Source organism: Helicobacter mesocricetorum (genome assembly GCF_900198605.1).
Taxonomy (GTDB): domain Bacteria; phylum Campylobacterota; class Campylobacteria; order Campylobacterales; family Helicobacteraceae; genus Helicobacter_D; species Helicobacter_D mesocricetorum.
On the sequence record NZ_FZPJ01000007.1, the window covers coordinates 1 to 57,671 of the forward strand.

A 57,671-nucleotide genomic window follows, 5' to 3' on the forward strand; every position below is an offset into this window, starting at 1 on the left:
AATCATCTTAGCTCCTTTTAAGGGGCATAGATTTTGCCACAGGGTAGAAGCCTGTGGCAATTACCCCATAACATTATACTTGAACTTCTATAAAAAACTTGAACTTCTATAAAACTTGCACAAACTACATTAATTATTTAACTAAAAAATCTAGGATTAAAACATTATAGTAAATAGATAATCTTGAAATCATTAGAGGTATTTTTAAACTGCGGAGTAATGTTAGCAACCCAACTTATTAAACCTCATAAGGCTTTTGTATAATTTTGCTCAAAAACTCTTCTAAATTAAACTTTTTTCGCTGATTTTCTGTAAAAAGGTGAATAATAATATCCCCCAAATCTGCTACTATCCAATCAGGATTCTCTTCCTCAATATTTAAAAAAATTTCGCCTTTTTGCTTTAGCTCCTTCTTTAAAGAATCCAATAATGCCAAAGCGTGTTTATCAATAAGTGCAGTTGCAATAACGACAAAATCGACAAAATAATCACTCCCTTTAAGATTGAAAACTTCAATGTTTTCACCCTTTTTATCTTCTATAATTTGACAAATTTCTGAAACAACTCTTTCTCTATGATCTTGCAATTTCTTTCCTTTTTAAAATCTCCTCTAAAATAGCTTGTGGGACAAATTCTAAAAGCTTCAAATCACCCTTTTGCAATGCAATTTTGATTTGTGTAGAACTAATTGCTATTTCTTGCATAGGCAAAACTTTAAAATCGCCAACTATTTCATAGCCTTTGCGTGGGATTATAACAAACTCCACCTTATTTTTAAGGTTTGCATACTGATACCATTTGGGCAAAGTTTCTATGTTATCTGCACCTAAGAGCAAATAGATTTTATGGGGCTTATAAAATTTTTCAACAAATTTTATGGTTTTAAATGTTGGTGTAGATTTATTTTGCCTAATTTCAAAATCTAGCACTTCAAGCCTTGAATCTTTACCCCCTAAGAGATTATTAAGCCAGTTTAGACGCTCTATTGGGCTAAAATAAGAGCTTATTTTAAAAGGATTTAAAAAACAAGGCACTACAAAAAGCTTTTGAATGGTTAATTTTTCTAAAGCAACCCTAATAATCTCTAAATGACCTAAATGTGGTGGATCAAATGAACCACCAAAAATCGCTATATCTCCCATAAAATCTCCAAAAATTAGTGTAAAATTGTATCAAATTTTAAGGTATGCTATGGAGTTTTTGTTTGTTTTTGTTTTTGGCATTATTTTTGGCTCCTTTGCCAATGTCTTAATTTATCGTATCCCAAACAATTTAAACTTATATTTACCTTTTTCCTTCTGCCCACAATGCAAAAAAGCACTACTTTGGAGGGATAAAATCCCTCTAATCTCTTATCTTTTCTTAAATAAAAAATGTAGGTATTGCCAAAACAAGATTCCACTTTGGTATTTTTTAAGCGAATGTTTAGGTGGATTCTTCGCAGTTTTTAGCTTTTATCATTATGGTATTGGGGGGATTATCTGCTTCTTTTTGTGTTTATTATTTTATACACTTTGTGTTATTGATTGGTATTTTTTAGAGATTCCTGATATTTTAAGTTTCCTAACCTTAGGGTTTGGGATTTGCTATGGATTTTATCAAGATTTTAATACCTTTTATTCCCTTACCAATCCTTTTTTAAATGCTTTTTGCCTAATGGGCATTGCAAGCTTCTTAAGACTATTCATCGGAGGTATCTACAACAAAGAAGTTATGGGGGAAGGAGATATTATTATTTTTGGGATTCTTGGTGGCTCTTTGGGGATATTCTATGCTTTTGTAGCAATTTTCATAGCAGCGATTACAACCTTATGTATTATGCTTATTACAAAAACCTACAAAATGCCATTTGTTCCTTTTTTGTTTGTTGGCTTTTTATCTTTGTTAATCATAAAAACTCTTTAACTCCCCAAAATAAAGTTTAGGATTTGATAAAGAAATACTTTTTTAAACTTCATTTTATAGAGCTTCTTATATACTTAGGAGCATTAACTAAAAAATTAAGGAGAAATTATGTCTGTAAAAATTACTGATATTTGTATTGCCTGCGGAGCTTGTATTGATGAATGCCCTGTTGAAGCAATTGTAGATGATGATAATAACCCAAATGATGATGGTTGCTATTTTGTTTATAATGATAAATGCGTAGAATGTGTAGGGCATAATGACGAGCCAGCCTGTGCAACAGCCTGTCCAACAGAAGGCTGTATTGTATGGGATAGTATCGTAGATGCTCAACCACACAGAGATGATGTTGGAGAAGACAAGCGAACATCACATACTCCAGTAGTAGAATAATTTGGATTAGGTTCTCCTAATCTAAGCTTCCTTCAAGAATCTTCACAGGCTTTATGCCTTATTTTATCAATCCATTCTTTCAATGTTTTTTCAAACCCTTTAGGTAGCCATTTTACAAATTTTAGCTTTTTAAGCAAATATTCTTGCTCTACCCAGCCACCAAAGTTATGAGGATAAAGATAATCTTTAGAAAATTGGCAAAGAGACTTTGGAATTTCTTCATTAGGATGTGTTTTAACATAATCCATTGCCTCATTGATAGCCTCATAAGCAGTATTGGACTTAGGCGAAGCAGCAAGATAGATAACACATTGACTTAAAAGAATCCTAGCTTCTGGATAGCCAATTTTTGCTACTCCTTGCATTGTAGAAACCGCCAAATTTAAAGCATTGGGATTAGCATTGCCAATATCCTCGCTTGCTAAAATTACTAAACGTCTTGCTATAAACTCAGGATTCTCACCCTCTGTGATTAATCGTGCCAAATAATAAATAGCTGCATTTTCATCACTTCCGCGAATACTTTTTATCATTGCAGAAATCAGATTATAATGGGTATTAAGCTCACTAACACCACGATTTAAAGAGGTTGGACGAAGAGATTTTAGAGTTTCTAAAGTAAGAGGTGATTTAAGACTTAAAGCGCAATCAAGTAAATTAAGCATAGCTCTAGCATCGCCTCCACTTGTTTCTATCAAATAGGTTTGAATTTCTAACTCTAAATTATAAGGCGTTAAAATCTCCCTTAATTCCTCCCTGCTTAAAGCAAAAAATTCAAAAACAAAAGATCGGGATCTTATTGCACTACTTAGCGCAAAAAAAGGATTCTCGGTAGAAGCTCCCATAATAAGAGCCTGGTGATTCTCCATTATAGGCAATAATGCCTCTTGTTGGGATTTACTCAATCTATGCACTTCATCAATAAAAATCAAGGGTTTTTGTAAAGTATTTTGGTATTGTTTTAAAATATGACGCAAATCCTCTAATTTAAAATTCGTCGCATTAAGCGCATAAAAAGGGAGTGATAGCATATCAGCTATTAAAAGCACTGCGCTTGTCTTACCACTCCCAGCACTACCGAAGAAAAAACTATGGGGAATGCTTCCACTTTTAAGAAGCTTCATAAAAGGAGCATTCTCTCCAAAGAGGTGTTTTTGCCCAACAAATTGCTGAAAACTTTTAGGTCTTTTGTTGTATGATAAATTTTTCATCAACTTTCTTAAATAAGGAATAATATGGCACGATTTGCTCCTATTATTTTAGCACTTTTTGCGGTGTTTATGGTTTTATTAATGATGTATGGTTTCAATAACCCGATTTTTTAAAATCCTTAAAACTTCTTCAGGAGAATCCACAAGACTTACAATCTCTAATTCTTCTTTAGTAATCAATCCCTCTTTTAACATCACCCCTTCAATCCATTGTAAAAAATTCCTCCAATAATCCCTACCATACAAAATAATGGGTATTTTTTGCATCTTTTGCGTAGCTATCAATGTTAGAATCTCACTTAATTCATCTAAAGTTCCAAATCCCCCTTGCCCAACAACAATCCCTATGGAATGATGATTAAAAACAAATTTCCGACTAAAAAAACTTTCAAATATTAGAGGAATTTCAACATAAGGATTCATTGCTTGTTCATAGGGAAGCTGGATATTTAGCCCAATAGATACCACTTTAGTGGCTTTATCTTTAGATTCTACTAAACCTTTATTGGCAGCTTCCATAATCCCAGGTCCCCCTCCTGTCATAATCGAGTATCCCTCCCTCCCAAGCTTAAAGGCTAATCTTTCTATCTTTTGATAAGCTTCACTCTGTCTTTGAACCCTTGCTCCTCCAAAAATTGTTAGGATATTCTCATAAGGTTTTAAAACTTCAAAACTTTTGCATACTTCTTTATAACCATTTAATAGCTCTTGCATTGTCTTACTTTGTGGAATTTTTAGATTCTATATATTCAAAAATAGCTTGAATTTCATTTTTTGTTAAATAATATTTTGGCATAACCTTTTTACTCTCTTGCAAGGCTTTAGCAAACACTTCAAATTTTAGATGATTAATAGCAGGTCCTTGTAGGCTTATTGCTTTTTTCTTATGATAATACTCCGCAATCATCCTTCCCTCCCCTGCTTGTCCGTGGCATTCTACACAACCTATACCACGAGGGTTTTCATAAAGCATTTTGCCATATTCAATAGAGGTAATAAAACTCTCCTCTGCAAAAACAAAATTTACAAAAATTACCAAAAATAACCGATACATACAAAGCCTTAAACTATAAAAAAACTTTTTTTATTATAATATCAAAATAACTTTTCAAAGGCGATAAATGCAGATATTAGATGGAAAATCTCTTGCTTTAAAAATCGAAGAAACTATCAAAAAAGAAGTGCAACTTCTAAACCAACAACAAATCACGCCCGGATTAGCGGTTATTTTAGTAGGTGATGATCCAGCCTCACAAAGCTATGTAAATATGAAAGCAAAAGCCTGTAAGCGAACAGGAATCTACTCTACCACACACGAAATGCCCCAAAGTATTACGCAAGATTCCCTCCTACAAACCATTAGTATGCTAAACCAAAACCCAAATATTGATGGGATACTAGTCCAACTCCCTCTTCCACAACACATTGACACAACAACTATCCTAGAAGCCATTGCCCCCCATAAAGATGTCGATGGTTTTCATCCCTTTAATGTAGGAAGAATTGCAGCCAATCTTCAAGGATTCACTCCTGCTACTCCTATGGGGGTTATTACACTACTGCAAGCCTATGATATTAATCTTAAAGGCAAAAATGTAGTAATTGTGGGGACTAGTAATATCGTTGGCAAACCCTTAGGTGCATTATTTCTTAATCATAATGCAACCATTACACTTTGTCATATTCACACCAATAACCTCATAGAACATACTAAAAATGCAGATATTCTTTGCGTGGCAGTTGGCAAACCCAATCTTATCACTAAAGAAATGCTTAAAGAAGGTGCTATTGTTATTGATATTGGTATTAATCGTTTAGAAAATGGAAAAATTATAGGCGATGTAGATTTTGATAATGTCGCCCCTATTTGTAGCTTTATCACTCCTGTTCCTGGAGGTGTGGGACCTATGACAATTGCCTCTTTGTTGCAAAATACCATAAAAGCTACTAAAATTCGCGCAAACTTATAAAACTTAAGGAAATTTAATGAATCAAATATTCAATAAACTAAGCAAATTTGTAAATAGCTGGACAGGGACTATTATTATCGTCTTAGGTGTTATATTTTTTGTTGCTCAAGCTTTCATAATTCCTAGTGGAAGTATGCTAAATACAATGTTAATTGGGGATAATCTATTTGTTAAAAAATATTCTTATGGAATCCCAACGCCTACAATTCCTTGGATAGAAATGAAAGTCTTACCTGATTTTAACAATAATGGACATCTTTTTGAAGGAGAGCGTCCAAAGCGCGGAGATATTGTAATATTCCGCTATCCATTAGACCCAAAAATACATTATGTAAAGCGCAATATAGGGATTAGCGGAGATGAAATCCTTTATACTAAAGAAGGCTTATGGGTTGCCTTTGCCAACAGCAATCCTTACAATCAAGATTCTAATAAAACACTTGTTTATAAAGGCAAAACCTATCTCTATGAGCCTTATGCAAAAAAACATCCGGGCATACATTATCAAAATACTCCTTTTAATGCCTTTATCCAATTACAAAGCTATTGGCAAAGCGGACATAAAGTCGCTATGGAACCTATCACCTTAGATAATGGAGAATTAGCCTTTCATACAAAAGTTGGGGAGGATGAATTTTTTATGATGGGGGATAATCGGGATAATTCCAATGATTCAAGATTTTGGGGAGGTGTTCATTACCGCTATATTGTCGGTAAGCCGTGGTTTATCTATTTTAGCTGGGATGATGATTTTAATATCCGCTGGGAAAGAATAGGAAAATCTATCGAATCCCTAGAAGCACAAAACCTACCCTAATGTTCGAATTATCTTTATTTTATCAAATCCCTCTAATCATCACCGCTTTACTTATTGCTATTATCGGACACGAAATTATGCACGGACTGGTAGCTTATAAATATGGCGACAGCAGTGCAAAAGATTTAGGCAGACTCCAACTTAATCCTATTGTGCATATAGATTTAATTGGCTCCATCCTTGTTCCTGTGATGCTCTTTTTGCTCAATGCCCCCTTTTTGTTTGGCTGGGCTAAACCTGTCCCCGTAAGAATAGATAGAGTAATTTCTAATGGTGGGTATTTTGGAGCTTTTGGAGTCTCTATTGCCGGTGTTGCTTACAACTTCATATTAGCCCTTTTTTGCTCTTTTTGTATTTATGTTTTTAATGGAGGAATATTTAGTGGATTCTTGGATTATTTTGATAATCCCAAATTTGTTTTGGAGCTTATTGTTTTTTTCTTTTTGCAATTACTACTTTATAATGTTATTTTAGGTGTTTTTAATCTCCTCCCCCTCCCTCCTTTAGATGGTTCACAAGTATTAGCCTATTTAGGTTTAATGTTTAAAAATGATTTTTTTGCTAAACTTTTTAACAAAATTCATCCAATGGTAGGAATGATATGTTTAATGATTATTCTAAGCACACCACTTTCAATAATCTTTTCAACACCTGTGAATTGGATTATACATTGGCTACTCTAAAGGGGAAATATGAGATTTTATATCGCAAATGATCACGCAGGATTCATTCTCAAAAGTCCAATTCTTGAATTTTTACAAGCTAGAGATTACGAAGTGTTTGATTTAGGTTGCCATAACCAAGCCAAAGTAGATTATCCAGATTTTGCGCATTTACTTTGCCAAAAAGTCTTAGAAGATTCCAAAAGTTTTGGTATCTTAATTTGTGGTAGCGGAATTGGAATGAGTATTGCTGCAAATCGATTTAAGGGAATCCGAGCAGCACTTTGCTATGAACCTTATAGTGCTGCTATGAGTCGCAAACACAACGATGCTAATGTCTTATGTTTAGGGGCTAGAATGATTGGAATAGATATGGCAGAAGCAATCTTGCAAAGCTTTTGTCAAAGCCAATTTGAAGGTGGTAGGCATCTACAAAGAATAGAAAAATTGTAAGGGGGGATAAAAATGACAGGTTTTACACAATGGTTATTTTTAACAACTTTTATTCTTTTTGTTTTATTTATTGTCGTTAAAACCTTTTTTTACAAAAGTGTCGCACAAAAGGAAGAAAAAAATAGTGCCATTATGAAATTAACCCTACAAGAAGCAGAGATACTTATCCGCAAACACCAACTCCAACTTCAAAGAGCTTTAGGGAACATTGATATTTTAACCGATGAAATCACAACTTTAAGAAATGAAGTCAAAGCACTTAAGCAGAGAAACTCTCAATATAGGGTTGAAACAGAAAAATATAAAAGCAGAATCAAAGATTTAGAGCAAAAAATAGAAGCTCTACTATAAGGAGAATATATGCAATTAACAACAACGCAACAGAAATTCTTACTGCAAACTATCCGCCCTATCAAGGATTTCCCACAACCCGGAATTGTTTTTCGTGATATAACAACACTTCTTAGTAATAAAGAAGCCTTTAATCTACTCATCAATCATCTAAAAAACTATTACCAATCTTATGAAATTGACTATATTGCAGGGATTGAAAGTCGTGGATTTATTTTTGGCACTCCTTTAGCCTATGCTCTCAATGTTGGCTTTATCCCCATTAGAAAAAAGGGCAAACTTCCCTACACAACAATATCTGAAAAATATTCTTTAGAATATGGCTTTAGCGAAATTGAAATCCATATTGATGCTTTCAAAAATGAGAATTAAAACCATACGCCAAAAGTTTTGCTCATCGATGATTTACTTGCCACTGGAGGAACTGCCTATGCAGCTGCTAATCTCATTAAAAAGGCAGGGGCTAATTGTATAGAATGTTGTTTTATTATTCATCTTAAAGACTTAGAAGGAGAAAAGAAACTCCAAAGACTCTGCCCTATTTATAATGTTCTAAGCCTATAACTATAAACTAAGATTCTAAACTCTCTTGAAGAGAGTTTAGATAAACTACTTATAGAGTTTCTTTAAGTTTTTAGCAAAATCCAAAAGATTTTTATCCCACGGTGTTTGTAAAGGCGAAAAATAGCCTAATTTTGCTCCGCTTTCTTTTGCGATAAATTCTGCTGCTTTTATAGAGAATTCAGGTTGTGCGAAAATAATTTTTAAATCTTCTTGTTTAACTACCTCAACCACTTCCATCATATCTTTAATTTTAGGTGTTTTACCCTCAACCTCAATAGAAACCTCTTCTAATCCATAATCTCTAGCAAAATAACCCAACATTGGATGAAAAACAACAAATTTTTGATTTTTAGGCAAAGTAGCTAAAGTCTCCTTTATCTCTTTGTCAAGATTATCAATATCCCGAATAAGTGCCTGATAATTAGACTGGTAATCCCCTTTAGGATTCATTGCTTTTAAACCTTTATAGATATTTTCTGCAATAATTTTTGCATTAAGGGGAGACAACCAAATATGCGGATCACCACTTTCGTGAGAATGATGAGAATATTCTTCATCGTGATTGTGAGAAGCTTCTTCGTTATGGTGAGCGTCTTCCTCATCATCGTGTTTGCCAAAATGCTCTTTATCTCCAAAATTTATAACTTCTATCCCTGCATTACTAGGATAGATTTTCATACTCTTATTTTGATTGGTAAAACGTTTAAGCCATAATTCTTCAAACTCTATCCCTATAGGAAAATAAGCTTGAGCTTTATTAACACTTTTAACATCTGAAAATTTTGGCTCAAAATCGTGCGGATTAATTCCGGGTTTCACTAAAGCTATAACCTCATATTCCTCCTTAGCGATTTTTTCTATAAATTCCTTTTGCATAGGAATACTTACAGCAATAATAGGCTTAGCCACTACCATACTTGCAAGCATTAATAAAAATATCAAAATCTTTCCCACAATTAGTCCTTTTGTTAAAATTTTATGGATTATTAAAATAATCCTAGCTATTATTATAACATAATTTTTGCGTTCATAGCTCAACTGGATAGAGCATCAGACTTCGGATCTGAGGGTTGGGGGTTCGAATCCCTCTGAGCGTACCATAGACTTTATTAAGCCACTATTATAAGATTATCACCATTTATAGCAATTCACTCTCTAATAATAAATCTTTATTTATAATATTTATTGCTTAAGTCGCATACTATTTAGCACTACCACTAATGAGCTAAGGGACATAGATAAAGCAGCAACGAGAGGTATCACAAATCCAAACATTGCTAAAGGAATCGTTAAAGCATTATAAATTAATGAAATCCATAAATTTTGCTTAATAAAGGCATAAGTCTTACTCCCTAAACAAAAAGCCTCTTTTACTCCCTCTACCTTATCATCTAAAATAACAATATCACTCACACTAATAGCTAAATCAATTCCTCCACCCATAGCAATGCCAATATCACTTTTCCCTAAAGCAATAGAATCATTAATCCCATCGCCCACCATTACAACAATTTTTCCCTCCTTGTGGAGTCTATCAACAAAATTTGCTTTATCAATTGGGCTTTGCTTTGCGTAATATTCTTTAATCCCTAAGGCTTCTGAAACTTTCCTACATACACCTTCATTATCTCCGCTTAAAAGCACTAGAGCAATACCCATTTTTCGAAGTTTTTCTAAAGCAGAAAAAGCATCTTCTTTAATGCAGTCCTCTAAGGCATAAAACCCCAAAAAGACCTGATTTTTAGCAAAACAAAAAATACTCCTATCACTTTGACTTTGATAGATTTCTTTAGGTATTACAACACCTCTTTCCTCCAAAAGTTCAAAATTCCCTCCTAAATAAATATCTTCTCCTATCTTTGCAATCATTCCTCTAGCATTAACTTGCTCTAAACTATCAAATACATAAGAAAAATCACTAGGTGGTAATATCTTTAAAACTGCTTGAGAAATAGGGTGTGAGCTTTGCTCTAAAATCTGCGCTAAAATATTTAACTCCTCCTGTGTTGCATTACTTTTAACTTTAACAACCTCTAAATTCCCTTGCGTTAGAGTTCCTGTTTTATCCAAAATCAATGTATCTACCTTAGCGATAGTCTCTAAAAATCGTGCTTCTTTAAAAAGTATCTTTTTCTCAATAGCCCTCCCCAAACCAACCAAACAAGCAATAGGAGTAGCAAGTGCTAAAGCACAAGGACAAGCAATAATAATCACAGAAATAGCTATCATTAAGGATTTATCAAAACTTGCTTCTAAATAATAAAACCAACTTAAAAAAGTGATAAATCCTAAAAAAAGCATCACCAAAGAAAAAAAACGGGCAATTTTATTAGCCTGTTCTTGGATTTGAGGGCGAAAGTTTAAAGATTCTTCAACCATATTCACAATAGAAGTCATTAAAGAATCTTTAAACTCCTTAGAGACTTGATAACGCAAAGGAGTATTTAAAACCAAAGAGCCAGATATTATCTTATCTTGATATTTCTTTTGTATAGGCAAAGATTCTCCATTTAATGCACTCTCATCACATAAAGCCTCTAAAGAAAGTAAGTTCCCATCCAAAGCAATGCGCTCACCCGGCTTTGCCTCTATAATCTCCCCAATTTTTATATCATAGACAGAAACTTCCTCTTTGTTATTTCCGCGCAAAACATTCACACTAAGAGGGATTTGCGCATTGATTCTATCCAAGCTATCAACGGCACTTTTCTTCCCTCTAACTTCTAAAAACTTTCCTATCAACACAAAAGTAACAATCATAACAACGGATTCAAAATAAGTCTCCCCACCCTTAAAACTCGCATAAATAGAATAAAGATAAGCTAAAGTTGCCCCACTTATAACAAGTAAATCCATATTAGGAGTTTTGTGTTTTAATGCAAAATAAGCCCCCCTCCAAAAAATCCAACCACTAAAAAAAAGCACCGGCGTGGAGAGTGCAAAACCTGCAATATTTAAGATATTACGCATTTGCAAGGAAATACCACTAAAATATCCAGCATATTGAGCAACAGCAATCCACATAATATTCATCATACAAAAAATTCCAACACTTAATCGTATATAATAATCCCTTTTTTGCTTTTGTGCATATTGTTCTTGCAATCTAGCATCATAAATATGCGCATCATAACCAATAGACCTAATAGCAGCAATAATTTCTGAAATTTTTATAGATTTTAAATCAAATAATAAAGTCGCTTTGTGGGTGGTATAATTAATAGAAACCTTAATAATGCCTTTTTGCCTAGAGAGTATTTTTTCATTAAGCCAAATACAAGCAATACAATGTATCTTCTCTAAAATTAAAGAAATCTCATATAAAGAATCCCTTTTAACTACATATTTATCAAAAAAAGATTGCGTATCAAAAACTTCTAAATTTTGTTCCACATTCTCAAAAGAGCGCAAAGTATTATTTCCAAGCTTATTATAAAAACCTTCCAATCCCTGCGAATATAAAAGCCTATATACTCCCTCACAACCCTTACAGCAAAAATACTTCCTCTCGCCATTAATAGTAGAAACAAAGAGAGCTTTTTCTTCAAATTCTAGTTGGCAATGATTGCATTTTTTTTTATCTTTTATCATAGAATAAAGATCATATCCACAAGTCTAATCTTGGAGCCTAATCTTGAAATTGCTTTAAAAATTTCTTCAAATTCCTCGCAGCTTGACGAATTCTATTTTCATTTTCAATAAGCGCAATACGAACATAATGATCTCCGTGATTACCAAATCCAATCCCGGGGCTAACAGCGATTTTGGCTTCTTGCAAAAGCCTTGTAGAAAACTCCATACTCCCTAAATGTTTCACACATTGGGGAATCTCTGCCCAAATAAACATACTTGCCTTTGGCATTCTCATCTTCCAACCAACTGCTCCAAAACTCTCTATTAATACTTCCATACGCCTTTGATACTTCCTAGCAATCTCTTGCACACATTCTTGACTACCATTTAAAGCCACCGTAGAAGCAATCTGAATAGGCGTATAAATCCCATAATCTAACCAACTTTTAATTTTTTGCAAAGCCCCAATTAGCTTGGTATTCCCCACCATACAACCCACTCTCCAACCTGCCATATTATAGCTCTTAGAAAGTGTATATCCCTCTACTGCAACATCTAAAGCACCCTCTACTTCAAAAATTGAGGGAGCTACATAACCATTAAAACTTAAATCCGCATAGGCAATATCATTAATGATATAAAAATGTTCTTTTTTAGCTAAAGCCACAAGTCTTTCATAAAAGCTTTTATAAACTACTATGGTGGTAGGATTATGAGGAAAATTCGTTACAACAAACTTCGGTTTTGGCATAGTATTGTGTAAGGCTTCTTCTAAAGATTTAAAATACTCCTCCTCTAAAAGCTCATAATCTTCATTCCATTTTAAGCCAAAAGTCGCAACATTCGCCCCTGCTAAAATAAAGGCATAGTAATGGATAGGATAAGCAGGTTCTGCAACAATGGCTGTATCTCCGGGATTTGTAATAGCCTGCACCAAATGCACATAACCTTCTTTAGAACCCATTGAAACACAAACTTGACTTTCTGCATCAAGCTCTATGCCATATTTACGCTTATAAGTATCCGCAATTGCTAATCGTAATTTATAAATCCCCTTACTAGCAGAGTAGCCGTGATTTTTTGGTTTTTTTGTAGCTTCGCAAAGTTTATCAATAATAAAATCTGGGGTAGCACCATCTGGATTCCCCATACTAAAATCAATCACATCTTCACCAGATTGCCGCATTTTTAACTTAATTTCATTAATGGCTGCAAAAACATACTTAGGAAGCCTTTTAATACGATCAAATTCTATTTCATCAAACATTTCTCACCCTTTAATTTAATTCTACAACCAAACCATTTTTTATTGTAAGCGGTAGATAAATATCACTTATCTTGATAAAAGCTGTATCTTTAGGAATTTTAATTTTTATTTCTTGCACCGCTTTAACTTCTTGGGAAAATATCTCTAAAACCCTTAAACTAGAATCAAAAAAAACAATTTTAGGATACCATAAAATACCATTACTAGAAGCAATCCCTAAGGTATTAGCTTGAGACACTCTATACCAATATTCCCCCGATAAATTAGCCTGCTCTCTTTTCTCATTAGGATTTAGCAAAACCGCCTTTGGATATTGAAACTTCTCTTCTTTAATTTCATAAACCCATTGACCAAGACTCTGTTTTTCAATCTTTAAAGCCATATAACCATACTCTCTCAAACGTTCTTGCAACAAAACAGGATCAATAGCATATTCTGTATCCATAGAAAGAATAAACTTATAAGACTTATCATCAAGCGCACTCTGCTTAACAAGAAAATAGTAATATCCCATTGTGCCTAAAATATCATACAAAGCACTAGTAAAAGCCATAGGATTCCCAGCGATTTCAAAAGATATTTCAAGCTCCATAGGAGATGCAAATACCAATTTTAACAACCCATTTTGTTTTAAAACTTGAGAGATCTTATACACATTAGGATTCCCATCCCCATCCATAAATTCTGATTGATTTTTAAAAAGTCTTTGGATAAATTTCTGATTAATTTTATAATCTTGCACTCCAAGCAAGGCAATAATATGATAATCCACACTCTTAGGATTAGCAAAAAGAATTCCAACACCTAATAATAGGGTTAAAACAATCTTTACTACCACCCCATACCCCCATTGTATTGTCTGTATTGTGTATTATTAATTTCGCTAAAATTTCCCTCATCATCAACATAAAACCGCATCTTATCTGCTAAATTATATTGTAAAACCTCCTGATTATTATCAACCTCTAGCATTCCATGCCCAGTGATAATAGTTTGTGGTCTTGTTGTATCAATTTCTAAGGTTTTATCTGTCATTAAAGACATTTTTTGTTTAGTATCTAAATAAATAATCCCTACCCATATATTAGAGAGGGGTTTAATTTCTACTTTTTTAGGAGTTATAGCCTCCTCATTAGATTGCATTTCCTCATCAAGAAAAGCAGAAGTGGATAATTCCTCTCCCTTTACTTCTAAAGAATCTTGTGAATAATAAGTAGAGGAAGAGGTATCAGGTTGCGTATTATTTTCATTCAAAGTTACCGAATCTACCGATGTTATATTTTCTTCACTATTACCTAATAAGGCATTTTCAAACTTTACTTCTTGAGAGAAAATGAAATTAGAATAAATATAAAATCCAACACCTACAATAAGCAAAATAAAGCCTATAATAAACCAGACTTTCATTGAGCTATTTGGCGCAACAGCCTCGTGCGTTATTTTGACATTAATAGCTCTTGTTAATTCCTCTTCTTGATAAACTCCACTTGCCCAAAATTCATTATAATCCTGAACCCATTTTTGTAATTGGATATTATACTCTCTCTCTAAAATTTTAATAAGCCCTATAGTCGTTGCCCTATCTTTTAAATTTTCAAAATTTAAATTTAAAATATCCTCTATCTTGTTTAACGCCATATGCGTATTTTTAGCAATTTCCCTAGCACCAATTTGTCTTAATTTATCCAATTCTTCCATTTATAATCCTATCTATTAAAATCGCACCCGCTGTGCTTACATTTAAAGAATCAAATTCCCTCTTCATAGAGATTGTTAAAATACAATCCATTTTATCAATAATCCTCTTAGAAAGTCCTTGATTCTCACTCCCTAAAAACAAAGCCTTTTTATGAGATACACTCATAACTTTTTTACTGCCTTGCATATCTGCCCCATAGAGAGTAAAACCTGCCTGTTTTAGTTCATTAGCGACATCTAAGGGATTATATACTACACAAAAAGGCATCTCTAAAAATGCCCCTGCACTTGCTCTTAATACCCCCTCTTGTTTAAAACTCTTAATACCACAAATCACGATACAATCTACACCTAAAGCATAAGATGTTCTAACAATAGACCCAAGATTCCCAACATCACTAATCCCACACAAAACAACAATAAAATTCATTTCTTTCACAGAAACAAAATCTACGAACTCCAAAGGAGTAATGTCTAATAAATACCCTTGATGATTCCCTCCTTTAGCCAAAGCTTGTGCCTTTTTAGCATCTAATTTAAAAATAGGCTTATTAAGGCTTTTTAATAAGCAAAAAAAACTTTTATCCACCTCTTTAGCTAAATAAATACTTTGGACACTATGGGGAGATTTTGATACGATTAATCTTACAACTTGTTTCCCATAAACTATCATACTACAACGCTTCTTTGCATAATTCCTCATAAATTTCTTTAATACTTTTATTGGTTATTCTTGCTAGAATCTTTGCCTTAACTTTGGGAGGAATATCTAAGGAATAAACCTCTTCTTGCGTTAAATATTTAACTTCCTCACTGATATTTGGCTTAATAACCATTACCCACTCACCCTTAATAGACTTTGTGCAGAAACTTTTATAAATCTCTTGTATCTCACCATAAAAAATATCTTGATATTTTTTGCTAAGTTCCTTGCCTAAAAATACCTCTAAATGCGGATTTATTGTAGATAAAATCTCTAAGCTCTCTAAAAGCCTATGAGGGGATTCATAAAGCACAAGAGGATAAGGGCTTTTTAATGCTTTATAAAAAAATTCAATTTTCTCTCTTTTTTTATGCGGAGGAAATCCCAAAAAACTAAACTCCCTTTGCACCAATCCACTAAAAGCAACGCCCAAGGTTAAAGCACTCACACCACCTAAAACATCATAAGGAATAGAATTTTGTTGTAAAAATCTCACAAGTTCCACACCCGGATCACTAATACAAGGCATTCCAGCATCACACAAAAAGGCAATATTTTGGTTAAAAAAATCCAAAGGAGTATTGTTTAAAAATTCTAATTGATTATGGCTATGGAAAGAAAAATATTGATACTCTAAAACTTCTTTTAAAAGATTGCGTTCCCTTAAAAGCGAAATAAGTTTTTTAGTAACTCTTGTATCCTCACATAATAGAACTTTGCAAGATTGCAAAGCTTTTAGAGTGCGTAAGGTGATATCTTCTAAATTCCCTATTGGGGTTGAGATAAAAGTTACCATAGCCAATAAGGTTTATTTAAGATTATATCTTTGCTTAAATTTCTCCACTCTTCCAGCAGTATCTACAACTTTATCAGAACCTGTATAAAAAGGATGGCAAAAAGAAGAAATATCAATTCTTAACTCACTCTTGGTGCTCATCACTTCAATTTCTTTTCCACTTGTAACACAAGTAACTTTGCAAGGGACATATTCTGGATGAATTCCTTTTTTCATAATAAACTAACCTTCTCTTAAAATTTTAAAATAAGCCCTTATTCTACTTAAAAAATCATTACAGAACTTTTAAATTTTATTCTTTTATAGCCTTATTCTTGCTAGAATCCCCATTTAAACTTAAGATTGGAGACAAACAATGCCTATTACACCACGTACACTTAGTGGATTTAAAGATAGACTCCCCAAAGAAGCCTATGCAAAATCACAAATGCTAAAAAGCATTGTTCATAGCTTTGAAAAATTTGGTTTCTCTCCCATTGAAACACCCCATTTAGAGTATGCAGAAATCCTACAAAAACAAGGAAGTGATGAAATCCAAAAGGAAATGTATCATTTCAAAGATCACGGGAATCGCGAAGTTGCTTTAAGGTTTGATTTAACACTTCCTCTAGCGCGTTTTATCGCACAATATAAAAACACCTTAGGCTTACCCTTTAAACGTTATTGCATAGGCAATGTGTTTCGTGGAGAGAGAGCGCAAAAAGGTCGTTATAGGGAATTTACACAATGTGATTTTGATTTTATTGGCACTACAAGTCTTGGTAGCGATTTAGAAATATTAGAGGTTATCTATCAAACACTAAAAGACTTGAAAATACAAAACTTCACTATTTATATTAATCACCGCAAAATTTTCAATGGATTATGCGAACACTTAAATGCCAAAGAATATGTTAATGATATTTTACGCATTATTGACAAAATTGACAAAATAGGAGAAGAATCTGTCAAGAGTGAATTAGAAGAAAATACATCTTTAAGCGAAGAACAAATCCATATTCTTCTTGATTTTATCGCTAAAAAACAAACTTCCAATACCGTTAGTTTATTGCAAGAAATACAATCTTACAAATCTCTAAATTCTGATTTAAAAGAAGGCATAGAAGAGCTAGAATCCCTCTGTTCTTTACTCTCTTTAGTGATACCTGAAAGCTTTTATGCCATTAATTTATCCATCGCAAGAGGGCTTGGATATTATACAGGCATTATTTATGAAACCATACTTAAAGATTTGCCCTCTTTAGGTTCAGTTTGTTCTGGAGGAAGATATGACAAACTCACACAAAACTTCACCAAAGAGGAATTAAGCGGTGTAGGAGCAAGCATAGGACTTGATAGGTTATTAGCGGGATTAGAAGAATTAAAGCTTATAGATTCTAAAGAATCTCCTGCTAATTTACTCATTATCCCTTTATGCACTCTAAATTATGCCTATAAAACCGCAAAAACATTAAGGGATTTAGGGCTAAAAGTAGAAGTCTATCCAGAGATTACCAAAGCAAAAAAAGCTTTCACATACGCCAATAACAAAAATTACCAATGGGTTATGATTTTAGGAGAGGAAGAGCAAGATGAGCAAAGTTATTCCCTAAAAAATATGCAAAGCGGAATCCAAGAAAAATACACATCTATCCAAGATATTTATAAAAAACTCTATAATAACTCTTAAGCCTTATAAAGTAGCAAATAATCCAAATCTACCGCAATGCTTATCCCTACGATAAGAAAAATACTCTAAAGAGCAACAAGTGCAATGGGGGTTAATCGTAATGTTTTTATCTTGCACACCTTTTTCCTGCAATTGCTCTTTTAATACCTCCAATAAATCCAAATAGATTTTATCACCCTTAACAATCTTACCTTTTAATAAGCTCTCATCCCTAAAAACTTCTTCCCCAACCTCATAGCAACACGACCTAATCGAAGCTCCAACATAAACAGAAATATTTTCTATGGAACTTTGATATTTTTCTTTAAGCATTCTTAATCCCTCTAGCACAATGCCCTTCTCTATACCTACTCTACCACCGTGTATCAATACTAAAACCTGCTTTTGACAATCAAAGAGTAAAATAGGGTTACAATCTGCAACCATAATCATCCCTACAATGCCTTTTTTATCAATTAAAATCCCATCGCCATCGCCCAAAAATCCTCCCGATTTAGCCTTGATGATTTTAGAACTATGGATTTGGTTTAAATAAGCTAGATTTTCAAGTGTATAATCCATCTTTAAAGAATTTTGGCGATTTTCTAAAACCTCCTTTTGGGTATTATTCCCAGCGTGAAAAGCAATATTAATATGTGGTGGGCTAAACCAAAAATTCAAAATAATTCCTTTTAACTACTCATTAGCCCCCCCCCCCACTCAATAGAATATTTTTCGTAATTTTGCATAATTTTGCAAACACCTTTAGAAATATCAAGCAAGGGATTGGGGGATAAATTAATCTTTATTTTTAATTCTTCTTCCAAAAACTCTTTCAACCCATCAATAAGTGCCATTCCACCTGTAAGGATTGCCCCATCCTCTATTAAATCAGGAGCAATTTGGGGGGGTGCTTTATTAATAGAGTCTAAAACGACTTCTTTGATTTTATAAATTCCGTTTAATACAATACCCCTTAGTTCATTAAGGTTTAATTCATAAGAAATAGGCATTCCATTCACCAAATCTTTAACAGCAATATTAATAATAGGATTATCCCCAAAAACATTGATCTGCCGCTTAATGCTTTCAGCCATTTCTTTACTAATGCCAATGTTTTTATTATACCTACAATATTCCACCAAGGCATAATCAATAAAATCTCCAGCTTCTTTTGTAAAAGAGCTTGTAATAAGCCCACCTAATGAGATAATACTAGTCTCTACCAATCCCCCTCCGACATCTATAACCATCCTAACTCTTGCAGCACTAATATCAAGCCCAGCACCTACGCTTGCACTAAAGGGATCTTCGATTAAAAGCACTTCTTTAGCTCCAGCCAACATTGCCGCTTCGTGCAAAGAATGTCTTTCCACTTGTGTAAGATTTTGGGGGATACTAATCCCAATTCGCGGAGCTAAAGAACCTTTTTTTGCTGATTCAATTATGGCATTCATAAAAATAGTTGTTGTTTTAAAATCACTAACTGCACCGTGAAGTAAAGGATTTACGACTTTAATATTACTAGGATTGCGACCTAGCATTTTTTTGGCTTGATTACCCATACAAATAACACGAGGAGATTCGTATTGTTCTTCTAATGCAATACAAGTTGCTTCGCAAAAAATTACTTTATCTAAGGTATTCCTAACAACTGTATTAACCGTCCCTAAATCTACTGCAATATCATTTCTCTCAAAAAATGCCATAAAGTCTCACAAACTTAAAATTTTTCACATCATACCAAAACAAAGATAAAAATAGAAAATTTTAAGATTATCTTTGAGAGCTTTGCTATAATAACGCTTTTATAAGGATTTTAAAATGATTTTATTTAGTATTTACGCAATTTTTTTTACATTACCTAAAATACTTCTTTCTTTATTGCAATTAAACTTCTTACACTCCAAACAACACCAACAACCCTATATTTTAGATTCACAATCCTTTAAAAAAGCCGCACAATACTCCATAATAAAAGAAAAAATTTCTCTTATTTCTGGTATTTTTGACTTAATTATTTTTGGGTGTTGGCTATTTTTTGGTTTAGCTCTCTTAGAATCTCTATTGTCTTTTAACGCTCTTTTACAGAGTGTTTTATTCCTTTTAGTATTCCTTATCTTACAAAGTCTTCTATCCCTCCCCTTTGAAGCCTATCAAAAACTTGTAATTGATAAAAAGTTTGGTTTTTGCAAAGGAGAGATAAAGCTTTTTATGAGTGATACCCTAAAATCTCTCTTGCTTTTAATCCTAATAGGAGGAATCTTCCTAACAATTTCTAGTTGGATTATCTTAAACATTCCATTATGGGAATTCTATATCTTTATGGTTGTGGCTATTTTTATAGTCAGCGCAAATCTTTTCTACCCTACTTTTATCGCACCAATTTTTAACAAATTTACTCCCTTAGAGAATCCAAACTTACAACTTGCCATCCAAAACCTCCTTTGTCAAGTAGGCTTTAAATCTAATGGGGTTTTTGTTATGGACGCCTCCAAAAGAGATGGTCGATTAAATGCTTATTTTGGAGGCTTAGGAAAAACAAAGAGAGTAATTTTATTTGATACACTTTTAGAAAAAATCTCTCAAAACTCACTCCTTGCTGTGTTAGGACACGAGTTAGGGCATTTTAAACATTTTGATGTTTATAAAATGATGGTGTTAATACTTAGCTTCTTTGCACTTTTATTACTCATTATCGCTAACTTACCACAAACACTTTTCCTAGAAGCAAATATATCGCCAAGTCCCCACGCATTAATTGCGTTTTTAATTCTCCTAAGCTCACCTATTGGATTTTACTTTACGCCTATTATGAGCTATTTTAGTTGCAAGAATGAATTTAATGCCGATAAATTTGGTGCTAATCTAACAAGTAATGAAGACTTAGCCCAAGCACTTTTGGTGCTTGTAAAAGAAAATAATTCCTTTCCCCTCTCTCATCCTTTATACATTAAATTCTACTATACCCACCCTCCTTTAATGGAGAGACTTAGGGTGCTCCATTGTGAGCATTTAGCTATGACCTCTTAAATGACTATACAAGAAGCCATTATCTTTGGGACAAAAAAACTCCATTTCTTGGAGCGTCCAACCCTAGAATCAGAGATTCTCCTAGCTTTTGTCCTAAAAAAACCTAGAATCTACCTGCATTCACATAGTTTTAAAAACATTAACCCTTTTGAGGAAGAGCATTTCAAACGATTAATTTTGCGGAGAGAGAACTTTGAACCCATTGAATATATCACCGAAAAAGTAAGTTTTTATGGACAAGAATTTTATATTTCTAATGGTGCTTTAATACCAAGACCAGAAACAGAGATTCTTGTAGATGTTGCTTCTCATATCATTCAAAGCAAAAACTGCCAAAGTATTGCAGAAATTGGAGTTGGAAGCGGAATTATTAGCATTACCTTAGCCCTCTTGCATCAAAATAAATCTTTAGAATTCCACGCTAGTGATATTTCTCCAGAAGCCCTTTTTAATGCCTATGTTAATATCCAAAAATTTAATCGCTCTAATATTGCTTTATATAATAGCCCCTTTTTAGATTTTAATACTCATCAACACTTTGATTTACTGCTCTCCAATCCCCCTTATATCAAAAATAAAACTACTCTGCCAAAACCTTTATCTTTTGAACCACCACAAGCTCTTTTTGGGGGAGATAGAGGCGATGAGATACTCCATAAAATTATTCTTATAGCCAAAGAAAGAAATATTCCTTATGTTGTCTGCGAAATGGGGTATGACCAAAAAAATAGTATTATGGCTTTCACAAAAAATCTTGCTTTAAAAAAATTAGAATTCTATCAAGACTTAAGTGGATTGGATAGAGGGTTTATTATAGAGTTTTAATGGCATATTTTATGCCTATTTGCATTGAAAATTTATTGATTGGTTCGCATATTGACTATTTATTTTATTCCAAAACATATTCATACAACAAGATTTCATACTTGTTGTATGTTTGGCTATTAAAGAATTATTTGATTTCTTTAATGAAAGCATCTTTATTAATTCTTCCTTTAACTTCTTCTAAATGTTTTTGAGCCTCTTGCTTACTATTAAATGGACCAATAAGCAGACGATTATTATTACCAGCTTGTTGCATACGATAACTCCAATTCATCTCTTTAATAACGCCTAAAACCTGCTTATTAGGGGATGCTTTAAAAGCTCCAGCTTGAATATAAAAGCCTTGTGTTGCTTCAACACCTTGTAATTGTGGATTATTAGTTTGGATATTCTTAAAACTATCCACGGGTGTTTCTTTAGCCTGTGGAGGAGTTTGTGGAGGAGTTGAATCTTTTGGCTTTTCTACCTTAGGAGGTGTTGGGTCTTTAGGTGGATTGTTTGGAGGTGGAGGCAAAGCCTGTTGCTCCTTTTGTCTAGCTTTAATTTGATCAATAATTCTTTGGAATTGCTCATCAGAATTAGTGGTTTGTTGCTGAATAGGGACTTGTCCAAAATCTTGAGATGGTTGTGTAGTTTGCTGCACTGCTGATTTTTCAACATTTTCTAAAGGTTTTTGTATTCCGATATTTTGTCGCTTATCTCGCGCATCACTTTGTAATAGATAAATAATAAAAATCACAATGGCAAAGACAATAATACCAATGGCTACTAATAAAATAACTTTTTTGCTTTGGCTTTCTTTAATCTCCTCATCTTCTGACTCTGTAAGCAATAAATCATCAAGCTCTAACTCTTTTTCTTCTTTCTCTTTTTGTTGTTCTTTTTCTTCTTGTTTTTCTTGTTTTAATTCTGTCATTTTCAATCCTTTTACATATATCTTGACCAAGAAGCTCCACGTTCTTTATTATAAACATTATAAGGGATTACTAAAATATTAAAACTCCTAGGCACATCAATAGAAGGGAACATTTTCCATTCTATTGGCATTTTTTGCGCTAATTTTGCGCTTAACATTTTAGCTAATTGGCAAGCTTCTTGAAAAGTCGTATGCCCCTTATGCACATATAAATGCAAATGTCCTGAAGTTTTTGATTCATAAGCAGTAAAATTGATAAAACCCTCTTCTCTTAGCATTAATTGTGCTTTATGCCAAAATCTCTCTGGGTTAAACCCATTATAATCAAATACGATATTTTCGACTTTATCACTTGCACTTACTAATGAATGGGCTATAGTAATCTCTTTTTTAAAATGGCTTTGAAGCAAACTTCTACTTAAGGGTTCTTCTACTTTCTCAAACTTGTCATAAAAAATACGTCCATTATGGTGTATTTTTTCTCCCAATCCCTTTTTATGTATCCAATAATGCGAAGTTATCATTTTAATTAACTTCAAATCCAAATCAGTGATCATTCATTTTACTCCTTTTTTACGAAGTTAAATTTAGAAAATTGCTTTAGTATAGATTGGGAATTTTATCGCAAGTTCCTTTAATTCACTTTTTATCAATGCTTGTTTTTGCGTATTTTCAATATCATCTAAGACATCAGCAATTTTATTTGCCACTATTACAAATTCCTTTTCTTTAAAACCTCTCGCACTTAAAGCAGGAGTTCCAATCCTAACACCACTTGTAACAAAAGGACTTCGTATATCCCCAGGAACAGCATTTTTATTAACGGTGATTCCCGCATTACCTAAAGCCAAATCCGCATCTTTACCGCTAAATTCTTTATCCAATAAAGACACTAAAACAAGGTGATTATCAGTGCCATCGCTAACAATCTTATAACCTCTTTGGATTAAAACTTCTGCTAAAGTTTTTGCATTAAGTTTGACCTGTTTAGCATATTCTCTCCAAGTAGGTTTTAAATTCTCTGCAAAACCGACAGCCTTTCCTGCAATAATATGCATTAAAGGACCACCTTGCATTCCGGGAAATACAGCTTTATCAATTTTTTTCGCATATTCTTCATTATTGGTAAGGATTAACCCTCCTCTAGGACCCCTTAAAGTCTTATGCGTTGTTGTAGTAACAATATCGGCATAAGGGAATGGATTGGCATATTCTCCTGCTACAACAAGCCCAGCGATATGGGCAATATCAGCCATCAAAATCGCACCAACACTTCGTGCAATCTCACTTAATCGTTTAAAGTCTAAAACTCTTGAATAAGCACTAAATCCACAAACAAGAATATTGGGTTTCACAATTTTGGCAATTTCTTCCACTCTATCATAATTAATCCAACCATCAAGCTCAACACCATAAAAGAAGCTTTGATACATCTGTCCTGTAATACTCACTTTTGCGCCGTGCGTTAAATGTCCACCGTGGCTTAAGTCCATTCCTAGAATCTTGTCATAAGGCTTTAAAAGCGCAGAATACACAGCACCATTGGCTTGAGAACCCGAATGAGGTTGGACATTAGCAAACTCGCAGTTAAAAAGCCTCTTAGCGCGATTAATGGCTAATTCTTCTATCTTATCGACAAACTCGCAACCTCCATAATAACGTTTATAGGGATAACCCTCTGCATATTTATTCGTAAGTATGCTACCCATAGCCTCCATAACGCTAGGAAAGGTAAAATTCTCACTTGCAATCATCTCTAAATGGGTATTTTGACGATTCAATTCTTGCTGTATATAATTAAAAACTTCAAAATCACTCTCTTCTAAAAAATAACTCATCATTGTTCCTTTATTTGAACTTCCTTTTTTTGGGGTTTGAGTGCTGGAAATAAAATCACATCTTTAATGCTTGGCTGATTAGTTAATAACATCACAACCCTATCAATCCCTATTCCCGCTCCAGCAGTTGGTGGCATACCATAAGAGAGGGCATTAATATAATCCTCATCCATATATTGCGCCTCTTCATCACCTGCTTCCTTAGCCTTAACCTGCATTTCAAATCGTCTATACTGCTCTAAGGGATCATTTAGCTCGCTAAACCCATTAGCAATTTCACTCCCTCCAATAAATAATTCAAATCTATCGGCAATACTAGGATTCTTATCATTAGCTCTTGCTAAAGGGCTAATGGCAATAGGAAATTCTGTAATAAAAGTGGGATTAATTAATTGATGCTCGACAAAAGCATCAAAGGCTTCGCTCTGCAATTTACCTAATTCCATTTTGGATTCTAAAGGAATATTATGCTTTAACAAATATTCATAAAGTTCCTTTTCATTAAAAACTATATCTTTAGGTATCCCACCAATTTCAATAAGAGCATCTACATAAGTGATGGTTTTAAAATCACTAAAATCAATACTATATTGATTAAAGTTTAAAACTTTTGGTAGTTTTAAAGTTTCTAATAAAGCTTCAAACAATTCTTGGATTAATACCATTAAATCCTTATAGTCTTTATACGCCCAATAAAATTCAATCATCGTAAATTCCGGATTATGGGAATGATCCATTCCCTCATTTCTAAAATTACGATTAATTTCAAAAACCGCTTCAAAACCTCCAACCACTAATCGCTTCAAGTATAATTCTGGAGCGATTCGTAAATAACGTTCCACATTAAGGGCATTGTGATAAGTAATAAAAGGCTTGGCATTAGCTCCACCGGGTATTGGGTGCATCATAGGCGTTTCTACTTCTAAAAAACCTTTTGCTTCAAAAAAATGTCGCACACAAGATACTATTTGAGAGCGCATCACAAAGCTATCTCTAACCTCCTTATTCATAATCAAATCCAAATACCTTTGACGATACCGCAATTCAATATCCACAAGTCCGTGATACTTCTCTGGCAAAGGATTAATGGCTTTAGTCAGAAAATGAAACTCTAAAGTATGCAAACTTAATTCACCCGTTTTTGTTACAAATGGAAATCCTTTTAAAGCAACAATATCTCCAACTTCAACATTTTTTTTAAAGGTTTCAAACATTTCATCAAGCTCATTTTTAGACAAATATGCCTGTAAGATACCTTCCATATCCTCTATCTTGATAAAAGCCGCTTTGCCCATTAAGCGAATAAATTTAATCCGCCCAGCTACTTGCGCACTTTGAGTAATATCTTTTTTATCCCCTTGAGTAATGGCTTGGACATATTGAAATTGTTGTAAAAAAGTATGGGTACTCATCTCCTTAGTGATACCATTGACATAAGGATTAATTCCTAGCTCTCTTAATTTTTGAGCTTTTTGAATCCTTTGTGTTATATAAATATCATCTCTAAACAATGCCACTCCTTTACTCATTTAAACCTTTAGCGGTTTGTGATGCTTCTTCTAAACTCTCTGTCTCTTCTTGAAAACCATTAAGTTTAATAATAACTGAACCTGTGCCAATCATTGCGGGGTAAAGGAAACTATTATGAGTATATTTGTCAATAAAGACTTTTACTAGTGCAATACTAGAAAGTGCATAAAAAATGATCGCCAAAATAACAAAAATCTTTAATCCTCCAAAACAAAATCCCAAAATACGATTAAAAATACCAAGAGGGGTATTTTTAATAAGTTTTTGTAAAATTTCTCCTAAAACTAATGCCCCCACCCAAATGGCAACTAATAAAATTAAAAAACCAATTAATGAAATTGCTGAAGGATTTTCAAAAGTATAAATATTTGAGCTAATCCATTGACCCACTTCTTTAGAATACATAGAACCAACATACACACCAACTACAATACCCAATAAACCAGAAATCTCTCTTATAAAACCATTAATGATCCCTCTTATGGCTAGAAGTATTATTAAAGCACCAATTATTAAATCAAAATAACTAAAATCCGCCATTGCTTTTAACCTTTTATTTAGCAAATAAAAAGTATATTCTACACAAAACAAACCTAAAAAAGGCATAATGCAAGAAATTTTAGAAATATTTTTGAGGAATTTTTATGGCAGCAAAAGAACATAGTTTTGATATTTCAGCGAAAATAGAGATTCAAGAGCTTAAAAATGCTTTTGAACAAGCAAAAAAAGAAATCAATAATCGATTTGACTTTAAAGGTGATAAAGCAAAAGAGTTACATTTAAACGAAAAAGACAAAACATTAAGCATTTTAGCAATCAGTGAAAACAAAGCAAAGACTATTAAAGATATTTTGGATTCCAAACTTATTAAACGCAATCTCTCCTTAAAAACCCTAAAAGAAATCTCCAAAGAAAACGCAAGTGGGGGCAATACAAAAATCACTTATAAAATTAATGATATTTTAGATGATAAGAGCATAAAAACACTCACTGCTACTATAAAAAATCAAAAGTTCAAAGTCCAAACACAGATTCAAGGGAATGAAATTCGTGTAAAATCTAAGGATATTGATGAATTGCAAAAAGTCATAGCACATCTTAAGGGTTTAGAATTAGAAATCACACTTTGTTTTAACAACTTTTCTTAAAAATGATAAACGCTACACTTATAGCCCCAAAAAGGCTATCGCAATCCTTAATAGGAATCTTTTGTGCTATTTGTTTTAGCGTCTTTATTTATTTAGAACATTTCTCCTTAAACTCCCCCATTGTTTCTACCCTCTTTGCCATTTTAGGGCTATTTCTTTATTTACAGCTCTCTGCTTTTGGTGGATTGGTTTGTGGAGGTTTATTAGGAATTCTTTGGTTTTATTGGATAGCCCTTAGTTTTAGGTATTATGATATTACTTATCTTATGCCCTTTATGTGGATTATCTTAATGATTGTTTATGGAATCTTATTTTTATTTTTTTGTGCTTTTAACCACTATTGGTATAAGCTCTTAATGCTTCTTTGTGGTAGCTTTATTCACCCCTTTGGATTTAATTGGTTTATTCCAGAAGCCATATTGACAACTAGCCATTTCTTCCCCTCAAAATTCATACTTTTTTTATTGCTTCTTAGCTTGGCAATTTTTTCTATACTCCTTACTAAAAAATTCTATAAAATATCGCTATTGTGGCTACCAATAAGTTTAATTTCTATTTATATACTCACACAACAACCCACAAAGCCTCAATCCTCTCTACCAAAAATCAAAACCCTACAAACTGATATTCCTCAAGACCTCCGTTGGAGTGGAGAAAATTTACAAGAAATTATAGATTCCAATCTTCAAGCTATCGCCCTTGCCATAAAAGAAAAATATGATGTGATTATTCTTCCAGAAACTGCTTTTCCCATCACACTTAATCATCATCCCAAACTCTTACAAATACTTCAAGACAAAAGTCATAAAATAACTATTGTAACCGGAGGAATTTATCAGGATGTAGAAACTTATAATAGTGCGTATTTATTTGAAAATGGAGAAATGCAAGTTTTTCACAAAGTTATTCTCGTCCCCTTTGGTGAGACGATTCCACTTCCCTCATCACTTGCTAATTTCATTAATGAACTCATTTTTAAAGGGGGGAATGATTTTACAAAAAACCCCAATACAACACCAAATTCTGCAAGGATTAACGGGCAAGACTTCCAACTTGCCATCTGTTATGAAGCAACAAGGGAGGAATACTACCAATCTTCCCCTAAATTTCTTCTAGCCATTAGCAATAATGCGTGGTTTGCTCCAAGCATTGAACCAACTCTACAAAAACTCCTTATGCTTTATTTTGCAAAAAACTATGGAACAACCATCTATCACTCTAGCAATGCTTCACCCTCTTTTATTCTTTCTCCATAGCCTCCTTTGCCCTCTCCATAAGTGCAACCTTAAGACAATTCATTTCTTCTCCCCATTCTCTCCAAAGCCCCTTTTTTTGAGTCCTTGCTTCTATTTCTAAAATTTCTAAATCCTTTAAAACATTCTCTGCGTTCGTATCAAAATACTGCACAATCGCATAACCATCCCTTACAATCTCATAATTAAACAAATTTGCCCCATTTTGCAAAAAACACCAACCATTAATATAGCCAATTCTGTATTGTTGTTCTAAAAATATTTTATTCCTTGTATAAGTCATAGCAAAATGCCGCATTTTCTTTGCACTATCTGCACTTACTGCACATTTTTCATCTTGAAACCCTCTTGCTACACTTGCTACTCCATAAAGCTGACAATAAAGCATTCCATAGTCTTTATTATAAGCACTAAATAAAGCTGGAGCATAGATAGATTTTAACAAAATCTGCAAACTAACAGGAGCTATGACACCATAGAGATTATTCCCACAAATCCATAGAATCATCAAAAATATAAAACAAGTCCTCATAATCCCTCATTAAATCTTGCGGATTCCAATAGCCCTTTAACATAAGTCGTCTTGGGATTAGAAAATACCTCCTTAGTAATTCCAGATTCTATAATTTTTCCCTTTTGCAAGACCAACACTCTCTCGCATAAATTTGCAACAACCGCTAAGTCGTGGCTAATACATAAATAACTTAAAGCATATTTTTGTGCAAGGGTTAAAAATAAATCCAATACCTGCTTTTGCGTATTTTTATCTAATGCGCTTGTAGCTTCATCTAAAATAAGCATTTTTGGCTTTAAAACCAGACTTCTAGCAATACAAACTCTCTGTCTTTGACCGCCACTTAGTTCATAAGGATAACGTTGCAAAAAACTCTCATCTAATCCTACATCATAAAGAGCTTGACAAATTTCTTTAGCAATATCTCCTTTAAAATGATGAATCTCTAAGCCCTCTTTTAGGATTTCATAAAGACTCATCTTGGGATTTAAGGTAGCAAAAGGATCTTGAAAAATCATTTGCAACATCTTTCTTTTTATTTGTAATTCCTTGCCCCTAAGCCCTAAAAAATCTTCTTTTAAAAACATAATTTTCCCACTTGGTTGCAATAGATGCACTAAAACATTAGCCAAAGAGCTTTTTCCACTCCCAGATTCCCCTATAATCCCTAAACTTTCTCCCTCTCTTAAAGTAAAATTTAACGACTTTAGAGCCTCTAATTCTTGCAATTTTTTGCCCAAAAAATTTCTTTTTAACACATAGCAAAGCTTTAAATCTTCAACCCTTAAAATCTCTTCCCCATAATCTCTGCCCTCTCTATAAGTAATTTGCAAAGATTGAAGAAGCATTTTCGTATAAGGATGTTTTGGGGTTTTAAAAATTTCTTGACTTGCACCATATTCTACAATTTCTCCCTCTTTCATAACCGCAATATTTTGCGAAATTTGTGAAATAACCCCTAAATTATGGCTAATAAACAAAATACTCAAATGGAGTTGCTTTTGTAAATCCTGCAAAAGCCTAATAATCTGTTCTTGTATTTTAGAATCCAAAGCTGTCGTTGGCTCATCAGCGATTAAAAGTTGCGGATTATTGGCTAAGGCAATAGCAATACAAACTCTCTGTCTCTGACCTCCACTTAGCTCATAGGGGTATCTTTGGAGATGAGTTTTATCAAGCTTGACCATATCCAAAAGCTCATAAAGTCTAGCTTGTAGTGCATCCTTAGAATAAAAATTATGTATCTTTAGGGCTTCTAAAATTTGTTTTTGGATTTTATGAAGCGGGTTTAAAGCACTAAGGGGTTCTTGAAAAATATAGCCTATCTTCGCCCCTCGGATAGAATACATAGCTCTTTCATTCTTTAACAAAAGATTTTCTCCTAAAAACCCTATACTACCCTCTAAAATCTGATAATCTCTAGTAAAACCCAATATGATATTACTTAATAAAGATTTACCGCTTCCAGATTCCCCTACTAATCCTAAAATCTCCCCTTTTTGCACAGATAAAGAAATATTTTTAAGTTTAAATCCCTTGAAGTTTATCGATAAATTTTGAATATCTAAAACCTTATCCATTGCTTTCCCTCAAGCTATCCCGTAATCCCTCCCCAATAAATACCAATAAGCATAATAAAAAACTCAAAACAAAAAAACCACTCAATCCAAGCCAAGGTGCATTAAGATTATTTTTTCCTTGTGATAAAATCTCTCCCAAACTCGCACTAGGGGGTGGCAATCCAAGCCCTAAAAAATCAAGAGATGCAAGTGTAACAATACTCCCGCTCAAAATAAAAGGAATAAAAGTTACAACAGCCACAAGTGCATTTGGCATAATATGCCAAAAGATAATACGAAAATCCCCTGCTCCTAATACCTTAGCTGCTTTGACATATTCAAGATTCCTTGCCTTTAAAAATTCAGCTCTCACAAAAGGCACTAAAGTAATCCAAGAAAAAAACAAAACCACACAAAGTATCGTCCAAAAATTAGGCTCTAATAAACTTGAAAGAATGATTAAAACAAACAAAATAGGCATTCCACTCCACACTTCTATGAATCTTTGCCCCAATAAATCAATTTTCCCGCCATAATACCCACTAATAGCCCCCACAATAAAGCCAATGATAGAACTTAATGCCGTTAAAATCAGACCAAATAAAATGGAGGTTTTCAACCCATAAAGCAATCGCGCAACGACATCTCTACCTAAATCATCCGTGCCTAAATAATTCTTAGAATCAGGAGGGGTTGGAGGGGGAGAGCTAAGAGAGTAAATCACATTATCATAGCTATAAGGTATCAATGGCATTATCATAAAGCCCTCTTTTCTAATCAAATCCTGCACATAAGAATCCCTATAATCAGCTTCACTCAAAAAATCTCCCCCAAAGGCTGTTTCTGGATAAACCTTAAAGATAGGAAAATAACTCTCTGCTTTATAATAAACAAAAAGGGGTTTGTCATTGACAATAAATTCAGCACCAAACGATAAAAGACATAAAATCCCAAAAATCCATAAAGAAATATAAGCTCTTTTGTTTTTCTTAAAAGCTTGGAATCTTCTTAATACCATATCTCCTCTTTTTCTCACTCATTCATTTTATCAAAGTGGATTCTAGGATCAATCACCCTATAAAGCAAATCATTTAACAATACAACAACTAAACCCAATAAAGTAAAGATATACAAACTCCCAAAAATCACAGGATAATCCCTTGTAATAATAGACTCATAGCCCAATAACCCAAGTCCGTCTAAAGAAAAAATAATTTCTACCAACAAAGAACCTGTTAGGAATATCCCAAGCAAAGTCGAGGGAATCGAGGAAATTACTAATAGCATCGCATTCCTAAAAACATGCCTATACAAGACTTGGGATTGACTTAAACCCTTTGAGAGTGCCAATCTTACATATTGTTTATGAATCTCTTCTAAAAAAGAATTTTTGCTCAATAAGCTTAAAGTTGCAAACCCTCCTATACTTAGAGATAGCACAGGCAAAGTAATATGCCAAAAATAATCTTTAATTTTCTCTAATAAACTTAAATTTGCAAAATCATCGCCAACAATACCTCTTAGAGGAAAGAAACTCCAATAACTCCCTCCTGCAAATAAAATAATCAAAAGTAGAGCAAACAAAAAAGTAGGAATCGCATTGCCAATAATAACGATAATGCTCGTGATGTTATCAAAGGGCATTCCATTATTTACAGCCTTTTTAATCCCTAAAGGGATAGCAATGAGATAAATTAATAAAGAACTCCAAAACCCCAAAGAGAGGGAAACGGGTATTTTTTGTAAAATCAATTCTACAACAGAGGTATTTTTATAAAAACTCTCCCCAAAATCAAACAATAAATATTTTTTTAGCATCAATAAATACCGCTCACCTAAAGTTTTATCAAAACCATAAAGCGCATTAATTTTAGAAAGCATTTCAGAATCTACGGCTTCTTTTTTATAACTAAATCCCCCCATTGAAGTTTCACCCTGCAAAACATTATGCTCTATTTTAGAAAGCATTTGTTCCACAGGACCTCCTGGTGCCATTTGAACGATAAAAAAATTCAAAGTCATAATTCCTAGCAAAGTAGGAACAATCAAACATAAACGTTTAAAAATATAAATCCACATCTTTATCGCCTAAAACTCGGATATTCTTTTTGTAATTGCTCGAATTTCTCGTGATTAACCCACCAAGTTTCAAAACCAACATCATAAATAGGGGTAGTAGTTGGATGCTCTAAAAACTCCCAATAAGCTAGACGAAAACCTTTGCTATGAAAATGAGGAATCACATAATAATTCCATAGCAATACTCTATCTAATGCCCTAACATAAAGCAATAATTCTTGATAATTCTTAACATTAATGATTTTTTGGATTAAATCATCAATCACTAAATTTTCTATCCCTGCATAATTATAACTCCCTTTTTCTCTAGCAGCTTTAGAACCCCAAAAAAAACTTTGCTCATTACCCGGAGATAAACTCTGTGGAAAAACCGCCACAATCATATCAAAGTCAAATTCCCTTAAACGATTGAGGTATTGACTAATATCTACGACTCTAATCTTCATATCAATACCAATTTTAGCTAAGTTTTTAGCAAAAGGAATAGCCACTCTCTCCATCGCAGGAGATACTAATAAAAGCTCAAAAACAAAAGGTTTGTCTTCTTTGGTATAGAGTTTTCCATTTTTGTAATACAAACCAGCTTCTTTTAGGAGACTTTGAGCCTTTTTTAAATTCTCTCTATTCTCTCCTATTCCTGTTGTAGTAGGTAAAACAAAGCTATGGGTAAAGAGCTTAGAGGGCAATTGGTTTTTATATTTCATAAGTATTTGCAACTCTTGACCTATGGGTATCCCAAGACTTGCAAAGGCAGAATTATCAAAATAACTTTTAGTTCTTGTATATTGGTTTAAAAAAAGATTTTTATTGCTCCATTCAAAATCAAAGGCGAGATTAAAGGCTTCCCTTACTAAAACATTTTGAAAAATTGGCTTTCTTAAATTAAAGAAAAACCCCTGCATACCACTAGGCAAAAAATGCGATATTTCCTCTTGAATAATATTTTTATTTTTTAATGCCACCCCTTGATAACCATTAGCCCAATTTTTAGCAGACATTTCTAAGCGATAATCATATCTTCCGGCTTTAAAGGCTTCTAGGGCTACTAAATCATCTTTATAATAATCATAAGTGATCGTATCAAAATTAAAGTATCCAATACGAGTAGGATGATTTTTTGCCCAATAATTCTCTACGCGTTTATAAGTAATACTCCGACCTGCAATAAATTTTTCGATTTGATAAGGACCGCTACCTAAAGGAATCTTTAAAGGATTCTTAGAAATAGCCTCTGCATAATAATGCTTTGGTAAAACAGGTAAATCCCCCAAAATAAGGGCTATTTCTCTATTTTGCGTATTACTAAAATCAAATCTAATAGTATATTTATCTATAATCTTTACGGATTTAACATCTGCATAATATTGATTCATTACAGGATTATCACCCCTTGCAATAGTATAAAAACTAAACTCTACATCCAAAGCAGTAACTTCTTCTCCATCATTAAATCTTGCATTTTTATTGAGATGAAAAATCACAAAACTATTGTCCTCTGCCCTCTCAATCCTCTCTGCTAGAAGCCCATATTGGCTACTTGGCTCATCAAGTGAGCGAATCATTAAGGTATCATAAAGCTTATTAAGACCCTTAGCTGGAGTTCCTTTTAATAAAAAATCATAAAAGCTATCATAAGTGCCAATGGCATATTCCTTGATATGCCCACCCTTTTTAGCCTTTGGATTTACATAATCAAAATATTGTAAATCCTTATACTTCACTTCTCCATTAATAGCAAAAGCATTACTACTATAAGTATCTGCTAATAGCAATAGTTGAAAGCTTATGAAAAATATCAAAAAGACTCTATAACGCATTCTTTTAGATTCTTCCTATATCATAAAGTTGGATAATTCCGCAAACTCTACCTTCTTCCATTACGACTAATTCTTTAATCTTATGTGAAACCATAAATTCTTCAGCTTCTATAGCCATCATCTCACTTTCGATAATCTTTGGATTAGCAGTCATAATCTCACTTGCTAAGGCATTAAATCTTCCCTCTGCCATAGCCCTCCTTAAATCCCCATCGGTAATAATTCCTACTAATTTCTGATTATCCAATATCAAACACACACCAAGCTTTTTGCTCGTCATTTCAATCACTAAATCTTGAAATGTAGCATCAGGGGAGACAATAGGCAAATTCTTATCTACCATTACATCTTTAACTTTTGTAAGCAACTTCCTCCCTAGACTACCACCGGGATGAAAAAGCGCAAAGTCTTCAGGTTTAAAGTCTCTAGCCCTCATTAATGCTACGGCAATAGCATCTCCCATAGCCAAAGTTGCTGTTGTTGAGGAAGTAGGAGCAAGTTGCAAAGGACAAGCTTCTTGTTGTATAAAAATATTTAAAAAATAATCCCCTTTTCTTGCTAAGGTTGATTGCCCATCTCCACTCATAGCTATCAATAAAATCCCTCTTCTCTGAATAACAGGGATAAGACGCAATATCTCCTCACTCTCCCCAGAATTTGAAATAGCAAGCAAGGCATCTTCTTGCCTTAACATTCCTAAATCCCCGTGTAATGCCTCTGTTGGGTGAATAAAAAAACTAGGTGTTCCTGTGCTAGCCAAAGTAGCAGCAATTTTTGCGCCAATATGTCCTGATTTGCCAACTCCAGTAATTACCAAACGCCCTTTAAGCTCTAAAATACAACGAATGACTTGATTAAAGTGTTCATCTAAATGTTCTTTTAAATACAAAATAGAATTTGCTTCAATATCAAAAACTCTTTTTGCAATTTCCTTAAAATCTTGCATTTTATCTCCTATAACAACATAGCACCAATAACGCCACCGATAATAAGCGGGATATTATACATTAAAAATGTTGGCACACAAGTATCCCAAATATGGTTATGTTGGCTATCTGCATTTAATCCTGAAGTAGGACCTAAAGTGCTATCAGAAGCTGGACTTCCTGCATCCCCCAATGCTCCAGCAATGCCAACTAACAAAATAATGGCATTACTGCTAAAACCAAGCTCCAATGCTAAAGGGCAATAAATAGCAGCAATAATAGGAATCGTCCCAAAAGAAGTTCCAATCCCCATAGTGATTAATACCCCAATACCAAGCATTATTAAAGCGCCACCCAATTTGCTATCAGAGAGTGAAACAGCAAAATCCACTAAAGATTGAATATCACCTGTTTCTTTTAAGACATTAGCATAACCAGCTGCTACAAGCATAACAAAGGCAATAAAAGCCATCATTTTAAAGCCATTCTCCATCACTTCATCAATCTCATTCCATTTAATTGCGCCTAATAATATCATTACCAATAAACCCAACATACCCCCTAGAGGCAAAGAACTCATAAAAACTTGCACAATAAAAGTCGTTATAGCACCTAGTAAAACACCAAAATCACGAATCTGCATCTTTGGATTTTCTAATGTTTTTAGGACATTCTCCTTTAAAAAAGTCTCTTGATACTCTCTTGGCTTTCTATAAAAAACAAAAATCCCCAACAATAATCCAATGAGCATACTAAGCCCACCTATCCACATTACACTCCCAATATCATACAAGCTTACACTAATGCCATTTTGCATTAGCTGATCCCTTAAAATCGTATGAAAAATCAAACCAAATCCAACGCTTAAGCTTACATAAGGAGCTTTTAAACCAAAAGTCAAAGCACAAGCTACCGCTCTTCTATCAATCTTTAAACGATTCATCAAAGGTAAAAGAGGAGGAATTAAAAGAGGGATAAAAGCAATATGCACAGGGAGTAAATTTTGTGAAAAACAAGCAAAAAAGGCGATAGATAGACAAAACATTGAGCGTCTATTTTGAATAAAATTAGCAATGTAGTAAATAAAAATTGTCGTAAGATTACTTTTTGCAATGGCACTAGCAATAGCACCTAAGAGAATATAGCTTAAAGCCGTTTCTAAATTTCCTGCCATTCCCTCAATCAATAAATAAATACTTTTATCAAACCCTAATCCAGAAATAAGTCCTGCACTAAGGGCTGAAAGCAAAATCGCTAAAAGCACATTTAAACGCAATAGACACAAAAAACTCATTAATAAAATTGAAATAACAACTGCATTACCTAACATTTCTTCCCTTAAAAGAACTTATTAAATTGGATTTTATACAATCTCTATCTATTCTTTATTCTAAAATAAATAAATTATTCCTCTGTTTTAGCATCTTGTGCTTGGGTTTGTATAACTTTGCCCCACATCATTTTATATTTTCGTTTCAAAAACTCAATCTCTTCTTGTGCGGCTTTTAACTGCTCTCTTAAAATCGCAATAGTTTTTTTGTCATCTTCATAGACTTCTTGAGTGTTAAAAAGGGCATCTTTTAGAAATTGATTCTCGCTTTTTACACTAGAGATAGTTTCTTCTTTAGAACTCACAACCTTCTCGTGCAAACTCAAAATCGTCCCAATGGTCTTCTGCACAAAATCTCCATCAATGTCCCCACCCTCACTTTGTTCAACCATCACAGCATTGCTAGAAGTATGCACCAATGCTTTAGCGTTAGCATCAATTAAAAACTCTCCATTTTCTTGTCGGCTTTTTAATTCACCCTTAGCAACCATTTCTAAAACTTTCTCTTTGCTTAAATGAGCAATCTCCACAAATTCATCAATCTTAATCCAAGTTTCCATAAATTTTCCTATAATATCACTTCAATATCTGCAGAATCAAGTTCAACATTTTTAGCCTTCATCACTCTATCTTCTTTAAGCTTTCCCTCTAATTCTGCATTATTTAAAGCCAAAATCTGCATCGCAAGATAAGCACTATTAATTGCCCCTGTTTTCCCTAATGCAACGGTTGCAACAGGCACACCAGAAGGCATTTGCGCAGTTGAAAGTAAAGAATCTAATCCATCTAAAGCACCACCTTTTAAAGGCACTCCAATAACAGGCTTTGTTGTAATAGCAGACACAGCTCCTGCTAAATGTGCTGCCATTCCAGCTGCTGCTATAAATACTTTAGCACCTTTCTCTTCGGCATTTTTAACATATTCTTTTGTCCGATTTGGACTCCTGTGTGCAGAACTAATTACAATCTCATAAGGAACATCAAACTTCTTTAAAACCTCCACACATTCATCCATAACTTTATAATCACTCTTACTTCCCATTATAATGGCTACAAAATCCATAGATTCTCCTTACATAATAGATGATAATGAAACCCCAAGACCCACTAAAAACCCTCCGATTAATGTAAATAAAAATAAATAAAAAACCCCATAAAGAATAAAGGGCATTAAGACCAAAAACCAAGACCAATCAATCTTTTCTGTCAGCTTTAAAGCAATAAACAAAATCTGTAAAGCAGCCAAAAAGAATTCAAACATCTACCTAATCTTCATCCTCTAACTCAAAAGGTTTTTTAGTAGCTTTAATGCGGACAATTCTTGCCCCTTGTGTAGCTAGAACTTCATAAGTGCAATATTCATCGCTAATAATATCACCTACTACTGGCATTCTCCCTAAAAGGTTAAAAACATATCCTCCAATAGTAACTTGCTCCGTATCTTCTTCAAAAGTAATCCCAAGCACATCCGCCACGCGTTCTAAGTCAAGCATTCCATCAAAGGAATAAATATCCTCATCAATCTTATGATAATCCTCACTTTTCTTATCGTGTTCATCGGTAATATCACCAATAACTTCTTCTAAAATATCTTCCATTGTCAAAAGTCCAGCCGTCCCACCATATTCATCCACCACTAATGCGGTATGGCTTTGGCGACGATTCATCTGTAAAAGGATATTAGAAATAGAGGCACTCTCTGGAACAATAATCATCTCTCGCACTAAACTCTCTAGCTCTTTGTGAGGATTTGAAGAGAGCATAGTCTCTAGCAAATCTCTTAAATGCACCATTCCAATGATATTGTCTTTTCCGTCTTTGCAATAAGGATAACGCGTATGCTTAGTCGTAGTTACGATTTTCATATTTTCTTCATAGGTATTATCATCATAGAGACAAATCATATCTTTTCGAGGTGTCATAATCTCTTTAGCCATTGTATCAGAAAAGCTCACAGCGTTTTGGATAATTTCATTTTCAATAGAATCTAAATATCCCCCCTTTAAACTCTCTCCTACAATAATCTTTAACTCTTCTTCTGAATGTGCGCTCTCTTCCCTTTCACTAGCTGGTTTTATATCCATTTTATAAAGAACAAAAACTGCCAGAAGATCAAAAATCTTTATTAATGGATAAAACAAAATCCAAAACAAATGCAAAGGTCTAGCAACCAATAATACACATTTTTCGGCTTTTGCAATCGCAATAGATTTAGGAATAAGCTCTCCTGCTACAACATGTAAAAGTGTAATAAAACTAAAGGCTATCACAAAGCTTATCGTATGAAGAAAGACGGGATTATCCCCTATAAAATACTTAAAAGGCATTTCTAATAACCTTGCAATCGCTGGTTCTCCAATCCAGCCAAGTCCCAAAGAAGAAAGTGTAATTCCAAGCTGTGTAGCAGAAAGATAAGAATCAAGCTTACTTGTAATTTTAAGGGCTAATTTAGCACCCGAAACCTCCCTTTTAACAAGCTCTTCTAATCGGGAGCGACGAATTTTAACAATTGCAAATTCAGAAAGAACAAAAAAACCATTTAATATTACAAGAAAAAAAGCGAAGAGAGACAGCAGAATCGACTGAACTTCCAAAAATTCCTCCTTTAATCTAGCAAAAATATGATTGATTCTAACATATTAAGCTTGTTTTTTCTTAAATTCCTCCCCCAACTCCCCCATAGATTCATTCATAACCCTACTAAGTCCCATTCCAAAAAGCAAAATTGCCCACGAAAGATAAATCCAGATAAAAAGGAGTAAAACAATACTAAAAGATCCATAAAGCGTTAAATAAGCTTTATTATAAAAAACATAATAAACAAAGCCCCATTTACCAATAGACCAAAATAAAGCAGTAATTAAAGAGCTTATAAGAATATTCTTTGTGCTAATCAAAGCATTTGCAGACATCTTAAAAAGCACAAAAAAGATAAGCCAAGTTACCAAATAAGGAATTCCCCTCAAAATCCAAGCAATAAAATCGCTATAACCTAAACCTTCTAAATACGTATAAACCTTTGCACTAAAGTAAATAGAAAATAAAATACCTAAAGGAATAAGCGTCATAGAAGTCCAATATAGCGATAAAGAATCCCAAAAGCCTCTTTGTTGGGATTGAAAAATCTTTTGTGTAATAAATTGATAATTCCTAAAAAATAAGATAGAAGTAGTAAAAGCATAAATTAAACCTATCCCGCCAAGCTTTGTAGAATTTTGCAAAAAACTCTCTAAATAATTCAAAAAAACATCAGAATATGTGGGGACAAAATTCTCGACAATAAAACCTTTAAAGCTTTCTAAATAATCTTTAAAATCAGGCAAAATCGTCATTATTGAAAACACAATTAAAAGCATAGGTAAAATAGCAAAAATAGTATAAAAACTAAGACTAGCTGCAAAATAGAGCAAATCCCCTTTTAAAAAAACATATAAATACGCAAGGGGCAAATGCAAACGTTTTAATACCCTTTTTATCATCATTCTAAAACTTCAAAATGAAAGATATATTTATTCACAGCTTGTAGCAATGTTATAGCCATATCCTTTAATACGTTCTACTTCCTCTTGGGGGGTATTTCCTTTGGTAGTGAGATAATCCCCCAATACAACCGCATTAATCCCGCATTCAAAAAGCTCTTTTTGTGCTTCTCCAAAAACCCTCTCTCTCCCACCAGCGACCATCAATCTAGCCTCAGGGAGATATTCTCTAGCCAATCTCACGCACTCTAGAGCTTCTTCTTTTTCTAAAACCTCTTGCTTAAGAGGCAATGCAGGATTTGGTATAAAAAAATTAATCGGCACAGTATGAGGCTTTAAAGTCTTTAAGGCATAGAGCAAATCCATTCTATCTTGCCAAGATTCTCCCATTCCAAAAATTCCTCCACTACACAATCCAAGCCCTACTTCTAAAGCATTCTCACAAGTTTCATAACGGGCTTTAAAATCATGCGTTGTGCAAATACTTGGAAAAAAGCCTTTACTAGCTTCCAAATTGTGGTTATAACTCGCAATGCCCGCTTCTTTTAAGGCTTTTAAAGATTCCTTAGAAGCAATCCCACTACAACCAATAAGATGCAAATGCATTCCCTGCTTTAAAATCTCTCTTGTAGCTTGTGTAATATACTCCAACCTTTTATCGTCTAAATCTCTCCCACTTGTTACCAAACAAAAGCCCAATGCTCCATTTTCTGCGGCATTTTTTGCCTCTTGCACGATTTTATCAATAGGCTTAAAGCGATAACGATCAATTTGTGCATTATATTTAGCACTTTGAGTGCAATAAGCGCAATCCTCCGCACAAGACCCACTAGAGACATTGCAAATGGTGCATAAAAAAATATCACTCATATTTATCCTTTTATCACCTCATCCCTGCCATTAAAATCTTGAATCTTAATGCTAACTTCCTCCAAATAAAAAACCGCAAAATCTGGATTGCTTGGGGTTTTGTAAATTTCTTTTACCACAGGATATTTCTCAAACATCGCTTCTTTCACGCTTAAATCCTCATCAAACTTCGCAACACCACGAATCCTTATCCAAGTCGCTTGATTATCAAAGGCACTAAACTCCACATTGTTGAAGTTTTGTATATGCTTATAAATACCTTTAAACTTAGCGGTACAAAAATACAATCTACCATTTTTAAAAAGCGCAAATTGCATAGGACGCACACGCGGATTCCCACAGGTGCCTTTTGTAGCTAAAAAAGTAGGATGTTTATCTAAAAAATCTAAAATTTCTTGTGTCATTTAATCTCCTTTATGACTTGATGCTTTTTGAGGTGGATGAGTGGAAACAAAATCACACTTTGGATAGTTCCCACAACCATAAAATTTACCCCTCCTACCTTTTCTCTCTACAATATCTCCTCCATCTTTTGGGCATTTTACCCCTTCTAAGATAATATTAGTTTTTTTATTTTGCACAAGAGATTGCGTGTTTTTACACTCTGGATACCCACTACAAGCAAGAAATTTTCCATTTCTGCTATGTTTTTTCACCATAGGCTTACCGCATTTTTCACAATTCCCAAAGTCCTCTTGTATGGTTTCTTCCTTTTTTATGTATTTGCATTTAGGATAACCGCTACAACCTATAAACTCCCCAAATTTACCATTTCTCTTGACAAGTTCTTCGCCACACAAAGGACAAAATTCTCCCGTAGGAATAGTAACTTTTTGGCTTTTAATAGTGTTTTTACCTTCTGTAATTTTTTGGATAAAGGGTTCATAAAATTGCCATAATAACTTCTGCCAATCTTGCTTGCTCTCTGCAATTTCATCGAGTTTTTCCTCTAAATTTGCAGTAAATTGAGAATCCACAATCTCCTCAAAATGTCCTTGCAGGAGGTCAATTACCTTAAAAGCGATTTCTTGAGGCTTGATTTGCTTTTTCTCTATCGTGATATATTCTCTTGAGGTTAGCAAAGAAATTGTTGGCGCATAAGTGCTTGGACGACCTATCCCTAAAGATTCTAAAGTTTTAATAAGACTTGCTTCAGAAAATCTTGAAGGTGGCTCTGTTTGCTTAGTTACTACTTCACATTTCTGCAATTTTAAGGTTTCCCCTTCCTTAAAACTCGGTAAAAGCTTATCTTTATCCTCCTCACCTAAAACCCTATAAAATCCATCAAATAGTAACTTTCTACCACCTAGCTTTAAAAGTGATTGACTGCCTTGTATAAAAATATTTTGCAATTCAAACTCTGCATCATTCATTTGGGAGCTTAAAAATCGATTATAAATTAAAGTATAAAGCTTTAATTCATCCCCTTTTAAATATTGTGCGGCAATTTGGGGTGTAAAATCCATCAAAGTTGGTCGTATTGCCTCGTGTGCTTCTTGAGCATTTTTGGATTTGGTTGTATAAACTTTAGGCTTACTTGGAACATATTCCTTGCCATAAGTCTTTGCTATCATTGCTCTAGCTTCTTCTTGAGCTTCTTTTGCGATATTTAAACTATCTGTCCGCATATAAGTAATAACTCCCATAGAACCCTTATGAGTCATTACCCCCTCATAGAGCTTTTGGGCATTTTGCATCGTGCGAGAGGGCGAAAAGCCCAAAAAAGAACTAGCACTTTGCTGTAAAGTAGAAGTCATAAAAGGTGGTGGCGATGCTACCTTCCTTTTCTTGTTTTCTATCTCTTTAATAACAAATTGGGATTTTTTCAAAACCTCTTTAATAGCTAAAGCCTCTTTCTCCTCTTGGAGACTAAGTTTTTGAATTTTCTCTCCATTAAACTCTACTAATTCAGCCTCTAAATCTTTACTAAATAGCACTTCAAGCACATAATAAGTAATAGGTTTAAACTCCAAAATCTCCTTTTCTCTATCTACAACAATCTTTAAAGCACTGCTTTGCACCCTCCCAGCACTCAAACCTCTTTGAATCTTAGAGGCGATTAAAGGACTTAAGCGATAGCCTACGATTCTATCTAAAAGTCTCCTTGCTTGTTGGGCATTAACCTTATCCATATCAAGATAGCGAGGATTTTTTAAAGAATCCACAATCGCCTTTTTAGTAATCTCGTGAAAAACAATGCGTGGGAGCTTCAAAGGATCTTTACCAATAGCTATTGCAATATGAAAGCCAATCGCCTCACCCTCTCTATCCTCATCAGTTGCGATATAAATTTTCTTTGCATTTTTGGCAAGTTTTTTTAAATCACTAGTAATTGCCTTATGGGATTTATCAATCTCATATTCAGGAACGAAACTCTGCTCTTCAATTTTAATTCCAAAGCTATGCTTAGGTAAATCCCTAATATGCCCCTTAGAAGCAATCACCTCATAATCATTACCTAAAAAATTCTTAATAGTCCGTGCTTTTGTGGGGGATTCTACGATAATTAAATCTTTCAAACTTCTAATTCCTAAAAATAAATTCCTAACTTTTGGAAGCTAATCATAACAAAAATTTTCTAAAAAATATCAAGCCCTCTACAAAGTATTCTCCAATTTTTTAATGATAAACTTCTATGTAATATTTGCAATTTTTATCCATAAAATGTCAATATTTTGTTACCTTTTTATACATAATTTTTATAAAATATTCACAAACTTCTTCGTTAATCAACAAAATAAATGTTAAAAAAAGTATGATTGAAGAAACCATCCAAAGGAAAATAATGATAGAACAAGCTTTAGCATTGGCTGAAGAACTACAAAACAAAATACAGCAACATCTCTCCAAAGAAGAAAAAGACTTCCATCATAAAATGCAAAAACTCCTCAATAATCCTACAAACAAAGCAATGCTTATAGAACTACTAGATCGCTCTTTTCGCTCTCAAGAAAAGACTGCAACCTTTGACTTAATAGAACATACATTAAAAAAATATGGCATTGCAGACTTTTTTTCTGCATTTGAAAAATTTTTACTTTTTAGCTTCTTAAACTTTGGCAAATTTATACCCAATATTAGCGTCCCATTTTTTATCTCACAGCTTAGAAAAGATACAAAAAATATGGTGCTAGATGCAAATAAAGCAACGCTAGAAAAACATATCCGCACAAGAAAATCTAAAAACCATATAACACTTAATATAAACCTCATTGGAGAGGAGGTATTAGGCGAAATAGAAAGCTCTCTTAGGCTTAAAAAATACGAAGAAGCCATTAAATCAAACTATATCACTTATATCTCCATTAAAATTACCACCATTTTTTCACAAATTAATATTATAGATTTTGAATACTCTAAAAAAGAAGCCATAAAACGGCTCGACTATCTTTATTCTCTAGCCCTAGAAGAGGAAAAGAAACAAAATCAGCCTAAATTTATTAATCTTGATATGGAAGAATTTAGAGACCTTGAACTCACAATAGAATCTTTTATGCAAAGCATTGCTAAATTTGATATTTATGCAGGAATCGTGCTACAAGCCTATATCCCTGATTCTTATCATTATCTCAAAAAACTCTTTGCATTCTCTAAAGAGAGGGTATTACAGGGCAAAAAGCCTATTAAAATCCGTTTTGTTAAGGGTGCAAATATGGAAAGTGAAGAAACTATTGCTTCGCAAAAGGGATGGGAATTACCCACATTTAACAACAAAATAGATACCGATAGCAATTATAATAAAATGCTAGATTTTATTCTGCAAGGGGACAATCACCAATATATCCATATTGGGATTGCAAGTCATAATATTTTTGAAATTGCGTATGCTTATACAAAAATCACTCACGCTAATGCACTCTCATCTTTTACCTTTGAAATGCTAGAGGGAATGAGTCTACAATGCTCCTATGAACTCTCAAAAATCCATAATTTAATCCTTTATGCTCCCGTATGTGAAAAATCACACTTCAATAATGCCATTGCGTATTTAGTGAGGCGATTAGACGAAAACACGAGTGAAGAAAATTTTATGCGGTATTTTTTTAATTTACAAGTAAATGATAAAAACTGGAACACCCAAAAGGAACTTTTCTTAAAATCCCTATCAGGTATCCCAACACTTAATAATGATAGCAAGCGCAAACAAGATAGAAACAAACAACAAATCGCCAAAAGCTCTTATACCTCTAATAGTTTCACCAATGAGAGTGATACGGATTTTATTCTTCCACAAAATAGAGAGTGGGCAAAAAAGATTCGCCAAAAATACGAAAATCTTCAAAACTATGAAGCCTATCCCGTTATAGGTGAATACAATATCAATAAAGAATCCCTAAAACCAAAAACCATAAAAGATAAAATTCATCAAAAAGAAATTGGCAAAGTCTATTTAGCAGGAGAAAAAGAAATTAAAAAGGCTCTTGAGATAGCAAAAAACTCAAATTTCAAAGAAAAAAGCTTTGAAGATATTCATAAAATCTTGGCACGAACCGCCCAAATTTTGAGAGAGAGAAGAGGTGATTTAATAGGAATAGCTGCTTTAGAAGTAGGCAAAACCTTTATAGAAATAGATGCCGAAGTAAGTGAAGCCATAGATTTTTTAGAATTTTATCCTCATTCTCTAAAAGAACTTCAAGCGCAAAACCCCCAAACTACCTTTACCCCCAAAGGCATAGGCGTAAGCATTGCTCCGTGGAATTTTCCCATTGGTATTTCCGTAGGCACTATTGCAGCACCACTAGCAGCAGGAAATGTTGTCATCTATAAGCCCTCATCACTCTCAACCCTTACAGGCTATATGTTAGCACAATGCTTTTGGGATAGCGGAATCCCAAAAGATACCCTTATTTTTCTCCCCTCTTTTGGCAGTGATATTTCTCAATATCTCTTAAAAGATTCATCCATTAATTTTGCTATTTTAACAGGGGGAGAAGAAACCGCTTATGCTATGCTAGAGGCAAATCCTACTTTGTTGCTTAGTGCTGAAACAGGAGGTAAAAATGCCACTATTGTTTCAAAGTTTGCCGATAGAGATAGTGCGATAAAAAACATTATACATTCTGCCTTTTCCAACTCTGGACAAAAATGCTCTGCTACTTCTTTGCTTATTTTAGAAGAAGAAGTTTATGAAGATGAAAACTTTAAAAACACCCTTGTTGATGCGGCAAACTCTTTAGAAATAGGCTCTCCTTTTGAGTTTAAAAACAAGCTTGGATCTTTAGCGGATAAACCTAATGCCAAGATCCTTAAAGCCCTTGAGGAACTAGCACCTTATGAAGAATGGGCTTTAAAACCAAAGTTTATTAATGATAATCCCTACTTAATGACTCCGGGTATTAAATATGGCACAAAAGTAGGGGATTTCACCCATTGCAATGAGCTTTTTTGCCCTATTTTAAGTGTTATAAAAGCCAAAGATTTAAAAGAAGCCATCGAAATTGCTAACTCTACTGGATATGGTTTAACCGCTGGTTTTGAAAGCTTAGATGAAAGAGAATGGGAATTTTTCCACACCCATATAGAAGCGGGTAATATTTATATCAATAAGCCAACCACAGGAGCCATAGTGCTTCGCCAACCCTTTGGAGGAATTAAAAAGTCTGCCATTGGATTTGGGAGAAAAGTAGGGATTTATAACTATATTACACAATTTTTAAACATCACTCAAACACAAGTAGATAAAAACTTAGAAGAAAACCCCATCTCTAAAATACTGCAAAACCTAAATTTAGAACTCTCTAAAGATGATAAAGAACATTTAGAGACGGTAAGCCTTATGGCACAATCTTATACCTATCATTTACACAATGAATTCCAAAGAATAAAAGATTATGTCCATATTAGAGGGGAAGATAATCTCTTTTCCTATACTAAAATTGCCAATATGGCTTATCGTGTATCTATTAATGATACTTTAAGGGATATATTAGGCATTATCTTAGGGGCTTCCCTCTTAAAGATACCCCTTTTAGTAAGCTTTGAAAAATGTCCAAAAATAGCTTTAATACAAGAAATTTGTGAAAAGTTGGGAATGAAAGCAAATTTTATAAAAGAAAGCCAACAAGACTTTATAAATAAAATCCCAGCTTTTGAAAGGATAAGGTATCTCCAAATGCCAAACTCTAAAGATCCTATCTATCAAGAATGTGCAAAATATGCAAAAATCATCATTAGGGAAAAACCTTTATTAAATGGTCGTTTTGAATGGCTTTATTACCATAATGAAAAATCTTTAAGCATATCCTATCACCGCTATGGAAATTTAGGAATCCGTGCTTTAAAAAATCCTAAGGAGTCTTTATGCAACTAGTTCATATTAATATGGAAATCACCATTATGTTTGTGGCTTATTCTGCCCTAATGCTTTTTATTGGGTTTTATTTTTATAAGAAAAATAAAAATGCCGAAGATTATTTTCTTGGCGGACGCTCTATGGGTCCTGTCGTCTCTGCTCTTAGTGCTGGAGCTTCAGATATGAGTGGTTGGCTCTTAATGGGCTTACCGGGTGCTTTATATATTAGTGGATTTATAGAGGCTTATATTGCTATTGGTTTAACTATAGGGGCAGCACTTAATTGGCTTTTTGTCGCAAAGAGACTTAGAATCTATACTAGTGTGATTGCAAACTCTATTACTATTCCTGATTATTTTGAAACGCGTTTTGATGATGATAAACATATTTTAAGAATCCTCTGCGCTATTGTTATCTTAATATTCTTTACGCTTTATATTTCCTCTGGACTTGTATCGGGCGCAAAACTCTTTGAAAGCACCTTTGGGATTGAATATGGCTATGCCTTAACCACAGGAACCTTAATTATCGTGTTATACACCTTTTTTGGAGGTTACAAAGCTGTATGTTGGACAGATATGATTCAAGGTTTTTTAATGTTGAGTGCTTTAATCATAGTCCCCATAGTTATGCTCTCCCAATTAGGAGGCTATAAAGAAGCATTAAACTATATCAAAACTTCAGACACAGCAAATAAACAAATTCTACAAATCCAAAACAAAATCCCAAATATCCTCCAAAACTTAGATTCCACACAATCCAAAGAGCAAATCTTATTGCTTATCCAACTTCTAAAAGACTCCAATGATAAAGCCATTAATCAAAACAATATAAAAGTGGGTTATCAAGAAGAAACATCTATTCTTAAAATTTTTGATAACAACATAAAAAATACTATTTTTCCAAAAGAGTTAGCCTTAAAACTAGAGCAAAGCTTGAGAGCAAATGATAAACCAAGCCTTCAATCCCTCTTAGAAGGTATTGAAAAAATTACTTTTAGCAATAAAGAGAGATTGGTTTGGTTTGAGGGCATTTCTTTTATAGGTGTTATATCAGCACTTGCGTGGGGATTAGGATATTTTGGACAACCCCATATTCTCGTGCGTTTTATGTCTATCCGCTCTACCAAAGATATACCAACAGCTACCATTATCGGAATTTCTTGGATGGTGCTTTGCTTAATTGGATCTTGCTTTATGGGAATATTAGGTATTGCTTATATTAATAAATTCCAACTCTCTTTAGGAGACCCTGAAAAAATCTTTATTGTAATGTCCCAATTACTCTTCAATCCTTGGATTGCTGGAATCTTACTAAGTGCGATTTTAGCAGCGATTATGAGTACAGCCAGTTCGCAACTTCTTGTTTCTAGCTCAACTATCGCTGAAGACTTCTATAAAAGAATCTTCAAGCAAAACGCTTCTAGCCAAATGGTTTTAAACTTAGGAAAAATAGGCGTTTTACTTGTAGCAAGCATTGCCTTTTTTATCTCTACGGATAAAAACTCTAGCGTTTTTAGTATTGTAACCTATGCTTGGGCAGGATTTGGGGCAAGTTTTGGTTCTGTTATGCTCTTTTCTCTATTTTGGAGTAGAATGACAAGAATTGGGGCGATTGCTGGTATGCTAAGCGGAACATTAGTTGTTATAGGTTGGAAAAACTTTATGGCACACTATGGTATTTATGAGATTATTCCCGGATTTTTAGCAGCTTGTATCGCTATTATAATTGGAAGCCTATTAACCAATGTCCGCCCCGGCACAAAGAGTGCTTATGAAACTATGCTTAAACATTTATAATCTCTCTAGGGGGTATCCCTTTTACCCCCAATCTTAATTGTAAATTCCCTAAGTTGCAAAAGGCTAGTTTTCACTTGCCTTATGAAAATACCACAAGAGATTCATCCAATTTAGTCTCTTTTAAAGAATTAAAAATTTATGCTTATGCCACTTTGCAAGGTAATAGTATTTGTATTATTAATCATCTTATGAATATGTGTTTGGACAAAAAAATCCCACTGCTTATAGAGATTAAATCCTACAAATGCGCTCCATTTTTGCCTCCAACCTCTTTGATTCTTAATATCCACATAATAATCATAACTCCCTATAAACCTTGCACGGTTAAAACGCATCACAATGCCCGCACGCATATCAAGAAATGCGTTATGCTCTTTTTCATAATCATATCCCAAAAGGGGCATAACATAAACACTCATATCGCCTATATAACTACCAATCCCACCTCCAACAGACATATTTGGCTTCAAGTATGTATGCCTTTGCTCTTGCAGTGGATTCTTAAAACTTATATTTAAATATTTTGATAAACTCTGTGTCCGATAAAAATCAAGTATTGAAGAGAGATGTAACAACTCAACTTCGCGTATAAAAGCTTGATTATTCTTAAGGTTAAAAGCCACATCAACACTAGCAAGTCGCGATTCTATAAGCTCACGATAAGCATTATTGACATTTCGCATATCCGAATAAATCGGTGCAAAATAAGCATTCAATAAAGGATCTCCGCTACTATATGTGTATCCCAACATTGCTTTAGCACTTTTACGAGTTTGAAAAATATCGTTATAGCCATATTTATCGACAAATTTTTGCTTGTTTTTAGGAAATTGTGTTTCAACCTTTACTATCTTTCCTGCATTTTGAAGTGATTGGATATATTCTACGGGTGTCTGATAAGGCTTACTTTGCTCTGTAAAGAATGACTCATTTGCGACTCTTAAAGTGTTTTTTAGTGCATCATTACAATTATGATCAATAAAAGAATAATCAATACTTTTATCTCTAAGTTCCCATAAATGAGCGGCGATTAACTGCTTTTCTTTAGAATCTAAATCTAATGTAAATCTCCAAATTGTTCTTTCTTCATTTTGGAGATATTCAAAATCTATACTATCCAAAGGCGATAGAGAATAAACGCCATTGAGTTCGCCTATTATTGCCCTTATATAAGAAATGGGATTAATGCCTAAATCTGCATCGGCAAAGAAGCTAATCCCATAAGATAAATAATCTCCTTTTTTAAAATCTAGCACATTACCTTCTGAGAATACTTTATGAAAATCTTGTTTTGCTTCGCCTTGTAATGTGAGATAAATATGCCCCATTGCAGAACCCGGATAAATATCACTCTCTGTCGCATAAGTCAATCCTACATCATCAAAAGGAACAATTTGCATAAACTCTCTAAAGGAATCACATTGTGTCAATTCTATGCCTTTTTTAATCTCTGGAATAAACTGCGATAAAAATATTGCTCTTGCAAGATAGCGACAAAATGTAGATTCTTCTCCCTCTTTTGCCAAACTTGCATCTTCAAGCATAGCGTTAATCGTCGCCAAAAGTTCATTTTGTGCGTTTTTAGAACCATTATTAGAGAGAAAAAAGCCTGATTTTTGATTGATTAATGACTCCTTGCCCCGAAAATGTAGCAAAGATAGCCATTGTTGAGATGTAGAGAGTGATTGTATTAAAGGTTTAGATTCAAGGTGAGAATCTAAACCAAAAGTGGGTATTAAAATAACAGCACAAACTATTATAATACGCAATAAAATCCTCATTACAAAGATTTAATTGCAATATGTCTTTTTAACAGGAACTACAAAATTAGGGTTAGTATAAGTCCACATACTACCTGTTACAGCATCAGTAACCGAGCCGGTTGTACCACCCGTTAAAATATTTCCCCAAAACCATCCACTTAAACTATCTTTTCCCTCGATTCTAAGTTGTGTATCTTCATAGCACGGATTATCAGCTTTTAAAATCCTTATCGTAGCCCCTGTGGAACGAGATATTTTCATATCATAAACAGGTAAATCTACCTTATTTCCATTAATATCTGCTACAACAGACTCTCCATTGCTTGTAGTTATGGATATTTTTTGTTTTGGCTGGTTTGAAATAGTCGCACACCCCCCTAAAACCACTCCTAAAATTACTCCAAATACTAAAACCTTCTAGTAATAAAATCTTTTTCACACTTTTTAATTGATAGAATAAAACTTTGGCTATACCATAAAAGGCTCTAAAAGGCTCTTTTAACACCTACCTTAAAAAATCCCTATAAATCTCTTTGCCAATCTGGCTTTTAGCAAAGGCGATAAAATGATTATTTTTAATATTTGGCTTATTATATTCTAAAGGCTGTTTTGTCTGCTTATCTAGCATAACTCCCCCACTCTCCTCTAGCACAATATCACAAGCTGCCATATCCCATTCACTTGTGCCATTAAAGCGCGGATAAATATCTGCTTCTCCTTTGGCAAGTGTGCAAACTTTGAGCGAAGAGCCACATTTATAAGGCTTGAGATGATATTTTTTAAAAAACTCCAAAGTCTCTTTGGTGCTATGAAAGATAGAATCACAAGCAACAAGCTGGGATTCTTTTATTTTCCGCTCTCCATTAAGCTTTTGTTTTTGTTCTTTTAAGTCTTGTGCGGTGGGGTTTTGCTTTATCAAAGCAGATTCAAAGCTAAAAGCCCCCAAACCCTTAAGCGCAATATAAAGTTCGCTAAAACAAGGCGCATACACAACTCCCAAAATCGGACGATGTTTATGGATCAAGGCGATATTAATCGTCCAACCTCCATTTTGGGCTAGAAAATCTTTTGTCCCATCAAGGGGGTCAATTAGCCAATAATATTCCAAATCCTTACGCTCCTCATACTCTAAAACCGCCTCTTCAGAACACACCTTATAAGGAGCAATAAGGGCTAAATGCTCCAAAATATACGCATTAGATTCTAAGTCTGCTTGTGTAAGGGGTGAGGAATCTTCTTTTAGAGTGTATTCCCCCCCTCCATAATACCTTAAAGCTATCTCTCCTGCCCCTAGCGCAATCAAAGCACTTTGATAAAGTAAATCCTGCATTAAATGTTTATCTCCAAATCACTTTTAAAATCAATCTCACACCAATTCCCATAAATCTCAACCGCCTCTGCATTATGGAATCTATCAATCAAAGCCTGTAAAAAGCTTGTCATATACATATTATCAAAGTCCTTTCCCTCATAGGTAGATTCTCTATCTAAAGTATCATAAAAGCTTAAAACTTCGGGCAAAAACGAGGCAGAAAACTTAAAAAGTCCGATATACTGCCCCTCAATCTCCTCATAACTTTTTGCCTTTTTCCCAAGCTCGACAATCTTATTCCCCGCTAACTTCAGGGTTTCTGCATCCTCTAAAGGATTGCTAAAGCGTCTATCCCAAAGATTCCGCCAACTTTTATCGACAACGATACTCAAAGGAGCATTAGCACTTTGAAGCCTACAAACACTCTCTTTGAAATACACAATATCCGCATAAGAGACGATTAAATCCTCTTTGTCTCTTATGCAAGATTCCACCCACTCCCTTGCGCAAAAAAGCGTTTTTACCATATTAGATGTATCAAAAGCGGGGTTTTGGTAAATATCTCTAATGCCAAAATTATCTTGGAGATAAGCACTTAAAACCTCCAATAAATACCCACCAACGACTGCTATTTTTGAGATTCCAGCCTCCCTTAAAGCCGTAATTTCATAATCAATTATTTTTCTGCCCTGATATTCCACCATACACTTAGGGTTATTTTGCGTTAATGGCATCAGTCTTGAACCAAACCCAGCCGCTAGAATAATTGCTTTCATACCTTCCCTTTCATACCTTCCCTTTTAAGATTTCCCCTATGTATTCTAAAATACAAATTTCACTTTTACCAATGTTAAAAATAATCTCTTCTCTAAAGCTTTGAATCTTTAAACGCATCTCATTAAAATCACAAGAATCTATCTGTTCTTTTAATTCCTTTAATGTCCTTGCATACTTGCCCCCCCCCCCCGCAGACATAAGGGATATATTTTTCAAGATTAGAATTGGTTTTATGGGGTTTATAAAAAAACGATGGCTTAAGGGTTGTTAGGGCGAAAGTATAGGCACTGCTTGAGTAATCACTAAGCACAAAATCACTAAAGTTATAAAATCCACTCCCTAAAGCCTCATCAAAGCTTACCCTCTCCTCATTATGCCAATTCTCTTTGATGAGTTGATAATACCCGTGGTTTGCACAAACATTAAAAGGATGCGCCCGATAAGATACTTTATAATCTGTGTTCTCCAACAACCATTCAATCAAATTATTTTCATAACCTGCAAACAAATTCACATAGACATTGTTATTTTCATCGACATAGCGCAAAAGTGGCGCATAGGTGATAGTGTTTAAAGGAGTTTCGCGGTATTCCTCCAAAGACTTATCAAACTTAGGATACCCCACATTTAAAATCTTTGCACCTTTTTTATTCTTTTTATAAGTCTGTGTGGTAATAGCTGTGGGAGAGAGAATATAATCAACAACAAGAGGATTCCCGGTAGCCTCTATGAGACTATGGGGAAAATAAATGCGTTTAGCAGTTTTACTCAAAAACTCCCTATCAATCCTACCCTCCTCATATCCGACTTGATCAGCTGTTAAAATCAAATCAATATTAGGAATCTCTGCATTTAAATAATAAGTTTCTCCATTTTCAACAAGCCTCCAAGGAAACAAAACATTCGCATTACCGCTACTTTCAAACTCATCATTTAAGATTCTATCTACGATAGTAATCACATTATAATCTTGCTTTAATTTTTTAATTAAATCCCCAAAATGCTTTCGATAAACAGGATAATAAGCAATCACTAAAATATTTTTCTTTTCATTGCTTAAATGTGATTGAATCTTAGATTTAGCTTGAGTAATAAAAACATTAATCTGCTCTTGTATATTCATAAAAAATCCCTCTGTAAAAAACTTTGAATATCCTGTGTCTTAGCCTTGAAATCTAAAGTTTTGCAAACACTTTTTAATTCTTTTAAACTAAAAGCAAAATAGGCACAATCTTGCAAAAGCTTATAAAACTTATCTTTATTGAAAGTTATTCCTGAAATACCGCTTAAAAACACAATGCTTGGTTTTGCAAACCCTAAAGAATACTCAAAAATACGATTACTAAAATCACTCACCAACACATCGGTATTCTTTGCCTTTTGCATTTGTTTAATCTGAAAAATAGGATAACCTTTGAGGGATTGCAAAATCGTAGTATGGTAGATTTTTGGCGTCTGTGCGTGTGGAAAATATAAAACCTCCCCCTCACTTCCAGCGATCTCGCATAAAACCTCTAAAGCCATAATCTCAAACCCACAAACCACATTAGTGTGCAACTCATCCATAGAACCCCTAAAACTTGGTGCATAGACTATTTTCATACTCCCTCCTTAAAAGAATCTCTCCATTGATAAAAGGTATTATCCCCATTCATCCCCCCTTCACGCTCTATATGCCACATTATGCCATAGATACTAAGATTTCTGTGTTTAAAAGATTCTACACTTTTATCCTCTGCTATGCTTAGAGATTCTAAGTCCTCCCCTAAAGTCCTAATCCCATAATTATGAAAAGAATTTACGCAAAATTGCCTTTTAGTAGCCATTTCTATAATCTTATGTTCTCCTATATGCTTAGGAATATCCTCCAAACAAGAATGAAAATAACTAGCAATCATCTGTGCGCCACGACAAATCCCTAAAAGTGGAATATGATACTGCATACAAGCCCTAATAATCTCGCTTTCATAGCAATCCCGCATTTTTGAGAGAGGATTAGGGTTTAAGATATCCAAATCATTCCCTCCGCTTAAAATCACTGCTTTTAAAAAGGGAATATACTGACAAAAATCTATCTTGTAATTTAAGGGCAAGGGCAAATACCCTTCTAAATACTCCTTAAAAAACTCTCCCCACTCTAAACTCAAAGCTTCTCTTATTTCCAAATAGCTGGTATTCTCAACCAATCGTTGGGAGATTCCTATAAAAGACATAAAATCTGCCCACTTTGACAATCTAAAGTCAATTTTCTACTTTGGAGATACTTGCTAAAAGCCTCCTCTCCTACCCCAATAGCCGCAGGTAACCCAATCTCGGAAGCTCGAATTGCCATATGAGAGTTTGCCCCCCCATAGCAAGTGATAAATCCTGCAATCTCTTTAGAAAACAAATAATCATATCCGGGGTCTGCGGCATAAATAAGCACGATTTTTCCTTTTATGTCTTTTTGTTTTTCTGAAGCGACAAAGGCAGTAACGCTTTTTTGAGTGATAAAATTTGCCACAGCCCCCTTGCTAAAAAAGCTAAAGATTTCGTTTTCATCACAAAGCAAAGAAGGAAGCTTAAGGGCTTGAGTGATTTTATACTCCTCTTTATGCCGCTCTATCTCATCTAAAAACCTAGTGCGTGGATTCTTAGAATACAGCGAAGAATACAGCGATAAAATATTTTTTATATCCAAATGCGCTATATCCTCTTTATTAATCCCATAATACTCCCCAAGCTCTCCAATATACACCAACACAAGAGATAATAATTTGGTAAATTCAAACTTCGCATACTCCCTACCCTCAATCGCCAAACGCAAAAACTTCAAAAACTCTTCGGCATTGACCGCTAAACCATTTTCACAAAGTATATTATCAAGCTCTTTTTGTGCTTTAGGGCTTAAAGAAAAGGATTCTTGCATTTCTACTTGCTTTTTATCTTGCATTGCTAGGGTATCATTAAAATAATCCAAAAAGGCTTCATCATAACGCGGGGAGAGGATATTATAAGTCCCCGCCCTTAAATGCCCAAATTCCCTCAAAAACTCCTCTTTATTAAGCGCATTAAGATTCTTTGTAGCTTCGCTTAATTGTTTGCTTACGCTCTTTAAAGAGTTCAAAAAACTCTCCCTTAAAGCAGGAGTAAAAAACCCAATTTCTACCAAAGAATTCAGCATAGATACCGCCACAAATCCCGCTCTAGCCACCCCCGCAAAAGGAAGCGTCCCATACCGCTTACACTCCTCAATAAGCCAATAAATCTTATCAATAAGGGGCAAAGAGGATTCTTTTATCTCCTCATAATAAGCCTTTAATTGTTTGATTTTTTTAATATCTTTTAAATAAAGTCCTTTTTTGTGCTTAATGATAGAGTTTGTAAGTTCTAAAAGAGAAAACTCTAGTCGCTTAATTTCATTTTCATTAAATCCACAATCAAGCAATTTTTGCAGTTTTTTAGGAGTATTAAGGTCATAACAAGAAAACACAATATCAAATTCTATTTTATCGTGCAAATGGGGCTTTGCTACCAAAGACTGCAAATAATAATCCACAAGCTTTTTAGTGATTTTTTTATCCAAACTCTTAGGAACAAAGGAGTTAAAAGATAATCGCACATCAATATAGGGAATCCCAAGAAAGGAGTGCATTAGAGGATGAGAGCGGAGGTTTAAATAGCCATAATTATCACGCTGATACGCCCAAATATTGTCCGTAATAATCTCTTTATAGAGGCTTAAAGCCAATCGCTTAGGTCTAAGCCCGATAATTTCAGCAGGATTCCAATCCGGCATAACCCCAAAAATAGCTCTCTCTCCATAGACATCAGGCGCAGGTTTTTGCAGATTTATAAAACGTTTTTGAAGTCGCTTTAAGGCTTCTAGGGGGACAAATTCATAAAGATTGATTTTATCCTTCATTACCAATGGACGCACCTGCAAACAATACAGCTTAGAATCTTTAGTTATCGCAAATTCAACATCCAAATAATTGCATTCAAACAAAGATTCAAGCTCCAATATCATATCGATTATTCTCTGCATTTGTGGGTTTTGGCATTCTACAAAACGATAATGAAAAAAACTCACTATCTCCTTAGAAGTGCCATCTGTGATACCGCTACTAGAACCACTTTTATCATATTGCAAACAAAAATAAGGAGAAAAGTTTTCTTTATCGACACTAAAGCCCACCCCACAAAGCGCAATACCTTTAAGCATAGGCTGGATAAGAATCTCATCGTCTTTATTAGGCATAGAATCCGCTACTTTATCCAAAGCCTCAAGCAAAGAATATTCTTCATTTTTGATATTTGCAAGGCTTAAAAAAGCTCCCGCATTAGAGCATTCTTGGCTATCCTCACTCCTTGAAGAACTCCTTATGATAACATACTCACTCTCCAAAGCTTGTATCTCCAAAAGAGCCTTTTGCCTATCTTTGGCTTTAGTGATAACTAAAGGCAAAATTTCCGCACTCTTTAAAAGAGGTTTCAACTGCTTAAGATTCTGCGCTTTAGAAAGAAATTTTAATGCCATTACTACCCTTTAACTTGTATTCCTCAAGAAATCATTTATTGAAATAAGCTTTAAGTCTCAAATTATACCAAAATTCATTAA

Annotated in this window: 57 protein-coding genes, 1 tRNA gene and 1 pseudogene; 16 read left to right on the plus strand and 43 right to left on the minus strand. The window is 34.0% G+C overall.

The annotated features are described in order from the left end of the window. Positions 1–238 precede the first annotated feature (238 nt). Complete coding sequence (gene rsfS, locus C6H18_RS01770) at positions 239–586, minus strand: ribosome silencing factor (RefSeq protein ID WP_104721400.1); 348 nt, start codon at positions 584–586, stop codon at positions 239–241. Beyond that, positions 573–1,142: a nicotinate (nicotinamide) nucleotide adenylyltransferase gene (gene nadD / locus C6H18_RS01775; protein WP_104721401.1), complete on the minus strand. Its 570-nt coding sequence runs from the start codon at positions 1,140–1,142 to the stop codon at positions 573–575. The genes rsfS and nadD overlap by 14 nt, the downstream gene beginning before the upstream one ends. A 49-nt stretch (positions 1,143–1,191) precedes the next feature. Here nadD and C6H18_RS01780 point away from each other — a divergent pair, with 49 nt between their 5' ends. Then, positions 1,192–1,905, plus strand: coding sequence for a prepilin peptidase (locus C6H18_RS01780; RefSeq protein ID WP_104721402.1), 714 nt, complete (start codon positions 1,192–1,194; stop codon positions 1,903–1,905). Positions 1,906–2,013: 108 nt separating this feature from the next. Next, a complete protein-coding gene (locus tag C6H18_RS01785) occupies positions 2,014–2,298 on the plus strand; it encodes a 4Fe-4S binding protein (protein ID WP_104721403.1) in 285 nt (94 codons plus the stop codon). Between the two features lie 32 nt (positions 2,299–2,330). Here the strand turns inward: C6H18_RS01785 and C6H18_RS01790 are convergent, their stop codons facing one another. The 3 genes from C6H18_RS01790 to C6H18_RS01800 form a co-directional block, all read right to left on the minus strand. Continuing rightward, positions 2,331–3,509, minus strand: coding sequence for a replication-associated recombination protein A (locus C6H18_RS01790; protein WP_104721404.1), 1,179 nt, complete (start codon positions 3,507–3,509; stop codon positions 2,331–2,333). A gap of 78 nt (positions 3,510–3,587) precedes the next feature. Beyond that, the gene (locus C6H18_RS01795; RefSeq protein WP_104721405.1) at positions 3,588–4,223 is read right to left on the minus strand and encodes an LOG family protein; all 636 of its coding nucleotides are present in this window, start codon (positions 4,221–4,223) and stop codon (positions 3,588–3,590) included. Positions 4,224–4,227: 4 nt separating this feature from the next. Then, on the minus strand, positions 4,228–4,563 hold the full coding sequence (locus C6H18_RS01800; protein WP_104721406.1) for a c-type cytochrome: 336 nt from the start codon (positions 4,561–4,563) through the stop codon (positions 4,228–4,230). 67 nt (positions 4,564–4,630) lie between these two features. Here C6H18_RS01800 and folD point away from each other — a divergent pair, with 67 nt between their 5' ends. The 6 genes and pseudogenes from folD to C6H18_RS01830 all read left to right on the plus strand — a co-directional run bounded on the left by folD (position 4,631) and on the right by C6H18_RS01830 (position 8,326). Continuing rightward, complete coding sequence (folD, locus tag C6H18_RS01805) at positions 4,631–5,479, plus strand: bifunctional methylenetetrahydrofolate dehydrogenase/methenyltetrahydrofolate cyclohydrolase FolD (protein ID WP_104721407.1); 849 nt, start codon at positions 4,631–4,633, stop codon at positions 5,477–5,479. Positions 5,480–5,495: 16 nt separating this feature from the next. Then, positions 5,496–6,296, plus strand: coding sequence for a signal peptidase I (gene lepB / locus C6H18_RS01810; protein WP_104721408.1), 801 nt, complete (start codon positions 5,496–5,498; stop codon positions 6,294–6,296). Further along, complete coding sequence (locus C6H18_RS01815) at positions 6,296–6,979, plus strand: site-2 protease family protein (protein WP_104721409.1); 684 nt, start codon at positions 6,296–6,298, stop codon at positions 6,977–6,979. Before lepB ends, C6H18_RS01815 begins: the two co-directional genes overlap by 1 nt. A gap of 9 nt (positions 6,980–6,988) precedes the next feature. Continuing rightward, the gene (rpiB, locus tag C6H18_RS01820; protein WP_104721410.1) at positions 6,989–7,411 is read left to right on the plus strand and encodes a ribose 5-phosphate isomerase B; all 423 of its coding nucleotides are present in this window, start codon (positions 6,989–6,991) and stop codon (positions 7,409–7,411) included. Positions 7,412–7,423: 12 nt separating this feature from the next. Continuing rightward, positions 7,424–7,762, plus strand: coding sequence for a hypothetical protein (locus tag C6H18_RS01825; RefSeq protein ID WP_104721411.1), 339 nt, complete (start codon positions 7,424–7,426; stop codon positions 7,760–7,762). Between the two features lie 9 nt (positions 7,763–7,771). Continuing rightward, a pseudogene (locus tag C6H18_RS01830) lies at positions 7,772–8,326 on the plus strand (adenine phosphoribosyltransferase). A 45-nt stretch (positions 8,327–8,371) separates the two neighbouring features. On the opposite strand, the gene C6H18_RS01835 reads toward C6H18_RS01830, so the two are convergent. Further along, entirely contained in the window at positions 8,372–9,280 is a 909-nt protein-coding gene (locus C6H18_RS01835) for a metal ABC transporter solute-binding protein, Zn/Mn family (RefSeq protein ID WP_233704029.1), read from the minus strand. A gap of 69 nt (positions 9,281–9,349) precedes the next feature. On the opposite strand from C6H18_RS01835, the gene C6H18_RS01840 reads away from it, so the two are divergent. Next, positions 9,350–9,426 (plus strand) — tRNA-Arg (locus C6H18_RS01840). 82 nt (positions 9,427–9,508) lie between these two features. Here the strand turns inward: C6H18_RS01840 and C6H18_RS01845 are convergent. The 7 genes from C6H18_RS01845 to rpmE are packed head-to-tail and all read right to left on the minus strand — an operon-like array spanning position 9,509 to position 16,579. Then, a complete protein-coding gene (locus C6H18_RS01845; protein WP_104721412.1) occupies positions 9,509–11,917 on the minus strand; it encodes a heavy metal translocating P-type ATPase in 2,409 nt (802 codons plus the stop codon). Between the two features lie 37 nt (positions 11,918–11,954). After that, positions 11,955–13,166 (minus strand): LL-diaminopimelate aminotransferase, encoded by a 1,212-nt coding sequence (locus C6H18_RS01850; protein WP_104721413.1) that lies wholly within the window; start codon positions 13,164–13,166, stop codon positions 11,955–11,957. 10 nt (positions 13,167–13,176) lie between these two features. Continuing rightward, on the minus strand, positions 13,177–14,004 hold the full coding sequence (locus C6H18_RS01855; protein ID WP_104721414.1) for a hypothetical protein: 828 nt from the start codon (positions 14,002–14,004) through the stop codon (positions 13,177–13,179). Further along, a complete protein-coding gene (locus tag C6H18_RS01860; RefSeq protein ID WP_104721415.1) occupies positions 13,998–14,864 on the minus strand; it encodes a hypothetical protein in 867 nt (288 codons plus the stop codon). The genes C6H18_RS01855 and C6H18_RS01860 overlap by 7 nt, the downstream gene beginning before the upstream one ends. Beyond that, positions 14,848–15,567, minus strand: coding sequence for a 23S rRNA (guanosine(2251)-2'-O)-methyltransferase RlmB (gene rlmB / locus C6H18_RS01865; protein WP_324735779.1), 720 nt, complete (start codon positions 15,565–15,567; stop codon positions 14,848–14,850). Before rlmB ends, C6H18_RS01860 begins: the two co-directional genes overlap by 17 nt. Then, positions 15,539–16,363, minus strand: a complete 825-nt coding sequence (gene rsmI, locus C6H18_RS01870) for a 16S rRNA (cytidine(1402)-2'-O)-methyltransferase (protein ID WP_104721417.1) — start codon at positions 16,361–16,363, stop codon at positions 15,539–15,541. Before rsmI ends, rlmB begins: the two co-directional genes overlap by 29 nt. 12 nt (positions 16,364–16,375) lie before the next feature. Next, entirely contained in the window at positions 16,376–16,579 is a 204-nt protein-coding gene (gene rpmE / locus C6H18_RS01875; protein ID WP_104721418.1) for a 50S ribosomal protein L31, read from the minus strand. Between the two features lie 139 nt (positions 16,580–16,718). Between rpmE and hisS the strand changes: the two genes are divergently transcribed. After that, positions 16,719–18,032, plus strand: coding sequence for a histidine--tRNA ligase (gene hisS / locus C6H18_RS01880; protein WP_104721419.1), 1,314 nt, complete (start codon positions 16,719–16,721; stop codon positions 18,030–18,032). A gap of 3 nt (positions 18,033–18,035) precedes the next feature. Here the strand turns inward: hisS and C6H18_RS01885 are convergent, their stop codons facing one another. Beyond that, entirely contained in the window at positions 18,036–18,692 is a 657-nt protein-coding gene (locus tag C6H18_RS01885) for a polyphenol oxidase family protein (RefSeq protein WP_233704030.1), read from the minus strand. Positions 18,693–18,703: 11 nt separating this feature from the next. Continuing rightward, positions 18,704–19,720, minus strand: a complete 1,017-nt coding sequence (locus C6H18_RS01890; protein ID WP_104721421.1) for a rod shape-determining protein — start codon at positions 19,718–19,720, stop codon at positions 18,704–18,706. A 115-nt stretch (positions 19,721–19,835) separates the two neighbouring features. On the opposite strand from C6H18_RS01890, the gene C6H18_RS01895 reads away from it, so the two are divergent. Further along, the gene (locus C6H18_RS01895; protein WP_104721422.1) at positions 19,836–21,044 is read left to right on the plus strand and encodes a M48 family metallopeptidase; all 1,209 of its coding nucleotides are present in this window, start codon (positions 19,836–19,838) and stop codon (positions 21,042–21,044) included. After that, positions 21,045–21,869 carry a HemK/PrmC family methyltransferase gene (locus C6H18_RS01900; RefSeq protein ID WP_104721423.1) on the plus strand — a complete coding sequence of 275 codons (825 nt, stop codon included), beginning with the start codon at positions 21,045–21,047 and terminating at the stop codon, positions 21,867–21,869. A gap of 127 nt (positions 21,870–21,996) precedes the next feature. Here the strand turns inward: C6H18_RS01900 and C6H18_RS01905 are convergent, their stop codons facing one another. From C6H18_RS01905 to C6H18_RS01925, 5 genes are read right to left on the minus strand one after another with little or no spacing between them, the layout of a single operon-like run. After that, positions 21,997–22,785: an SPOR domain-containing protein gene (locus tag C6H18_RS01905; protein WP_104721424.1), complete on the minus strand. Its 789-nt coding sequence runs from the start codon at positions 22,783–22,785 to the stop codon at positions 21,997–21,999. Positions 22,786–22,796: 11 nt separating this feature from the next. Then, positions 22,797–23,342, minus strand: a complete 546-nt coding sequence (locus C6H18_RS01910) for a DUF1882 domain-containing protein (protein ID WP_104721425.1) — start codon at positions 23,340–23,342, stop codon at positions 22,797–22,799. 30 nt (positions 23,343–23,372) lie between these two features. After that, entirely contained in the window at positions 23,373–24,623 is a 1,251-nt protein-coding gene (locus C6H18_RS01915; RefSeq protein ID WP_104721426.1) for a serine hydroxymethyltransferase, read from the minus strand. Further along, positions 24,623–26,152, minus strand: a complete 1,530-nt coding sequence (gene lysS / locus C6H18_RS01920; protein WP_407645586.1) for a lysine--tRNA ligase — start codon at positions 26,150–26,152, stop codon at positions 24,623–24,625. The genes C6H18_RS01915 and lysS overlap by 1 nt, the downstream gene beginning before the upstream one ends. After that, positions 26,145–26,693 carry a CvpA family protein gene (locus C6H18_RS01925; RefSeq protein ID WP_104721427.1) on the minus strand — a complete coding sequence of 183 codons (549 nt, stop codon included), beginning with the start codon at positions 26,691–26,693 and terminating at the stop codon, positions 26,145–26,147. The genes lysS and C6H18_RS01925 overlap by 8 nt, the downstream gene beginning before the upstream one ends. 104 nt (positions 26,694–26,797) lie before the next feature. Here C6H18_RS01925 and C6H18_RS01930 point away from each other — a divergent pair, with 104 nt between their 5' ends. Beyond that, positions 26,798–27,301, plus strand: coding sequence for a YajQ family cyclic di-GMP-binding protein (locus tag C6H18_RS01930; RefSeq protein WP_104721428.1), 504 nt, complete (start codon positions 26,798–26,800; stop codon positions 27,299–27,301). 2 nt (positions 27,302–27,303) lie between these two features. After that, on the plus strand, positions 27,304–28,557 hold the full coding sequence (locus tag C6H18_RS01935; RefSeq protein WP_104721429.1) for an apolipoprotein N-acyltransferase: 1,254 nt from the start codon (positions 27,304–27,306) through the stop codon (positions 28,555–28,557). Here the strand turns inward: C6H18_RS01935 and C6H18_RS01940 are convergent. The 15 genes from C6H18_RS01940 to topA all read right to left on the minus strand — a co-directional run bounded on the left by C6H18_RS01940 (position 28,541) and on the right by topA (position 43,647). Further along, on the minus strand, positions 28,541–29,086 hold the full coding sequence (locus C6H18_RS01940) for a thermonuclease family protein (RefSeq protein WP_233704032.1): 546 nt from the start codon (positions 29,084–29,086) through the stop codon (positions 28,541–28,543). The two genes, C6H18_RS01935 and C6H18_RS01940, sit on opposite strands and share 17 nt — an antisense overlap. Further along, the gene (locus C6H18_RS01945; protein ID WP_104721430.1) at positions 29,083–30,648 is read right to left on the minus strand and encodes a dipeptide ABC transporter ATP-binding protein; all 1,566 of its coding nucleotides are present in this window, start codon (positions 30,646–30,648) and stop codon (positions 29,083–29,085) included. The genes C6H18_RS01940 and C6H18_RS01945 overlap by 4 nt, the downstream gene beginning before the upstream one ends. Beyond that, the gene (locus C6H18_RS01950; RefSeq protein WP_104721431.1) at positions 30,641–31,645 is read right to left on the minus strand and encodes an ABC transporter permease; all 1,005 of its coding nucleotides are present in this window, start codon (positions 31,643–31,645) and stop codon (positions 30,641–30,643) included. The genes C6H18_RS01945 and C6H18_RS01950 overlap by 8 nt, the downstream gene beginning before the upstream one ends. Before the next feature lie 14 nt (positions 31,646–31,659). Next, on the minus strand, positions 31,660–32,706 hold the full coding sequence (locus C6H18_RS01955; RefSeq protein WP_104721432.1) for an ABC transporter permease subunit: 1,047 nt from the start codon (positions 32,704–32,706) through the stop codon (positions 31,660–31,662). A 2-nt stretch (positions 32,707–32,708) separates the two neighbouring features. Then, positions 32,709–34,523 (minus strand): extracellular solute-binding protein, encoded by a 1,815-nt coding sequence (locus C6H18_RS01960; RefSeq protein ID WP_104721433.1) that lies wholly within the window; start codon positions 34,521–34,523, stop codon positions 32,709–32,711. A 4-nt stretch (positions 34,524–34,527) separates the two neighbouring features. Further along, the gene (locus tag C6H18_RS01965) at positions 34,528–35,469 is read right to left on the minus strand and encodes a KpsF/GutQ family sugar-phosphate isomerase (protein WP_104721434.1); all 942 of its coding nucleotides are present in this window, start codon (positions 35,467–35,469) and stop codon (positions 34,528–34,530) included. 8 nt (positions 35,470–35,477) lie between these two features. After that, positions 35,478–36,779 carry a Na+/H+ antiporter NhaC family protein gene (locus C6H18_RS01970; protein ID WP_104721435.1) on the minus strand — a complete coding sequence of 434 codons (1,302 nt, stop codon included), beginning with the start codon at positions 36,777–36,779 and terminating at the stop codon, positions 35,478–35,480. A 74-nt stretch (positions 36,780–36,853) separates the two neighbouring features. Beyond that, positions 36,854–37,339, minus strand: coding sequence for a DUF3972 domain-containing protein (locus tag C6H18_RS01975; RefSeq protein WP_104721436.1), 486 nt, complete (start codon positions 37,337–37,339; stop codon positions 36,854–36,856). 8 nt (positions 37,340–37,347) lie between these two features. Next, positions 37,348–37,842, minus strand: a complete 495-nt coding sequence (gene purE / locus C6H18_RS01980; RefSeq protein WP_104721437.1) for a 5-(carboxyamino)imidazole ribonucleotide mutase — start codon at positions 37,840–37,842, stop codon at positions 37,348–37,350. Between the two features lie 9 nt (positions 37,843–37,851). After that, positions 37,852–38,040 (minus strand): hypothetical protein, encoded by a 189-nt coding sequence (locus tag C6H18_RS01985; protein WP_104721438.1) that lies wholly within the window; start codon positions 38,038–38,040, stop codon positions 37,852–37,854. Positions 38,041–38,044: 4 nt separating this feature from the next. Next, the gene (locus tag C6H18_RS01990) at positions 38,045–39,373 is read right to left on the minus strand and encodes a hemolysin family protein (protein ID WP_104721439.1); all 1,329 of its coding nucleotides are present in this window, start codon (positions 39,371–39,373) and stop codon (positions 38,045–38,047) included. A gap of 45 nt (positions 39,374–39,418) precedes the next feature. Beyond that, complete coding sequence (locus C6H18_RS01995; protein WP_233704033.1) at positions 39,419–40,261, minus strand: YihY family inner membrane protein; 843 nt, start codon at positions 40,259–40,261, stop codon at positions 39,419–39,421. A gap of 27 nt (positions 40,262–40,288) precedes the next feature. Beyond that, complete coding sequence (locus C6H18_RS02000) at positions 40,289–41,128, minus strand: biotin synthase (protein ID WP_104721440.1); 840 nt, start codon at positions 41,126–41,128, stop codon at positions 40,289–40,291. A 2-nt stretch (positions 41,129–41,130) separates the two neighbouring features. Continuing rightward, positions 41,131–41,532, minus strand: coding sequence for a pyridoxamine 5'-phosphate oxidase family protein (locus tag C6H18_RS02005; protein WP_104721441.1), 402 nt, complete (start codon positions 41,530–41,532; stop codon positions 41,131–41,133). Continuing rightward, positions 41,533–43,647 carry a type I DNA topoisomerase gene (gene topA, locus C6H18_RS02010; protein WP_104721442.1) on the minus strand — a complete coding sequence of 705 codons (2,115 nt, stop codon included), beginning with the start codon at positions 43,645–43,647 and terminating at the stop codon, positions 41,533–41,535. Positions 43,648–43,913: 266 nt separating this feature from the next. Here topA and C6H18_RS02015 point away from each other — a divergent pair, with 266 nt between their 5' ends. Together C6H18_RS02015 and C6H18_RS02020 are read left to right on the plus strand one after the other, a co-directional pair. After that, positions 43,914–47,438, plus strand: coding sequence for a bifunctional proline dehydrogenase/L-glutamate gamma-semialdehyde dehydrogenase (locus C6H18_RS02015; RefSeq protein ID WP_104721443.1), 3,525 nt, complete (start codon positions 43,914–43,916; stop codon positions 47,436–47,438). Further along, entirely contained in the window at positions 47,429–49,219 is a 1,791-nt protein-coding gene (locus tag C6H18_RS02020; RefSeq protein WP_104721444.1) for a sodium:solute symporter family transporter, read from the plus strand. The genes C6H18_RS02015 and C6H18_RS02020 overlap by 10 nt, the downstream gene beginning before the upstream one ends. Before the next feature lie 128 nt (positions 49,220–49,347). On the opposite strand, the gene C6H18_RS02025 is transcribed toward C6H18_RS02020, so the two are convergent. The 8 genes from C6H18_RS02025 to C6H18_RS02060 all read right to left on the minus strand — a co-directional run bounded on the left by C6H18_RS02025 (position 49,348) and on the right by C6H18_RS02060 (position 57,590). Continuing rightward, on the minus strand, positions 49,348–50,988 hold the full coding sequence (locus tag C6H18_RS02025; protein WP_158654851.1) for a lipoprotein N-acyltransferase Lnb domain-containing protein: 1,641 nt from the start codon (positions 50,986–50,988) through the stop codon (positions 49,348–49,350). Positions 50,989–51,009: 21 nt separating this feature from the next. After that, complete coding sequence (locus C6H18_RS02030) at positions 51,010–51,369, minus strand: hypothetical protein (protein WP_104721446.1); 360 nt, start codon at positions 51,367–51,369, stop codon at positions 51,010–51,012. 118 nt (positions 51,370–51,487) lie between these two features. Further along, positions 51,488–52,312, minus strand: coding sequence for a 3'(2'),5'-bisphosphate nucleotidase CysQ family protein (locus C6H18_RS02035; RefSeq protein WP_104721447.1), 825 nt, complete (start codon positions 52,310–52,312; stop codon positions 51,488–51,490). Further along, positions 52,312–53,070: a phosphocholine cytidylyltransferase family protein gene (locus C6H18_RS02040; protein WP_104721448.1), complete on the minus strand. Its 759-nt coding sequence runs from the start codon at positions 53,068–53,070 to the stop codon at positions 52,312–52,314. The genes C6H18_RS02035 and C6H18_RS02040 overlap by 1 nt, the downstream gene beginning before the upstream one ends. 128 nt (positions 53,071–53,198) lie before the next feature. Next, a complete protein-coding gene (locus tag C6H18_RS02045; RefSeq protein ID WP_233704034.1) occupies positions 53,199–54,194 on the minus strand; it encodes a CDP-glycerol glycerophosphotransferase family protein in 996 nt (331 codons plus the stop codon). After that, positions 54,191–54,673, minus strand: a complete 483-nt coding sequence (locus C6H18_RS02050) for a CDP-glycerol glycerophosphotransferase family protein (RefSeq protein ID WP_104721449.1) — start codon at positions 54,671–54,673, stop codon at positions 54,191–54,193. Before C6H18_RS02050 ends, C6H18_RS02045 begins: the two co-directional genes overlap by 4 nt. After that, entirely contained in the window at positions 54,670–55,284 is a 615-nt protein-coding gene (locus C6H18_RS02055; protein ID WP_104721450.1) for a gamma-glutamyl-CDP-amidate hydrolase, read from the minus strand. The genes C6H18_RS02050 and C6H18_RS02055 overlap by 4 nt, the downstream gene beginning before the upstream one ends. Next, a complete protein-coding gene (locus C6H18_RS02060; protein ID WP_104721451.1) occupies positions 55,272–57,590 on the minus strand; it encodes a PEP-utilizing enzyme in 2,319 nt (772 codons plus the stop codon). The genes C6H18_RS02055 and C6H18_RS02060 overlap by 13 nt, the downstream gene beginning before the upstream one ends. Positions 57,591–57,671: the final 81 nt, after the last annotated feature.

Bases quoted from the DNA above. Each gene is read 5' to 3' on its own strand.
- nadD (WP_104721401.1), bottom strand. From the start codon at position 1,142: ATGGGAGATATAGCGATTTTTGGTGGTTCATTTGATCCACCACATTTA.
- C6H18_RS01780 (WP_104721402.1), top strand. From the start codon at position 1,192: ATGGAGTTTTTGTTTGTTTTTGTTTTTGGCATTATTTTTGGCTCCTTT.
- C6H18_RS01785 (WP_104721403.1), top strand. From the start codon at position 2,014: ATGTCTGTAAAAATTACTGATATTTGTATTGCCTGCGGAGCTTGTATT.
- C6H18_RS01790 (WP_104721404.1), bottom strand. From the start codon at position 3,509: ATGAAAAATTTATCATACAACAAAAGACCTAAAAGTTTTCAGCAATTT.
- C6H18_RS01795 (WP_104721405.1), bottom strand. From the start codon at position 4,223: ATGCAAGAGCTATTAAATGGTTATAAAGAAGTATGCAAAAGTTTTGAA.
- C6H18_RS01800 (WP_104721406.1), bottom strand. From the start codon at position 4,563: ATGTATCGGTTATTTTTGGTAATTTTTGTAAATTTTGTTTTTGCAGAG.
- folD (WP_104721407.1), top strand. From the start codon at position 4,631: ATGCAGATATTAGATGGAAAATCTCTTGCTTTAAAAATCGAAGAAACT.
- lepB (WP_104721408.1), top strand. From the start codon at position 5,496: ATGAATCAAATATTCAATAAACTAAGCAAATTTGTAAATAGCTGGACA.
- C6H18_RS01815 (WP_104721409.1), top strand. From the start codon at position 6,296: ATGTTCGAATTATCTTTATTTTATCAAATCCCTCTAATCATCACCGCT.
- rpiB (WP_104721410.1), top strand. From the start codon at position 6,989: ATGAGATTTTATATCGCAAATGATCACGCAGGATTCATTCTCAAAAGT.
- C6H18_RS01825 (WP_104721411.1), top strand. From the start codon at position 7,424: ATGACAGGTTTTACACAATGGTTATTTTTAACAACTTTTATTCTTTTT.
- C6H18_RS01845 (WP_104721412.1), bottom strand. From the start codon at position 11,917: ATGATAAAAGATAAAAAAAAATGCAATCATTGCCAACTAGAATTTGAA.
- C6H18_RS01850 (WP_104721413.1), bottom strand. From the start codon at position 13,166: ATGTTTGATGAAATAGAATTTGATCGTATTAAAAGGCTTCCTAAGTAT.
- C6H18_RS01860 (WP_104721415.1), bottom strand. From the start codon at position 14,864: ATGGAAGAATTGGATAAATTAAGACAAATTGGTGCTAGGGAAATTGCT.
- rlmB (WP_324735779.1), bottom strand. From the start codon at position 15,567: ATGAGGAATTATGCAAAGAAGCGTTGTAGTATGATAGTTTATGGGAAA.
- rsmI (WP_104721417.1), bottom strand. From the start codon at position 16,363: ATGGTAACTTTTATCTCAACCCCAATAGGGAATTTAGAAGATATCACC.
- rpmE (WP_104721418.1), bottom strand. From the start codon at position 16,579: ATGAAAAAAGGAATTCATCCAGAATATGTCCCTTGCAAAGTTACTTGT.
- hisS (WP_104721419.1), top strand. From the start codon at position 16,719: ATGCCTATTACACCACGTACACTTAGTGGATTTAAAGATAGACTCCCC.
- C6H18_RS01890 (WP_104721421.1), bottom strand. From the start codon at position 19,720: ATGGCATTTTTTGAGAGAAATGATATTGCAGTAGATTTAGGGACGGTT.
- C6H18_RS01895 (WP_104721422.1), top strand. From the start codon at position 19,836: ATGATTTTATTTAGTATTTACGCAATTTTTTTTACATTACCTAAAATA.
- C6H18_RS01900 (WP_104721423.1), top strand. From the start codon at position 21,045: ATGACTATACAAGAAGCCATTATCTTTGGGACAAAAAAACTCCATTTC.
- C6H18_RS01905 (WP_104721424.1), bottom strand. From the start codon at position 22,785: ATGACAGAATTAAAACAAGAAAAACAAGAAGAAAAAGAACAACAAAAA.
- C6H18_RS01910 (WP_104721425.1), bottom strand. From the start codon at position 23,342: ATGATCACTGATTTGGATTTGAAGTTAATTAAAATGATAACTTCGCAT.
- C6H18_RS01915 (WP_104721426.1), bottom strand. From the start codon at position 24,623: ATGAGTTATTTTTTAGAAGAGAGTGATTTTGAAGTTTTTAATTATATA.
- lysS (WP_407645586.1), bottom strand. From the start codon at position 26,152: ATGAGTAAAGGAGTGGCATTGTTTAGAGATGATATTTATATAACACAA.
- C6H18_RS01925 (WP_104721427.1), bottom strand. From the start codon at position 26,693: ATGGCGGATTTTAGTTATTTTGATTTAATAATTGGTGCTTTAATAATA.
- C6H18_RS01930 (WP_104721428.1), top strand. From the start codon at position 26,798: ATGGCAGCAAAAGAACATAGTTTTGATATTTCAGCGAAAATAGAGATT.
- C6H18_RS01935 (WP_104721429.1), top strand. From the start codon at position 27,304: ATGATAAACGCTACACTTATAGCCCCAAAAAGGCTATCGCAATCCTTA.
- C6H18_RS01940 (WP_233704032.1), bottom strand. From the start codon at position 29,086: ATGAGGACTTGTTTTATATTTTTGATGATTCTATGGATTTGTGGGAAT.
- C6H18_RS01945 (WP_104721430.1), bottom strand. From the start codon at position 30,648: ATGGATAAGGTTTTAGATATTCAAAATTTATCGATAAACTTCAAGGGA.
- C6H18_RS01950 (WP_104721431.1), bottom strand. From the start codon at position 31,645: ATGGTATTAAGAAGATTCCAAGCTTTTAAGAAAAACAAAAGAGCTTAT.
- C6H18_RS01955 (WP_104721432.1), bottom strand. From the start codon at position 32,706: ATGTGGATTTATATTTTTAAACGTTTATGTTTGATTGTTCCTACTTTG.
- C6H18_RS01960 (WP_104721433.1), bottom strand. From the start codon at position 34,523: ATGCGTTATAGAGTCTTTTTGATATTTTTCATAAGCTTTCAACTATTG.
- C6H18_RS01965 (WP_104721434.1), bottom strand. From the start codon at position 35,469: ATGCAAGATTTTAAGGAAATTGCAAAAAGAGTTTTTGATATTGAAGCA.
- C6H18_RS01970 (WP_104721435.1), bottom strand. From the start codon at position 36,779: ATGTTAGGTAATGCAGTTGTTATTTCAATTTTATTAATGAGTTTTTTG.
- C6H18_RS01975 (WP_104721436.1), bottom strand. From the start codon at position 37,339: ATGGAAACTTGGATTAAGATTGATGAATTTGTGGAGATTGCTCATTTA.
- purE (WP_104721437.1), bottom strand. From the start codon at position 37,842: ATGGATTTTGTAGCCATTATAATGGGAAGTAAGAGTGATTATAAAGTT.
- C6H18_RS01985 (WP_104721438.1), bottom strand. From the start codon at position 38,040: ATGTTTGAATTCTTTTTGGCTGCTTTACAGATTTTGTTTATTGCTTTA.
- C6H18_RS01995 (WP_233704033.1), bottom strand. From the start codon at position 40,261: ATGATGATAAAAAGGGTATTAAAACGTTTGCATTTGCCCCTTGCGTAT.
- C6H18_RS02000 (WP_104721440.1), bottom strand. From the start codon at position 41,128: ATGAGTGATATTTTTTTATGCACCATTTGCAATGTCTCTAGTGGGTCT.
- C6H18_RS02005 (WP_104721441.1), bottom strand. From the start codon at position 41,532: ATGACACAAGAAATTTTAGATTTTTTAGATAAACATCCTACTTTTTTA.
- C6H18_RS02015 (WP_104721443.1), top strand. From the start codon at position 43,914: ATGATAGAACAAGCTTTAGCATTGGCTGAAGAACTACAAAACAAAATA.
- C6H18_RS02020 (WP_104721444.1), top strand. From the start codon at position 47,429: ATGCAACTAGTTCATATTAATATGGAAATCACCATTATGTTTGTGGCT.
- C6H18_RS02035 (WP_104721447.1), bottom strand. From the start codon at position 52,312: ATGCAGGATTTACTTTATCAAAGTGCTTTGATTGCGCTAGGGGCAGGA.
- C6H18_RS02040 (WP_104721448.1), bottom strand. From the start codon at position 53,070: ATGAAAGCAATTATTCTAGCGGCTGGGTTTGGTTCAAGACTGATGCCA.
- C6H18_RS02045 (WP_233704034.1), bottom strand. From the start codon at position 54,194: ATGAATATACAAGAGCAGATTAATGTTTTTATTACTCAAGCTAAATCT.
- C6H18_RS02050 (WP_104721449.1), bottom strand. From the start codon at position 54,673: ATGAAAATAGTCTATGCACCAAGTTTTAGGGGTTCTATGGATGAGTTG.
- C6H18_RS02055 (WP_104721450.1), bottom strand. From the start codon at position 55,284: ATGTCTTTTATAGGAATCTCCCAACGATTGGTTGAGAATACCAGCTAT.
- C6H18_RS02060 (WP_104721451.1), bottom strand. From the start codon at position 57,590: ATGGCATTAAAATTTCTTTCTAAAGCGCAGAATCTTAAGCAGTTGAAA.